Annotated in this window: 57 protein-coding genes and 1 pseudogene; 34 read left to right on the top strand and 24 right to left on the bottom strand. The window is 66.9% G+C overall.

All coding sequences use genetic code 11. The features are described 5' to 3' along the window. Positions 1–169 precede the first annotated feature (169 nt). Positions 170–979, top strand: a complete 810-nt coding sequence (locus A5736_RS16580; RefSeq protein ID WP_076247407.1) for a TIGR04255 family protein — start codon at positions 170–172, stop codon at positions 977–979. Between the two features lie 3 nt (positions 980–982). Here A5736_RS16580 and A5736_RS16575 read toward each other — a convergent pair whose 3' ends face one another. After that, positions 983–1,882, bottom strand: coding sequence for an SAM-dependent methyltransferase (locus A5736_RS16575; RefSeq protein WP_076247406.1), 900 nt, complete (start codon positions 1,880–1,882; stop codon positions 983–985). A gap of 88 nt (positions 1,883–1,970) precedes the next feature. Between A5736_RS16575 and A5736_RS16570 the strand changes: the two genes are divergently transcribed. Next, a complete protein-coding gene (locus A5736_RS16570; RefSeq protein WP_076122612.1) occupies positions 1,971–2,468 on the top strand; it encodes a nucleoside deaminase in 498 nt (165 codons plus the stop codon). Positions 2,469–2,502: 34 nt separating this feature from the next. Then, the gene (locus A5736_RS16565; protein ID WP_076247404.1) at positions 2,503–2,901 is read left to right on the top strand and encodes a metalloregulator ArsR/SmtB family transcription factor; all 399 of its coding nucleotides are present in this window, start codon (positions 2,503–2,505) and stop codon (positions 2,899–2,901) included. Here the strand turns inward: A5736_RS16565 and A5736_RS16560 are convergent. Next, on the bottom strand, positions 2,880–3,905 hold the full coding sequence (locus tag A5736_RS16560; protein ID WP_076247403.1) for an oxygenase MpaB family protein: 1,026 nt from the start codon (positions 3,903–3,905) through the stop codon (positions 2,880–2,882). The genes A5736_RS16565 and A5736_RS16560 overlap by 22 nt on opposite strands. 69 nt (positions 3,906–3,974) lie before the next feature. Between A5736_RS16560 and A5736_RS16555 the strand changes: the two genes are divergently transcribed. From A5736_RS16555 to phoU, 5 genes are all read left to right on the top strand, one after another. Further along, entirely contained in the window at positions 3,975–4,589 is a 615-nt protein-coding gene (locus tag A5736_RS16555; RefSeq protein ID WP_139333365.1) for a TetR/AcrR family transcriptional regulator, read from the top strand. A gap of 117 nt (positions 4,590–4,706) precedes the next feature. Beyond that, complete coding sequence (locus A5736_RS16550; protein WP_076122615.1) at positions 4,707–5,729, top strand: acyl-ACP desaturase; 1,023 nt, start codon at positions 4,707–4,709, stop codon at positions 5,727–5,729. Positions 5,730–5,736: 7 nt separating this feature from the next. Beyond that, positions 5,737–6,870: a tRNA dihydrouridine synthase DusB gene (gene dusB / locus A5736_RS16545; protein WP_076247401.1), complete on the top strand. Its 1,134-nt coding sequence runs from the start codon at positions 5,737–5,739 to the stop codon at positions 6,868–6,870. 153 nt (positions 6,871–7,023) lie between these two features. Then, complete coding sequence (locus A5736_RS16540; RefSeq protein WP_076122617.1) at positions 7,024–9,078, top strand: LCP family protein; 2,055 nt, start codon at positions 7,024–7,026, stop codon at positions 9,076–9,078. A gap of 57 nt (positions 9,079–9,135) precedes the next feature. After that, positions 9,136–9,825 carry a phosphate signaling complex protein PhoU gene (phoU, locus tag A5736_RS16535; RefSeq protein WP_076247399.1) on the top strand — a complete coding sequence of 230 codons (690 nt, stop codon included), beginning with the start codon at positions 9,136–9,138 and terminating at the stop codon, positions 9,823–9,825. On the opposite strand, the gene pstB is transcribed toward phoU, so the two are convergent. The 4 genes from pstB to A5736_RS16515 all read right to left on the bottom strand — a co-directional run bounded on the left by pstB (position 9,801) and on the right by A5736_RS16515 (position 13,754). Further along, positions 9,801–10,577 (bottom strand): phosphate ABC transporter ATP-binding protein PstB, encoded by a 777-nt coding sequence (gene pstB, locus A5736_RS16530; RefSeq protein WP_076122619.1) that lies wholly within the window; start codon positions 10,575–10,577, stop codon positions 9,801–9,803. The two genes, phoU and pstB, sit on opposite strands and share 25 nt — an antisense overlap. A 179-nt stretch (positions 10,578–10,756) precedes the next feature. Continuing rightward, a complete protein-coding gene (pstS, locus tag A5736_RS16525; protein WP_083667504.1) occupies positions 10,757–11,875 on the bottom strand; it encodes a phosphate ABC transporter substrate-binding protein PstS in 1,119 nt (372 codons plus the stop codon). A 173-nt stretch (positions 11,876–12,048) separates the two neighbouring features. After that, entirely contained in the window at positions 12,049–12,987 is a 939-nt protein-coding gene (mshD, locus tag A5736_RS16520; RefSeq protein WP_076247396.1) for a mycothiol synthase, read from the bottom strand. After that, complete coding sequence (locus tag A5736_RS16515; RefSeq protein ID WP_139333364.1) at positions 12,984–13,754, bottom strand: response regulator transcription factor; 771 nt, start codon at positions 13,752–13,754, stop codon at positions 12,984–12,986. Before A5736_RS16515 ends, mshD begins: the two co-directional genes overlap by 4 nt. Positions 13,755–13,958: 204 nt before the next feature. Here A5736_RS16515 and lmeA point away from each other — a divergent pair, with 204 nt between their 5' ends. The 7 genes from lmeA to A5736_RS16485 all read left to right on the top strand — a co-directional run bounded on the left by lmeA (position 13,959) and on the right by A5736_RS16485 (position 17,924). Then, positions 13,959–14,768, top strand: a complete 810-nt coding sequence (lmeA, locus tag A5736_RS16510; protein WP_076122623.1) for a mannan chain length control protein LmeA — start codon at positions 13,959–13,961, stop codon at positions 14,766–14,768. 49 nt (positions 14,769–14,817) lie between these two features. Continuing rightward, entirely contained in the window at positions 14,818–15,237 is a 420-nt protein-coding gene (locus A5736_RS16505; RefSeq protein WP_076247415.1) for a thioredoxin family protein, read from the top strand. Positions 15,238–15,242: 5 nt separating this feature from the next. Continuing rightward, on the top strand, positions 15,243–15,356 hold the full coding sequence (locus A5736_RS27255; protein WP_369805001.1) for an Ms5788A family Cys-rich leader peptide: 114 nt from the start codon (positions 15,243–15,245) through the stop codon (positions 15,354–15,356). Positions 15,357–15,454: 98 nt separating this feature from the next. Further along, positions 15,455–15,934 carry a DUF4395 domain-containing protein gene (locus A5736_RS16500; protein ID WP_076122624.1) on the top strand — a complete coding sequence of 160 codons (480 nt, stop codon included), beginning with the start codon at positions 15,455–15,457 and terminating at the stop codon, positions 15,932–15,934. 35 nt (positions 15,935–15,969) lie between these two features. Then, complete coding sequence (locus A5736_RS16495; protein WP_076247395.1) at positions 15,970–16,803, top strand: sulfurtransferase; 834 nt, start codon at positions 15,970–15,972, stop codon at positions 16,801–16,803. 1 nt (position 16,804) lies between these two features. Further along, a complete protein-coding gene (locus tag A5736_RS16490) occupies positions 16,805–17,107 on the top strand; it encodes a DUF1416 domain-containing protein (protein WP_076064332.1) in 303 nt (100 codons plus the stop codon). A gap of 151 nt (positions 17,108–17,258) precedes the next feature. Beyond that, positions 17,259–17,924, top strand: a complete 666-nt coding sequence (locus A5736_RS16485; RefSeq protein ID WP_076247393.1) for an FABP family protein — start codon at positions 17,259–17,261, stop codon at positions 17,922–17,924. A gap of 283 nt (positions 17,925–18,207) precedes the next feature. On the opposite strand, the pseudogene A5736_RS16480 reads toward A5736_RS16485, so the two are convergent. Continuing rightward, a pseudogene (locus tag A5736_RS16480) lies at positions 18,208–18,726 on the bottom strand (aminodeoxychorismate lyase); the annotation flags it as partial. An 87-nt stretch (positions 18,727–18,813) separates the two neighbouring features. Here A5736_RS16480 and A5736_RS16475 point away from each other — a divergent pair. Continuing rightward, complete coding sequence (locus A5736_RS16475) at positions 18,814–19,890, top strand: folate-binding protein YgfZ (RefSeq protein WP_076247392.1); 1,077 nt, start codon at positions 18,814–18,816, stop codon at positions 19,888–19,890. A 147-nt stretch (positions 19,891–20,037) separates the two neighbouring features. After that, complete coding sequence (locus tag A5736_RS16470) at positions 20,038–20,223, top strand: DUF3073 domain-containing protein (protein ID WP_076122628.1); 186 nt, start codon at positions 20,038–20,040, stop codon at positions 20,221–20,223. Positions 20,224–20,277: 54 nt separating this feature from the next. On the opposite strand, the gene purM is transcribed toward A5736_RS16470, so the two are convergent. The 6 genes from purM to A5736_RS16440 form a co-directional block, all read right to left on the bottom strand. Beyond that, positions 20,278–21,372 carry a phosphoribosylformylglycinamidine cyclo-ligase gene (purM, locus tag A5736_RS16465; RefSeq protein ID WP_076247390.1) on the bottom strand — a complete coding sequence of 365 codons (1,095 nt, stop codon included), beginning with the start codon at positions 21,370–21,372 and terminating at the stop codon, positions 20,278–20,280. Positions 21,373–21,419: 47 nt separating this feature from the next. Beyond that, positions 21,420–22,955: an amidophosphoribosyltransferase gene (gene purF, locus A5736_RS16460; RefSeq protein WP_076122630.1), complete on the bottom strand. Its 1,536-nt coding sequence runs from the start codon at positions 22,953–22,955 to the stop codon at positions 21,420–21,422. 138 nt (positions 22,956–23,093) lie between these two features. Then, on the bottom strand, positions 23,094–23,483 hold the full coding sequence (locus A5736_RS16455) for a sterol carrier family protein (RefSeq protein ID WP_076122631.1): 390 nt from the start codon (positions 23,481–23,483) through the stop codon (positions 23,094–23,096). A gap of 14 nt (positions 23,484–23,497) precedes the next feature. Next, entirely contained in the window at positions 23,498–24,127 is a 630-nt protein-coding gene (locus A5736_RS16450; RefSeq protein ID WP_139333363.1) for a CPBP family intramembrane glutamic endopeptidase, read from the bottom strand. Further along, entirely contained in the window at positions 24,124–26,421 is a 2,298-nt protein-coding gene (purL, locus tag A5736_RS16445; RefSeq protein WP_076247387.1) for a phosphoribosylformylglycinamidine synthase subunit PurL, read from the bottom strand. Before purL ends, A5736_RS16450 begins: the two co-directional genes overlap by 4 nt. A gap of 16 nt (positions 26,422–26,437) precedes the next feature. Further along, positions 26,438–27,226, bottom strand: coding sequence for a helix-turn-helix domain-containing protein (locus A5736_RS16440; RefSeq protein ID WP_076247385.1), 789 nt, complete (start codon positions 27,224–27,226; stop codon positions 26,438–26,440). A gap of 124 nt (positions 27,227–27,350) precedes the next feature. On the opposite strand from A5736_RS16440, the gene A5736_RS16435 reads away from it, so the two are divergent. Further along, positions 27,351–27,749 carry a nuclear transport factor 2 family protein gene (locus A5736_RS16435; protein WP_076247384.1) on the top strand — a complete coding sequence of 133 codons (399 nt, stop codon included), beginning with the start codon at positions 27,351–27,353 and terminating at the stop codon, positions 27,747–27,749. A gap of 15 nt (positions 27,750–27,764) precedes the next feature. Here A5736_RS16435 and A5736_RS16430 read toward each other — a convergent pair whose 3' ends face one another. Both A5736_RS16430 and A5736_RS16425 read right to left on the bottom strand, forming a co-directional pair. Continuing rightward, positions 27,765–28,121 (bottom strand): VOC family protein, encoded by a 357-nt coding sequence (locus A5736_RS16430; protein WP_076122636.1) that lies wholly within the window; start codon positions 28,119–28,121, stop codon positions 27,765–27,767. Positions 28,122–28,135: 14 nt separating this feature from the next. After that, on the bottom strand, positions 28,136–29,392 hold the full coding sequence (locus A5736_RS16425; protein ID WP_175611304.1) for a M18 family aminopeptidase: 1,257 nt from the start codon (positions 29,390–29,392) through the stop codon (positions 28,136–28,138). A 10-nt stretch (positions 29,393–29,402) separates the two neighbouring features. Here A5736_RS16425 and A5736_RS16420 point away from each other — a divergent pair, with 10 nt between their 5' ends. From A5736_RS16420 to A5736_RS16410, 3 genes are read left to right on the top strand one after another with little or no spacing between them, the layout of a single operon-like run. Next, a complete protein-coding gene (locus A5736_RS16420; protein WP_175611305.1) occupies positions 29,403–30,485 on the top strand; it encodes a Dyp-type peroxidase in 1,083 nt (360 codons plus the stop codon). Next, the gene (locus A5736_RS16415) at positions 30,485–31,282 is read left to right on the top strand and encodes a family 1 encapsulin nanocompartment shell protein (protein WP_076122761.1); all 798 of its coding nucleotides are present in this window, start codon (positions 30,485–30,487) and stop codon (positions 31,280–31,282) included. The genes A5736_RS16420 and A5736_RS16415 overlap by 1 nt, the downstream gene beginning before the upstream one ends. Continuing rightward, positions 31,282–32,373 carry a glycosyltransferase family 4 protein gene (locus A5736_RS16410; protein ID WP_076247381.1) on the top strand — a complete coding sequence of 364 codons (1,092 nt, stop codon included), beginning with the start codon at positions 31,282–31,284 and terminating at the stop codon, positions 32,371–32,373. The genes A5736_RS16415 and A5736_RS16410 overlap by 1 nt, the downstream gene beginning before the upstream one ends. A gap of 10 nt (positions 32,374–32,383) precedes the next feature. Here the strand turns inward: A5736_RS16410 and A5736_RS16405 are convergent, their stop codons facing one another. Continuing rightward, complete coding sequence (locus A5736_RS16405; RefSeq protein WP_076247380.1) at positions 32,384–33,412, bottom strand: polysaccharide deacetylase family protein; 1,029 nt, start codon at positions 33,410–33,412, stop codon at positions 32,384–32,386. Between the two features lie 27 nt (positions 33,413–33,439). Continuing rightward, a complete protein-coding gene (locus tag A5736_RS16400; RefSeq protein ID WP_076247412.1) occupies positions 33,440–35,146 on the bottom strand; it encodes an MOSC and FAD-binding oxidoreductase domain-containing protein in 1,707 nt (568 codons plus the stop codon). A gap of 212 nt (positions 35,147–35,358) precedes the next feature. Between A5736_RS16400 and A5736_RS16395 the strand changes: the two genes are divergently transcribed. The 3 genes from A5736_RS16395 to A5736_RS26850 all read left to right on the top strand — a co-directional run bounded on the left by A5736_RS16395 (position 35,359) and on the right by A5736_RS26850 (position 37,695). Then, complete coding sequence (locus tag A5736_RS16395; RefSeq protein WP_076247378.1) at positions 35,359–36,228, top strand: alpha/beta fold hydrolase; 870 nt, start codon at positions 35,359–35,361, stop codon at positions 36,226–36,228. A 78-nt stretch (positions 36,229–36,306) separates the two neighbouring features. Beyond that, positions 36,307–36,996, top strand: a complete 690-nt coding sequence (locus A5736_RS26855) for a TetR/AcrR family transcriptional regulator (protein WP_254848389.1) — start codon at positions 36,307–36,309, stop codon at positions 36,994–36,996. 12 nt (positions 36,997–37,008) lie between these two features. Beyond that, positions 37,009–37,695 (top strand): TetR/AcrR family transcriptional regulator, encoded by a 687-nt coding sequence (locus A5736_RS26850; protein WP_254848388.1) that lies wholly within the window; start codon positions 37,009–37,011, stop codon positions 37,693–37,695. 28 nt (positions 37,696–37,723) lie between these two features. Here A5736_RS26850 and A5736_RS16385 read toward each other — a convergent pair whose 3' ends face one another. Then, positions 37,724–38,326: a TMEM175 family protein gene (locus tag A5736_RS16385; RefSeq protein WP_076247376.1), complete on the bottom strand. Its 603-nt coding sequence runs from the start codon at positions 38,324–38,326 to the stop codon at positions 37,724–37,726. A gap of 244 nt (positions 38,327–38,570) precedes the next feature. Between A5736_RS16385 and A5736_RS16380 the strand changes: the two genes are divergently transcribed. The 5 genes from A5736_RS16380 to A5736_RS16360 are packed head-to-tail and all read left to right on the top strand — an operon-like array spanning position 38,571 to position 42,155. Beyond that, positions 38,571–39,602, top strand: coding sequence for a zinc-binding alcohol dehydrogenase family protein (locus A5736_RS16380; protein WP_076247375.1), 1,032 nt, complete (start codon positions 38,571–38,573; stop codon positions 39,600–39,602). A gap of 46 nt (positions 39,603–39,648) precedes the next feature. After that, a complete protein-coding gene (locus tag A5736_RS16375) occupies positions 39,649–40,530 on the top strand; it encodes a DUF427 domain-containing protein (RefSeq protein WP_076122646.1) in 882 nt (293 codons plus the stop codon). After that, positions 40,527–40,958 carry a VOC family protein gene (locus A5736_RS16370; RefSeq protein WP_076247373.1) on the top strand — a complete coding sequence of 144 codons (432 nt, stop codon included), beginning with the start codon at positions 40,527–40,529 and terminating at the stop codon, positions 40,956–40,958. The genes A5736_RS16375 and A5736_RS16370 overlap by 4 nt, the downstream gene beginning before the upstream one ends. Continuing rightward, positions 40,955–41,650, top strand: a complete 696-nt coding sequence (locus A5736_RS16365) for a haloacid dehalogenase type II (protein WP_076122648.1) — start codon at positions 40,955–40,957, stop codon at positions 41,648–41,650. The genes A5736_RS16370 and A5736_RS16365 overlap by 4 nt, the downstream gene beginning before the upstream one ends. A 40-nt stretch (positions 41,651–41,690) precedes the next feature. Continuing rightward, positions 41,691–42,155 carry a cupin domain-containing protein gene (locus A5736_RS16360; RefSeq protein ID WP_076122649.1) on the top strand — a complete coding sequence of 155 codons (465 nt, stop codon included), beginning with the start codon at positions 41,691–41,693 and terminating at the stop codon, positions 42,153–42,155. Here A5736_RS16360 and A5736_RS16355 read toward each other — a convergent pair. Then, complete coding sequence (locus tag A5736_RS16355) at positions 42,149–42,547, bottom strand: VOC family protein (protein ID WP_076122650.1); 399 nt, start codon at positions 42,545–42,547, stop codon at positions 42,149–42,151. The genes A5736_RS16360 and A5736_RS16355 overlap by 7 nt on opposite strands. A 135-nt stretch (positions 42,548–42,682) precedes the next feature. Between A5736_RS16355 and A5736_RS16350 the strand changes: the two genes are divergently transcribed. Together A5736_RS16350 and A5736_RS16345 are read left to right on the top strand one after the other, a co-directional pair. Continuing rightward, positions 42,683–43,891, top strand: a complete 1,209-nt coding sequence (locus A5736_RS16350) for a cytochrome P450 (protein WP_076247410.1) — start codon at positions 42,683–42,685, stop codon at positions 43,889–43,891. Between the two features lie 96 nt (positions 43,892–43,987). Then, entirely contained in the window at positions 43,988–44,458 is a 471-nt protein-coding gene (locus A5736_RS16345; protein ID WP_076247409.1) for a YbjN domain-containing protein, read from the top strand. 9 nt (positions 44,459–44,467) lie between these two features. On the opposite strand, the gene A5736_RS16340 is transcribed toward A5736_RS16345, so the two are convergent. After that, positions 44,468–45,550 (bottom strand): NAD(P)-dependent oxidoreductase, encoded by a 1,083-nt coding sequence (locus A5736_RS16340; RefSeq protein ID WP_076122652.1) that lies wholly within the window; start codon positions 45,548–45,550, stop codon positions 44,468–44,470. Positions 45,551–45,698: 148 nt separating this feature from the next. On the opposite strand from A5736_RS16340, the gene A5736_RS16335 reads away from it, so the two are divergent. Together A5736_RS16335 and A5736_RS16330 are read left to right on the top strand one after the other, a co-directional pair. Then, entirely contained in the window at positions 45,699–46,514 is an 816-nt protein-coding gene (locus tag A5736_RS16335) for a lysophospholipid acyltransferase family protein (RefSeq protein WP_076122653.1), read from the top strand. Positions 46,515–46,538: 24 nt separating this feature from the next. Further along, the gene (locus A5736_RS16330; protein WP_175611303.1) at positions 46,539–47,924 is read left to right on the top strand and encodes a wax ester/triacylglycerol synthase family O-acyltransferase; all 1,386 of its coding nucleotides are present in this window, start codon (positions 46,539–46,541) and stop codon (positions 47,922–47,924) included. Here the strand turns inward: A5736_RS16330 and purQ are convergent. The 3 genes from purQ to A5736_RS16315 form a co-directional block, all read right to left on the bottom strand. Beyond that, a complete protein-coding gene (gene purQ, locus A5736_RS16325) occupies positions 47,921–48,595 on the bottom strand; it encodes a phosphoribosylformylglycinamidine synthase subunit PurQ (RefSeq protein WP_076122655.1) in 675 nt (224 codons plus the stop codon). The genes A5736_RS16330 and purQ overlap by 4 nt on opposite strands. Then, positions 48,592–48,831 (bottom strand): phosphoribosylformylglycinamidine synthase subunit PurS, encoded by a 240-nt coding sequence (purS, locus tag A5736_RS16320; protein WP_076122656.1) that lies wholly within the window; start codon positions 48,829–48,831, stop codon positions 48,592–48,594. The genes purQ and purS overlap by 4 nt, the downstream gene beginning before the upstream one ends. Positions 48,832–48,893: 62 nt before the next feature. Beyond that, positions 48,894–49,565 (bottom strand): ATPase, encoded by a 672-nt coding sequence (locus tag A5736_RS16315; protein WP_076122657.1) that lies wholly within the window; start codon positions 49,563–49,565, stop codon positions 48,894–48,896. Positions 49,566–49,598: 33 nt separating this feature from the next. Here A5736_RS16315 and A5736_RS16310 point away from each other — a divergent pair, with 33 nt between their 5' ends. Next, positions 49,599–50,237: an MBL fold metallo-hydrolase gene (locus tag A5736_RS16310; protein ID WP_076122658.1), complete on the top strand. Its 639-nt coding sequence runs from the start codon at positions 49,599–49,601 to the stop codon at positions 50,235–50,237. Positions 50,238–50,253: 16 nt separating this feature from the next. Here A5736_RS16310 and A5736_RS16305 read toward each other — a convergent pair. Then, positions 50,254–50,754: FAD-binding protein (locus tag A5736_RS16305; RefSeq protein ID WP_139333361.1), on the bottom strand; the 501-nt coding region annotated here is incomplete at its 5' end.

Here is a 50,754-nt window from a genome sequence, read left to right as displayed (position 1 = left end):
CGCACAGGCCTAACCACAACACGAGTGTCAAGGATCAACCGACACAGAAACGTCAACCATCAACCGACACTGAACAGGGGCACCGAGAGTGGCGTGACCTGGGCTGTTGCTCGACATTTTTGGCTTCGGGTGATGGCCTGTCCCTCCCTATCCGACGAACGCCTTGGCTATGCTTCGCAGGATGAGCGGCGACGCGGCCTCCCCCAACGCCCCGGTAGCCCTGGTAACGCTGGAAATCCGTCACCCGGCAACGGATTCCCCCACCGAATCGTCGAGCAAAGAACTGAAAAACCTGCTCTTCGAATACCTGCCGATCGAACGCCAGGGCCAGGACATGGCGTGGGCGATGGGTGCCGGTGGCAGTCCGACTCCGACCGCGGAGCGCTTCGCGCGCTACGTCAACCGCGACAACACGCTCGCCGCCTCGTTGAAAACCCAGGCACTCGTCGTGGAGACGACCGCTTACACCGACTTCGACTCGTTGGTCGACGTCACGATGCGGGTCATCGACGCCCGCTCACAGGTCTCGTCGATCGTGGGAGTGGAACGCATCGGTCTGCGGTATGTCCTAGAGGCCCGCGTCCCGGTGGGCGCGGATGGTCGCATCGACTGGGCCAGCGGGATCGCCGCGCCGCTGCTGGGGCCCCAGCAGGTCGCACCCGGCGGCCTGACACTGACCGAGTGGCAAGGTGCGGCGGTCTATCGCGAGGCACAACCGGGCAAGTCGATCATCGTGCGCTACGGCCCGGGTTTGGGTCAGGCGCTTGATCCGAACTACCACCTGCGCCGGACGATACCGGTCCAGCCCGGACCGTTTTTCCTGCTGGACATCGACAGCTTCTGGACAGCCGTCGGCTCGATTCCCGAATACGACCGGGAAACGGTGCTCGAGACATTCCGCAGCCTGTACGAACCGGCCCGCGCCGTGTTTCAGGAAATGCTCATCGGCCGCCCACCGGACGACTCGCTTCGTTCGTAGGGCTCAGCGCGCGAGCACCGCGCGGGTGTAGGTCACGTCGGCGAACGCCGTCGCGACGTCGTCGTCGGGGTAGGTGAAACCGTTGGCCGCGTGCAACTCCGCGACCGTGCGGGTCGAGGTCTGCCAGCCCCGCTCGTTCAGATGGTCGACGATGTGGCTGCGCGAACCGTGATAGACGAGATCGTTGAAGTCGATTTCGAACCCCAGTTCACTCATCCGGTCATGGTGCGCGCGCCACCGCTCGTCGGCGAAAATCGCTGTGTCGGGCACGAATTCAAATGCGAGCCGACTGCCCGGGGCGCTCAGCGCGGTGACGTTGTCGAACAGCGCATCCTGCGCCGCGTCCGGCAAATACAGCAGCAATCCTTCGGCACTCCACGCCGCGGGGGCCTGCGGGTCGAAGCCCGCCTGCTGCAGCGCGGCGGCCCAGTCGTCGCGCAGATCGATGGCCACGGTGCGCCGCTCGGCGCTCGGCTCGGCGCCCAGATCGCCGAGCGTCAGGGTCTTGAACTCGATCACCTCGGGCATGTCGACCTCGTAGACCACCGTGCCCGCCGGCCACGGCAGCCGGTAGGCGCGCGCGTCGAGACCCGCCGCCAGGATCACCGCCTGGCCAACGCCACCCCGCGCGGCATCGAGAAAGAATTGGTCGTAGAACCGGGTGCGGCAAGCCATCCCCCGAGCCATGCGCTGTGGATCGAATTCGGAATCTCCGCCGACCGGAATCTGGCCGTTGACCAATCGGACGTAGACATCGATTCCGACAGCGCGCACCAACGGGGCCGCGTACGGGTCATCGATGTACTTCGCGTCGGAAGACAGCGCCCGCTGGGCGGCGACCATGGTGGCCGTCGCCCCGACGCTGGTCGCAAGATCCCAGCGATCACTATCGGCGCGCGCCATGTGTTCCCTCATCCCGACCGAAAAATATAGACAGTCTAGTTAGTATCACAGGCCGATTCCCGGGGCCCTCGCGACTACCCTCCGAGCTGTGACCGACTTCGCCCAGCGCACGATCGACCTGGCCCGCCAAAACGTCGCCGAGGGCGGCCGGCCCTTCGCGACGGTGATCGTCCAGGACGGCCAGGTTCTCGCCGAGAGCGCCAACAAGGTGGCGCAGACCAATGACCCGACCGCCCATGCGGAAATCCTGGCCATCCGGGAGGCGTGCATGAAGCTGGGCACCGAGCACCTCGTCGACGCCACCATCTATGTGATGGCCCACCCGTGCCCGATGTGCCTGGGCTCGCTGTACTACTGCTCTCCCAAAGAAGTCGTCTTCCTGATCACCCGCGAGTCGTACGAGCGCTACTACCTCGACGACCGCAAGTACTTCGAGGTCTCGTCCTTCTACGACGAATTCGCCAAGAGCTGGGACCAACGGCGCCTGCCGATGCGCTACGAACCCCGGGACGACGCTGTGGACGTGTACCGATTGTGGAGCGAGCGCAACGGCGGGCGGCGCCAATTCAATGTCCCTTCGGCCTGAGCCGGCACACTGTCTTTCCCGCTACTATCTGCGTATGCATGCAGATAATGGCGAAGGCCGGTTGCCTGACGACCAGGCCAGCCTGGTGGTTGAGGTCTTCCGGATGCTGGCCGACGCCACTCGCGTGCAGGTGCTCTGGTCGCTGACGCATCGCGAGATGTCGGTCAACGAGCTCGCCGAGCATGTGGCCAAGCCTGCGCCGTCGGTTTCCCAGCACCTCGCAAAGCTGCGGATGGCGCGTCTCGTACGCACCCGCCGGGACGGCACCACCATCTTCTACAGCCTGGAGAACGACCACGTCCGACAGCTCGTCATCGATGCCGTCTTCAACGCCGAGCACGCCGGTCCAGGGGTCCCCCGTCATCACCGCGGCGACGGTGGCCTGAAGGCAGTCGCCGAATCGCCGTCAGGTCAGGAGACCTTGGGGCAGTAGTGCTTTGGGTTGCCGCGCTCGTCCAACGGCGGCAGGTTACGCGCGGGGGTCTGCACCAACGGCGTGTCGGATGGGATTCTCCCCGCGGCACGGTCCCACCCGGCGCGCGCCCGCGGGTGCTTTCGGAATCGGCTTGGCACGAAGGCGAATACGAGACGAACGACGTCGCCGAAGCGGCGGTGCAGCCATTCATCGCGCCGCGACCAGCGGTAGCCCATCAGCTCACGCACTGGCGGATCGTAAAGTCCGACGGTGAGCCAGACGAAGAACGGCGAAAGCAATTTGCGTTGCGCGGCCCACAGCCAATCCGGAACCCATTGGGCGAAGGGAGGTTTGGGTAGCGCGGTCAGATCGAGCACGGCACGTGCCGCCTCGTTGTTCTCCAATACGTTGCGGCACATGTGGTCCCAGTAGTTCTGGAATTCCTCCCAGGACGCCGGCACCGGTCGCATGCTCATGCCGTACATCCGATACCAGTCGATGTGTTCGTCGAACAGCTGGCGCTTTTGCGCCTCGGTCAGGCCGCCACAAAACCGCTCGGCCACATGAATAGTGCCGACAAAGAAGGTGGCGTGCGCCCAGTAGAAGACATCGGGGTTCAACGCGTGGTAGCGGCGGCCCCGATCGTCGACGCCCTTGATGGCGGTGTGGTAATCGCGGACCTCGCCGCCGGTGACCGGGGCACGTTCCCCGTCGAAAACCACGCCGCCGATCGGGTACAACGACCGCAGCAGCCGGGGCCACCGTTCCCGGAAGAACGTCGAGTGATCGATGACGGCCGCGCCGAGCTGCGGGTGCATGTTTTGCATCGATCCCGCCCACGGCCCCTGCAGCATGCCGCGCCAATCCCCGAAGTACCGCCAGGTCAAAGATTCAGGTCCGAGGGGAATGGGCGGCGCGTCGTAGCCGAGCGGCGAGACCGGACACCCGCCGGCCACCCCAGCCGACTCGCTAGGGGCTGCGGCGCTGGTCAGCGGGCACGCCGCGGACGTATGTTGAGTCACGGTTGGATTCCCTGCTAGCTATCCGAGATTCTGACTACATGCGTTGTCAGTTTTCAGCTTAGGAGCGAGGTGGAGCCCAGTCAACGACGGGGCCGTTGGACCGGCGTCCCTCTGGAGAGTCGCCTGGCCCTGCGCCGCGACAACCTCATCGACGCCGGCGTGCAGTTGCTGGGCAGCGAGCGCGGGCCCGCGCTGACCGTCCGTGCGGTGTGCCGCAAGGCCGCGCTCACCGAGCGCTATTTCTACGAAAGCTTTTCCGACCGTGACGAATTCGTGCGCGCGGTCTACGACGACGTGTGCACGAGGGCGATGAGCACACTTACGTCGGCGAAGACTCCCAGGGAAGCCGTCGAGCAGTTCGTCGAGCTGATGGTCGACGATCCTGTCCGCGGGCGCGTGTTGCTGCTGGCGCCGGCCGTGGAGCCGGTGCTGACCCGGTCGGGCGCGGAGTGGATGCCCAACTTCATCGAACTGCTGCAACGCAAACTGTCCCGAATCGGCGATCCCGTGTTGCAGAAAATGATCGCGACCAGCCTGGTCGGCGGCCTGTCGAGCCTGTTCACCGCGTACCTGAACGGGCAGCTTGGGGCCACCCGGAAGGAATTCATCGACTACTGCGTCAGCATGTTGTTCAACACCGCGGCCCCCTTTGTCCCCACGCCTGAGCTGGGGAAATCCGAGTAGGGATTGTCACCGGGCGCGGATGGAACCGTGACCTGACGTGCGGCGAGGCAACTTGATGCTACTGAAGTACACAGATATATTGACTGCTACCAACCGACACAGATAACTGGAGGCACCATGTCAGCCGAGCTGACCGACCTACAGCTGTTGCAGGAACTTGAACCGGCCGTCGAGAAATACCTGAACCGGCACGAAAGCAAGCACAAAGACTGGAACCCGCACGACTACATCCCGTGGTCGGACGGCAAGAACTTCTATGCACTCGGCGGGCAGGACTGGCACCCCGAGCAGAGCAAGCTCTCCGACGTCGCCCAGGTGGCGATGGTGCAGAACCTGATGACCGAGGACAACCTGCCCTCATATCACCGCGAGATCGCGATGAACTTCGGCTTGGACGGCGCCTGGGGCCAATGGGTCAACCGGTGGACCGCCGAGGAGAACCGGCACGGGATTGCGCTGCGCGACTACCTCGTGGTGACCCGCGCGGTTGACCCCATCGAGCTGGAGAAGCTGCGAATGGAGGTGGTGAACCGCGGTTTCAGCCCGGGCCAGAACCAACAGATTCGCGAAGATCTATTCGCCGAGAGCCTCTTCGATTCCATCACCTACGTCACCTTCCAGGAGCTGGCGACCCGGATTTCGCACCGCAACACCGGTAAGGCCTGCAACGAGACCATCGCCGACCAGCTGCTGGCCAAGATCTCGGCCGACGAGAACCTGCACATGATCTTCTACCGCGACGTCACCGAGGCCGGGTTTGAGATCGCGCCCAATCAGGTGATGAAGTCGCTGCACAAGGTGCTGCGCAACTTCCAGATGCCCGGCTACCAGGTGCCCGAGTTCCGGCGCAAGGCCGTCATGATCGCCGTCGGCGGCGTGTACGACCCGCGCATCCACCTCGACGAGGTCGTCATGCCGGTGCTGAGGAAATGGCGGATCTTCGAGCGCGAGGATTTCACCGGTGAAGCCGCCGCGTTGCGCGACGATCTCGCCCTGCTGATCAAGGAACTCGAGACGACCTGCGACAAGTTCGAGGTGTCCAAGCAGCGCCAGCTCGATCGGGAAGCCCGCACCGGCAAGAAGACGACCGCGTATGAGCTGCACCAGACCGCGGGCACCCTGACCATGAGCCGGCGGTAACCAAGCGGTGCGCATCGGTTCCATCGCGGTCGCCAGCCCGGTGGTGCTGGCGCCGATGGCGGGTGTGACCAACGTCGCATTCCGGACGTTGTGTCGCGAGTTGGAGCGGTCGAAGGCCGGCACCGTCAGCGGGCTGTACGTCTGCGAAATGGTGACGGCGCGGGCGCTCGTCGAGCGCCACCCCGTCACGATGCACATGACGACGTTCTCCCCCGACGAGTCGCCGCGCTCGCTGCAGCTCTACACCGTCGACCCCGCCACCACTTATGCGGCTGCCAAAATGATCGCCGACGAAGGCCTGGCCGACCACATCGACATGAACTTCGGTTGCCCGGTGCCCAAGGTGACCAAGCGCGGCGGCGGAGCGGCGCTGCCCTTCAAGCGGCGGCTGTTCGGCCAGATCGTCGCCGCGGCCGTACGCGCCACCGAGGGCACCGCGATCCCGGTGACCGTCAAGTTCCGCATCGGCATCGACGACGACCACCACACCCACCTGGATGCCGGTCGCATCGCCGAAGCCGAGGGCGCGGCGGCGGTCGCGCTGCACGCCCGCACGGCGGCGCAACGCTACTCCGGCACCGCGGATTGGGAACAGATCGCGCTGCTCAAGCAGGAGGTCACGACCATCCCGGTGCTCGGCAACGGCGACATCTACGACGCCAGCGACGCGCTGGCAATGATGGCCAGCACCGGATGCGACGGCGTGGTCATCGGTCGCGGCTGCCTCGGCCGGCCCTGGCTTTTCGCCGAACTGTCGGCCGCGTTCACGGGCAGCCCCGCGCCCGTCCCGCCCACGCTGGGCGAGGTCGCCGACATCGTCCGCCGGCACGGGCAGCTGCTGGCCGCGCACTTCGGCGAAGACAAGGGCATGCGCGACATCCGCAAGCACATCGCCTGGTACCTGCACGGCTTTCCCGCCGGATCGGAGCTGCGCCGCGCGCTGGCGATGGTCAGCACGCTGACCGAACTCGACTCCCTGCTAGACCGGTTGGACGGCACCGTCGCTTTCCCGGACGCGGCGACCGGGCCCCGGGGCCGGCAGGGTTCACCCGCCCGGGTGGCCCTGCCCGAGGGGTGGCTGACCGACCCGGACGACTGCACCGTGCCGGCCGGAGCGGACGTCATGCATTCCGGCGGCTGAATCCCGCGCACTCTTGAAATCGCGTCCCGCGGGATAACTCAGTACGATGTGGGCTTTGTTGCATTGCGCTCTGCGGCGGATCGGGTTACCCGGTTGACGCGCGCACACGGACACCACTGACGTCCGCATCAGGGATTCGGAGGCCGGTAGGACATGGGTGACGGCGAGTACGACGCCACTCCCGGCCGTCGGCGCGCGTCCAGCGCCGGCCCGCTACCGACCCTTCGTCCCGCGCCGTGGGAACGGTTCTCCGAGCCGGAGCTCAACGAAGCCGCCCACCGATGGCAGCCCGAGCCTTCGCTCATCGAGTCCGCGGCGCCTGGCATCAGGCCCCCCGTCGAGCCCGAAGCCGGTGACGAGGAGCCCGCCGGCTGCCACACCTCCGGCGGAGTCAGCGTCGCCGACCTGATCGCCAAAGTGGGTGGCCCGGCCGGCAGGCGACCCAGCCACCACCACTTCGCCCCGGACACCGCCGAGCCGGAAATACCTAACGCTTTGCAGGTCACCCAGGTCATCGACACCCCCGCCTACTCGCTCGACGTCGTCTCCGAACTCGCCGACCTCGATGAGCCCTACGACCCGCCCATCGATGAGTCCGACAACGCCGCCGAGGCGCCGTTGCGGAAAGCCAAATCGCGGCGGCGGCCGCTGCTGCTCGCCGGGCGCTCACTGACGGCCTTGTTCGCCGTCCTTGCGCTGGTTCTCACCGGCGGGGCGTGGCAGTGGAGCACATCGAAGAACAGCCGCCTCAACACGATCAGCGCGCTCGACCCGGACTCGGGCGACATTCGCGACCCCGGTGGACAGTACGGCGACGAAAACTTCTTGATCGTCGGGGTTGATTCACGCGCCGGGGACAACGCCAACATGGGCGCCGGCGACACCGACGCCGCCGACGGAGCACGGTCGGACACGGTGATGCTCGTCAACATCCCGGCGAACCGCAAACGCGTCGTGGCGGTGTCGTTCCCCCGCGACCTGGCGATCACCCCGATGCAATGTGAGGCCTGGAATCCCAACACGGCCAAGTACGGACCCCTCTTCGACGCGAAGACCAAGACGTGGGGTCCCAAGATGATCTACACCGAGACCAAGCTGAACTCGGCGTTCGCCTTCGGCGGTCCCAAGTGTCTGGTGAAGGAAATTCAGAAGCTGTCCGGCTTGAACATCAACCGTTTCATCGCCGTCGACTTTTCCGGTTTCGCGCGGATGGTCGATGCCCTTGGGGGTGTCGAGGTGTGCTCCACCACGCCGCTGCACGACTATGAACTGGGCACGGTCTTGGAACACAGCGGACGTCAAGTCCTCGACGGCCCAACGGCGTTGAACTACGTGCGGGCGCGTCAGGTCACCACCGAGACCAACGGTGACTACGGCCGGATCAAACGCCAGCAGTTGTTCTTGTCGTCGCTACTGCGTGCGTTGATCTCTGAGGACACGTTGCTCGATCTCAACAAGCTCAACAACGTCGTCAACATGGTGATCGGTGACACGTACGTCGACAACGTCCAGACCAAGGACCTGGTCCAGCTGGGTCAGTCGTTGCAGGGCATGGCGGCCGGACACATGACGTTTGTCACCGTTCCGACCGGCGTCACGGACCAGAATGGCGACGAGCCGCCGCGCATGGCCGATATGCGGGCGCTTTTCGATGCGATCATCAACGACGATCCGCTGCCGGAGGAAAACGACCAGAACGCAAGGAATTTGGGGACTTCCCAAACTTCGGGCCCGACGACCGCGCCCACCACCAAGAAGACGACACCCCCGAGCGCCGCTCCGGAGGCGCAACGCCAGCAGGTCACGGCGGCCTCCCCGCAAGACGTCACGGTGCGGGTGTCCAACGCGACCGCGCGGACCGGTCTTGCCGCGACCGCCACCACCCAGCTCAAGCGGGATGGCTTCAATGTGATGACGCCGGATGATTACCCGAGTTCGGTGAACGCGACGACGGTGTTGTTCTCGCCCGGCAACGAACAGGCCGCGGCCGCGGTGGCGTCGTCATTCGCCAACGCAAAGGTTCAGCGGGTTTCCGGCTACGGGCAGGTCGTCCAGGTGGTACTCGGCCCCGACTTCAACTCGGTGAGCACTCCGGCACCCAGCGGTTCGCCGATCAGCATGCAGATAGAACGCGGTTCCGGCAGCGCACCGACCAAGCTGCCCGACGACCTGAGCGTCACCAACGCCGCCGACACCACCTGCGGTTAACCGTTTCTCGCGTCGGTCAACCGCCTTTTTCGGCCTCGAGAACGTAGTCTTGAGGACATGCGGACCGCCTACCATGAGCAGCTCGCGGAATTGTCCGAGCGGCTCGGCGAGATGTGCGGGCTGGCCGGGATCGCCATGGAGCGGGCAACGCAGGCCCTACTGCAGGCCGACCTTGTGCTGGCCGAGCAGGTGATCTCCGACCACGAAAAGATCGCCAGGCTCAGCGCGCACGCCGAGGAGAGCGCCTTCGTGCTGCTGGCGTTGCAGGCCCCGGTCGCCGGTGACCTGAGATCTATCGTGAGCGCGATTCAGATGGTGGCCGACATCGACCGGATGGGCGCGCTGGCCTTACACGTCGCCAAGATCACCCGTCGGCGCCACCCCCAGCACGCTCTGCCCGAAGAGGTCAATGGTTACTTCGCCGAAATGGGCAGAGTCGCAGTCGAATTGGGCAATAGCGCCCAAGAGGTGGTGTTGTCCCGCGACCCGGAGAAGGCGGCCCGGATCCGCGAAGAAGACGACGCCATGGACGACCTGCACCGGCACCTGTTCTCGGTGCTGATGGACCGGGAATGGAAGTACGGCGTGGCCGCCGCCGTCGACGTGACGTTGCTGGGCCGGTTCTACGAACGCTTCGCCGACCACGCGGTCGAAGTGGCCAGGCGCGTCATCTTCCAGGCGACCGGCAGATTCCCCGAGGACGACGCGGCGTCCGCCGCACATCACCCGAAGCGGCCGGAGATGTAGTCCTCGGTGGCTTTCTGAGTGGGGTTGGAGAAGATTTTCTCGGTGTCGTCGATCTCGATCAGCCGGCCGGGCTTTCCTACGGCTTCCAAGTTGAAAAACGCCGTCTGATCGCTCACCCGGGCGGCCTGCTGCATGTTGTGCGTGACGATGACGATCGTGTAGTCCTGCTTCAACTCACTGATCAGGTCTTCGATAGCCATCGTCGAGATCGGGTCCAGCGAGGAGCACGGCTCATCCATCAGCAACACGTCGGGTTGGACGGCGATGGCCCGCGCGATGCACAAGCGCTGCTGCTGGCCACCGGACAACCCGCCGCCCGGCCGATCCATCCGGTCCTTGACCTCGTCCCACAGGTTCGCGCCGCGCAGTGAATACTCGGCGGTCTCGTCGAGCAGCTTGCGATTGCGTACACCCTGCAGCTTCAGGCCGGCCACCACGTTGTCCCGAATCGACATGGCGGGGAATGGGTTTGGCCGCTGGAACACCATCCCGATCGCGCGGCGAACCCCCACCGGGTCGATATTCGCGGCATAGATGTTTTCGTCGTCGAGCAGCACGCTGCCCTCGACCCGGGCGCCAGGGATCACCTCATGCATGCGGTTGAGCGTGCGCAGCACGGTGGTCTTGCCGCAGCCGGACGGCCCGATGAAGGCGGTGACGCTGCGGGGCAGGATCGACAACGACACGTCCGAGACCGCGTGAAAGGTCCCGTAGTAGATGTTGACGTCTTTCAGGTCCAATCGCTTGGCCACTAACAACTCCTGCCTACGGCCCGATACCCGCGATCATCAGAATGAGGGTTAACTCGGCACCCCACAACCGGGCCGACGAGTGACGCCGGAAAGGGCGCGGCGACAAGCACACCCGAACCCGTCGGGTGAGTTGTTGTCACTGTGATCCCGTCACAGCTCGCGCTCCTTAAGCCCATGGCCTACTGCAGTGCGTCGATCGCGGCGACCAATCGCTCCTTGACTTTATCGGGCAGCGGAACATAGCCGGCCGCCGAGAGCCCGGCCTGACCGTCATTGGCGGCCACGGTGAGGAACGACTTGATCGCCCGGGCGGTGTCGGGATCGTAGCCCTTCGAGCACACGATTTCGTAGGTGGCCAGCACCAGCGGGTAGGCGTGCGCGTCTTTCGCGTCGTACATCGGATTCAGGTCCAGCACCAGGTCGTTGCCGTCGGTCACGAAGCCGGCCGCGTTGACGGCGTTGCGTGCCGTGTCGGCGCTCAGCGCCACCACGCCGTTGCCGGTGTCGATCCGGGCGTACGGCAGGTGGACCTGATCGGCGAAGCGCTTCTCGACGTATCCGATGGCGCCCGGCGTGGCCAGGACCGCCTGAGTCACGCCACCCGACTTCGAGGCACCTCTGCCGACACCGCCCTGGAAGTCCGTGCCGACGCCCCTAGTCCAGCTCTGCGGCGCGGTGGCCGTCAGATATTTCTGCACGTTGTCGGTGGTTCCCGACGAATCCGACCGATAGATCGGTGTGATCTTGGTGTCCGGCAGCGCGACGCCCGGATTGAGTGCTGCGAGTATCGGGTCGTTCCAGGCCGAAATTCTGCCGCTGAAGATTCGCGCCAGCGCGTCGCTACTGAGGACCAGCCCGCCGATGCCCGGCAGGTTGTAGACCAGCGCAACCGGCCCGAACACCAACGGCAGATCCCACGCCGGGTTTCCGGCGCAACGCTTGGCGGCCGGGCCGATTTGATCGGCGACCAGCGGGGAGTCGGCTCCGGCGAAGTCGACGTGTCCGGCGATGAACTGCTCTCGACCGGCGCCCGAGCCGGTCGGGTTGTAGGCCACGCGCTTGCCCGGGCAGGACCGGCCCCACACCTGGCTGAACAACTCCATCGCGTGCTGCTGGGCGGTCGAGCCTTCCGCGGTCAGCCCGTCCTTGCCGGCGCACCCCGCCGTGCCGGCCGGTCCCGGCGTGGCCGCCGACGCGCCCCGGTTGCCGTCGCTGCCGCAGCCCGCCAGGGCCCCGCCACCGACCAGCATCGTCAACATCGCGGCCGCCAGCGTCCTCCCCACCCTGTCGAGCCTCACCGATCTCGCTTTCTCGCGCATCGCGGATGCTTGTGGCGCCAGCGGCCACTCCCCCAAGGGAAGTTTGCCAAGTCACCGCGAAGGTATGCGTCGAGGGCACCCATACGAGTGGCGAGCGCGTGAACGTGCAGTGAATTGTCCGGAGCCCGCGCGGCGTGTACCTGCGCCTCCGGTCAGCCGGCGCGCGGCGCGTAGGCGGTGTCGACGCTGTAGGTGGTGAAACCGGAGCGCTCGTAGGTCCGCACCGCCGCGAGGTTGTCCGACTCCACGTACAGCATCACCGTTGGTTCGGCCGAGTCGGCGAGCCGGCGCGCCAGCGATTCGATACCGATGGCCGTCAACAGCTGCCCCAGGCCGCGGCCCTGCGCGGACGGGTCGACACCCAGGACGTACACCTCGCCCAGACCCGGCTGGTCGACGTGCACTTTGGTCCAGTGGAAGCCCAGCAGCCTGCCCGCCTGCTCACTCGCGGCGTCGGCGAACGCCAGGAACAGGCCCGACGGGTCGAACCAGGGTTCGCTGCGCCGCTCCGCCAGCTCGACCTCGGTCCAGCCACCCTGCTCGGGATGTTCGACGAACGCGGCGTTGTTGACCCGCAGCAACTCGGCGTCGTCGCCGGCGCCCGCGTAGGTGCGCACCTTGACCCCCGGCACGGGGGCCACGGTGTCGGGCACATCGCGTAGCGAGCGCCGCATTTGGACGAGTTCGCGGACGGGGACCAAACCCAGCGCCGAAGCGGTGGCCTGCGCGGGCTCGAGGGTGCCGTGTGCCCAAAACTGGTTGCGCCCTGCGGTTTTGGCCAGCGCCGCGCGTGCCAGCGCCGCGCCGATTCCGCGCCGGCGGGCCTGCGGATGCACAACCAGCTCGGCCATCCCCGCGCCGCTATCGCGTGGCGGGCTGAGGTTGAGGTAGCCGAGGATCGCGGCGCCGGTGTCCGGACCGGTTACCAGCAGGTGGTCGGTGCGATCGTGGCCGAGATCTCGCAGCACCTGTTCGCCGACGGGTGCGACACCGTCGAATTCGGTTGCCGCCGAGACAAGTTCGCGCACGCCGTGCTGCTCGTCGGGGGTCAGGGCGGAGCGCCATTCGGGCTCGCGGTCCGACGACGTCACTGAGTGTGTAGCGGGTCGCCCAGCGGGTTCCCCAGGCCGTCTGTGTCGGGCTGGGCCTCTTCGGTCTCCTCGGGTTCGGCAACCGGCGCCCGCCCGCGCGCCGGCCGGACGGCCTTGTAACCCACGTTGCGAACCGTGCCGATCAACGCCTCATACTCGGGGCCGAGTTTGGCCCGCAGTCGCCGCACGTGCACATCGACGGTCCGGGTGCCACCGAAGAAGTCGTAGCCCCACACCTCGTGCAGCAGTTGTGCCCGGGTGAACACCCGGCCGGCGTGCTGGGCCAGGTACTTCAGCAACTCGAACTCTTTGTAGGTCAGATCAAGGGGACGCCCGCGCAATCGCGCGGTATAGGTGCCTTCGTCGATCACCAGCTCGCCGAGGCTGACCTTGCCGGCGCTTTCCTGGTCGGCCAGCCCGCCGCGGCGGCCGATGACCAGTCGCAGTCTGGCGTCGATCTCGGCCGGCCCGGTGCTGGGCAGCAGGATTTCGTCCAACCCCCAGTCGGCGCTGACCGCCACCAGGCCGCCCTCGCTGACGACCGCCAGGACCGGGACCGACCGGCCGGCCGTGCTCAGCAAACGGCACAGGCCGCGCGCCGACGACAGGTCCGTGCGCGCGTCGACGAGCACGGCGTCCGCGGTTCCGGCCTCCAACAATGAGGACGGTTCTGGCGGCGCCGTCCGGACGGTATGCGGCAGCAGCGACAACGACGGCAGGACCGGGTCGGGATGCAGCTCCGAGGTCAGCAGTAAAAGCTCCAACAAGCCCCTCCAGCTCGTGGGAAAGGCATCTCCCAAATCGGTAACGCAACGCGGCGTTAGTGGCCAGGACATCTAACGATAACGTGCAACCAGGCAGTTGGCCCGGCGACGAAGCCCTTCGGAGCGGAGTGTGACGAAGCGCTCTGGCCGCAGCGTGAGCGGTCACGCCCGGCGCCGTGCGCGGGCCGCCGATGGACAGGCCACAATATGCGGATGCGCAGGGTGCTGATCTGGATGATCGCGGCCGCCGCGGTAGCCGTGATCGCCATCGGGGCCGTCGGCGTCGACTACGGGGCCAGCATCTACGCCGAATACCGGCTGTCGTCCAACGTGCGCAAAGCGGCGAATCTGGGGTCTGACCCGTTCGTTGCGATCCTGGCTTTCCCCTTCCTTCCGCAGGCGATGCGCGATCACTACGACCAGGTCGAGATCAAGGCCAACGCCGTCGACCACGCGATGGTCGGCAAGGCCACCCTCGAAGCCACGATGTATTCGGTCGACCTGACCCATGCGTCATGGCTGATCAGGCCCGATGCGAAGCTCCCGGTGGGCAGGCTGGAGAGCCGCATCATCATCGACTCGACGCACCTGGGCCGGTACATGGGCATCAGCGACCTGATGGTCGAGGCGCCACCCAAGGAAACCAACACCGCCACCGGCGGCGTCACCGCGTCGGGCATCTCCGACAGCCACGGCCTGGTGTTCAGCGGCACGCCACATTCGGCCGGCTTCGAGCACCGGGTCAGCGTTTCGGTGGACCTTTCCATCGCCCCCGACGACCAGGCGACGCTGCTGATCACCCCGACCGGCGTCCTAACCGGGCCCGATACCGCCGACCAAGCCGTGCCGGACGACAAGCGGGACGCGGTACTGCGCGCCTTCAACACCAGGCTGCCCAACCAACGGCTTCCGTTCGGCGTCGCACCCACCAGCGAAGGCGCACGCGGCTCCGACGTCATCATCGAGGGCGTCACCCGGGGAGTAACGGTCAGCCTCGACGGGTTCAAACAGTCATGAATTGCGCCGACGACGATGCAGAGCGCAGCGATGAGGAGGAGTGGCGCACATGAACACCGTCATCGTCGCGATCGTGGCGGCGGTCCTGGCGGCAACCCTTGCGGGATGGTTGCTTACCCGGCGCTCCGGAAACATCCGCGAAGTTCACTCGGACGCCGGCGTGGACGCCGCTGACCTTAGGCTTTCGCACGACGGACCGACCGTCGTGCACTTCAGCGCGCCGTGGTGCGGGCCTTGTGATCGGGTGCGCCGGGTGGTCGACCAGGTCTGCGATGACCTCGGCGACCTGGGGTTCATAGCCCACGTCGAGGTTGATTTGGATGCCAATCCGCAGGCAGCCAGCCGATTTTCGGTTCTGTCGCTGCCCACCACGTTGATCTTCGACATCGACGGGCGACAGCGATACCGGGCGTCGGGCGTGCCGAAGGCCGCCGAGCTGCGATCGGCACTCGAACCGCTGTTGGCTTGATCACCATGTCATTGGGTAAGCTTGCCGACGTGTCAGCCCGCCTCGAGCCCATGCTCACCAAGCGTCGCGCAGTCGATCTGTGCCGCATCGCGGGTTGTTGTTGTTGCTGTAGCTGCTGAGTAGCCGCGCCCTTCCGCGTAGCTCTCGGAGCAGCCCGGAGCCCTACCGTGGCATGCCTCCACCGTTTCCGTGCAATAGGCGTACCTAGGAGTCGTTCGTGTCAAGCAGCAACACCAGCACCCAACCGGACCGCGTTGACGTCCGCGGGCCCAGGTTCGCCGCCTGGGTCACGACCGCGGTCCTGGTCTTCACGCTGATCGTCTCGGCGGTCAGCGCGGGGGCGGCCGCGCTCATCCTGGCTCTGCAGGCCGTGGTTTTTGCCGTCGGTGCCGCGGGCGGGCCGCGCCGTCATCCCTATGGGCGGGTATTCGCCGCCGTCGTGGCGCCCAGGCTGGGCCCGGTGACCGAGCGCGAACCGGTGCCGCCGCTGAAGTTCGCCCAACTTGTCGGACTGATCTTCGCGGTCGTCGGCGTCGCCGGATTCGCCGGCGGCGCGCCGCTGCTGGGCGTCATCGCCACCGCGGCGGCTCTGGTGGCCGCCTTCCTGAACGCGGCCTTCGGCATCTGCCTTGGCTGCCAGCTCTACCCCGTCGTTGCGCGTTTCCGGCCGACCGCCCGTTCCGCGCAACCCGGCTGACCACCTCGTTAGAAGAAACCGAAAGGAACCCCACCATGGCACGCTCCGACGTCCTGGTCTCCGCTGACTGGGCCGAGAGCAATCTCGACGCCGCGAACGTGGTCTTCGTCGAAGTCGACGAAGACACCAGCGCCTACGACGGCGGCCACATCCCCGGCGCGATCAAGCTGGATTGGCGCACCGACTTGCAGGACCCGGTCAAGCGCGACTTCGTCGACGCCCAGCAGTTCTCCAAGCTGCTCTCCGACCGCGGCATCTCCAACGACGACACCGTGATCCTCTACGGCGGCAACAACAATTGGTTCGCCGCCTACGCGTACTGGTACTTCAAGCTCTACGGCCACGACAAGGTCAAGCTGCTCGACGGCGGTCGCAAGAAGTGGGAGCTCGACCGGCGCCCGCTGTCCAGCGACACCGTCAGCAGACCCGCGACCTCCTACACCGCGGCCGCGCCGGACAACAGCATCAGAGCCTTCCGCGACGAGGTCATCGCCGCCATCAACACCAAGAACCTCGTCGACGTGCGTTCGCCCGACGAGTTCTCCGGCAAGATCCTCGCGCCGGCGCACCTGCCGCAGGAGCAGAGCCAGCGGCCGGGCCACATCCCCGGCGCGATCAACGTCCCGTGGAGCAAAGCCGCTAACGAGGACGGCACCTTCAAGTCCGACGAGGAGCTGGCCAAGCTCTACGCCGACGCGGGGCTGGACGGCAAAAAAGAAACGATCGCGTACTGCCGAATCGGGGAGCGTTCGTCGCACACCTGGTTCGTGCTACAGGAATTGCTGGGACACAAGAACGTTAAGAACTACGACGGCAGTTGGACGGAATACGGCTCCCTGGTGGGTGCCCCGATCGAGTTGGGAAGTTGATATGTGCTCTGGACCGAAGCAAGGGCTGACATTGCCCGCGAGCGTCGACCTGGAGAAGGAAACGGTGATCACCGGCCGCGTCGTTGACCGCGACGGCCAGGCCGTCGGTGGTGCGTTCGTCCGCTTGCTGGACTCTTCGGACGAGTTCACGGCCGAGGTGGTCGCGTCCGCCACGGGTGACTTCCGGTTCTTCGCCGCTCCGGGCTCCTGGACGGTGCGCGCGCTGTCGGCGGTTGGCAACGGCGACGCCGTCGTGACGCCGTCCGGTGCGGGCATCCACGAGGTGGACGTCAAGGTCGCCTGACGGCGACCCCCTGACCGGGACGGCCCGCACGCCGGGGGACGAATAGACTTGTCCCCGTGGTGCTCTTTTTCGAGATCATCCTGGTCGGGATGACGGTGTTCATCTCATGGTTCGCGCTGTACACGCTGTACCGGCTCATCACTGACGAGTCGTGACCTCCGAGGCCCCTGACGGACCGGCCGGTTCCGCGGGTTCCGGCGATCGTGCCGTCGCCGCCGCTGCCGAACGCGCCAAGGTGACCGCATCCCGCAACATTCCCGCCTTCGACGACCTGCCCGTCCCCGCCGATACCGCCAACCTGCGCGAAGGCGCCAACCTCAATGACACGCTGCTGGCACTGCTGCCGCTCGTCGGCGTGTGGCGCGGCGAAGGCGAGGGCCGTGGAGCCGACGGCGACTACCGATTCGGTCAGCAGATCGTGGTGTCGCACGACGGCGGCGACTACCTGAATTGGGAAGCCCGCTCCTGGCGGCTCGATGACGCCGGCGACTACCAGGAACCCGGCCTGCGCGAGACGGGCTTCTGGCGCTTCGTCAACGATCCCGACGATCCGAGCGAGTCCCAGGCCATCGAATTGCTGCTGGCCCATTCGGCCGGCTACGTCGAACTGTTCTACGGGCGTCCGCGCACCCAGTCGTCGTGGGAACTGGTGACCGACGCGTTGGCCCGCAGCCGATCCGGCGTTCTTGTCGGCGGGGCCAAGCGCCTCTACGGCATCGTCGAGGGCGGCGATCTGGCCTACGTCGAGGAGCGCGTGGACGCCGACGGCGGTCTGGTGCCACACCTTTCGGCGCGGCTGTCGCGGTTCGCCGGGTAATTGCGGTTGGCGGCAGTGGATTCCGCAGCCGGCTAAGCCGACAGCGTCCTGACATGGAGCGGCCCCCGAGCGATGCTCCTGGTTGGACAGACCGGAAGCTCGGGGGCCGGGTGGCTACGGGGAATTCGCCAGCGCGCGTTGATCGCTAGCTCTTCCGAGCCATTGCAGCTAGCGCGTAGCCACCTCACATGTCCATGAAGCTATCAATTTCGCGGACCACCTCCTTCCTTGTGTACGGCCGACCGTACCCGCCATTGCGCGAGGCGACAACAGAATTCAGCGCTCAGCGATCGCTGACGATCGCCGCGTCCACCAGTTCGGCGAATTCGGCGGCCAGCGGGGATCGGGGCAGGGGCCGGCCGTCGAGCGTGTGCACGCGGGCGGCCAGCGTCATGCTCGACACCAGCCAAATCCCTTGGGCGGCATGCAAATCCGCGACCCGCAGCGCCCGATAGTCGCAGTCGTAGCCCTTGGCCCGGGCGACCTCGAACAGGGCTTGTTGCGTGGTGCCCCGCAGGATCGGGTACCACGGCGGCGGCGTCAGCAGGCACGGTTCACCCGCCCCGGAGTGGGTGGCGATGACCACCGTCGAGCGGGGGCCCTCCAGGATGTAGCCGTCCGAGCTGACGAAGATCACGTCGCCGGCGCCCTGCCGGGCGGCATGGCGCAGGGCGGCCATATTAACCGCGTACGACAGAGTTTTGGCGCCGGCCAGCAGCCACGGCATCGCATCGGCGCCGGTGGCCGGCAATCCGCGGTCCAGCGTGACCGCCGACAAACCCTCGCGCCGGGCCGCGGCGACGGCATCTTCGAGACGCTACTGGTCCGCGACGGCACCGCGTGTCTGGTCGAGTCCCACCTGCAGCGGCTGACGCAGTCGGCCAAATTCATGGATCTGCCCGACCCCGGCCCCGACGCGGGTGCGATCTGGCATTACGGCGATCCGCTGGGCGAGCAGCGGGCGGCCGAAACCGATGCGGTGGTCGTGGACCGCTCGCATCGCGCGGTGCTCACCCTGACCGGAAACGACCGGCAGAGCTGGCTGCACAACATTTCGACCCAACACGTCAGCGACCTCGCCGAGGGCGCCAGCACCGAAAACCTCAGCCTCGACGGCCAGGGCCGGGTCGAGGACCACTGGATCCAGAGCGAGCTGGGCGGCACCACCTACCTCGATACCGAACCGTGGCGGGGCGAGCCGCTGCTGAGCTACCTGCGCAAGATGGTGTTCTGGTCCGACGTGACAGTGGCCGCCGCCGACATGGCGGTGCTGTCGCTGCTGGGGCCGCGGCTGGCTGACCCGGCGGTGCTGAACGCGCTGGGGCTGGAAGCGCTGCCCGGCGAGCTGACGGCCGTCCCGGTCTCCGGCGGCGGCTTTGCGCGGCGGATGCCCACGGCCATTGCCGGCCGCATCGAGCTGGACCTGCTCGTACCGCGCGGCGAGGCGGACGGTTGGAAGGCCCGCCTGGAACAGGCGGGTCTGCGCCCTGCTGGAGTGTGGGCATACGAGGCCCACCGAGTCGCGGCCCGTCGCCCCCGGCTCGGAGTCGACACCGACGAGCGCACCATCCCCCATGAGGTGGGCTGGATCGGCGGCCCCGGTGAAGGAGCGGTCCATCTGGACAAAGGCTGCTATCGCGGGCAGGAGACGGTCGCGCGCGTCCACAACCTCGGTAAACCACCGCGGATGCTGGTGTTGTTGCACCTCGACGGTTCCGTGGATCGACCCTCGACCGGCGACGCGGTGCTGGCCGGCGGTCGCACCGTCGGACGCCTCGGAACCGTCGTCGACCACGTGGACCTCGGACCGGTGGCCCTGGCACTGCTCAAGCGGGGGCTGCCCGCCGACGCCGAGCTCGCGATAGGCGACCAGGCGGCGGTCATCGACCCCGACTCGCTGCCCCCCGCCGAACAGATCGGCGCGGGCCGGCTGGCCGTTGAACGGTTGCGGGGAGGTACGCGATGATTGGCGATATGGTCCGCCTCGGCGGGCAGGGGGCACCGGCACCCGACCGTACGGCACGGTAAACTGTCGGCAGGACAATAACGACACCAAGAGATCGGAGCCGCCTACTCGTTAGGCCGCTCCGTTATTGCGCGAGGGGGTTCCCCCATGGGCCGCGGCCGGGCTAAGGCAAAGCAGACCAAGGTTGCTCGAGAACTTAAGTACAGCTCCCCGCAGACCGACTTCCAGCGGCTCCAGCGCGAGCTGTCAGGGACGGGCGCCGACGATTCCGACGAGCCGAACGGCGAGGCCGCTGACGACTCGTGGGGTCACCAGGACGACTGGCCCCGCTAGACCACTCTTGTATGCCGATGCGTTTCGCATCGGCATCGTGCTTGTCGCAGCCCGTTAGAACCTCGGATGTTGTCCGACCAGCCGGGCCCGCGGGCCCGCTTTTCCACCCTTGCAAACAGTTCCCAACACCCAGCAGTCCAAGTGCCGCGCGGTCAGGATCGCCAGGGCGCGGTCGGTGTCTTCCGGCGCCACGACGGCGATCATGCCGACGCCCATGTTGAACGTCTTTTCCATCTCCTCGCGCGTAACCCGGCCACGCTGGGCGATCATGGCGAACACCGGCGCGGGCGTCCACGTGCCGCGGTCGACCTCGGCGGTCAGGCCATGCGGGATGACGCGTTGCAGATTTCCGGCCAGCCCGCCGCCGGTGACATGGCAGAACGTGCGGACGTGGGTTTCGGCGGCCAGCGCCAGGCAGTCTTTCGCGTAGATCCGGGTGGGCTCCAGCAATTCCTCGCCCAGGGTGCGGCCGAACTCCTCGACATAACCGGCGAGGTTCATCCGGTCGATCTCGAGCAGGACGGTGCGCGCCAGCGAGTACCCGTTGGAGTGCAGGCCCGACGAGCCCAGGGCGATGATGGCGTCGCCGGGTTTGACGCGGTCGGGGCCCAGCACGTCGTCGGCCTCGACGATGCCCACACCGGTGGCCGAGATGTCGTAGTGGTCGGGTTCCATCAGGCCCGGGTGTTCGGCGGTCTCGCCGCCGAGCAGCGCGCATCCCGCGCGCACACATCCCTCGGCGATGCCGCTGACGATCGCGCTCAGCCGTTCCGGCACCGTCCGGCCGACGGCGATGTAGTCCTGCAGAAAGAGCGGTTCGGCGCCGCAGACCACGAGGTCGTCGACGACCATCGCGACCAGGTCGAGCCCGACGGTGTCGTGTTTGTCCATCGCCTGAGCGACCGCCAGCTTGGTGCCCACACCGTCGGTGGATGCCGCCAGCACCGGTTCGCGGTAGCCGCCGCGCAACGCGAACAGTCCGGCGAATCCGCCCAGCCCGCCGCGCACCTCGGGCCTGGTCGCCTTCGTGGCCAGCGGCTTGAACAATTCGACAGCGCGGTCGCCGGCCTCAATGTCCACCCCGGCCGCCGCGTAGGTGATGCCCTGGCTGCCCGGGCTGCGTCCGGGGCTCTTTCCGGGATCCGTCATCGCGATAAAGGCTACCGGGCGGCGCTCGCCGCCGGTATCAAACGTCGTCAGTGCGCAACCGGTAGTTCGGGTACGTCACCGGCCGCGAGATCGTCGAGCCCCGACCCCCGGGCCGCGTTGGCGAGCATGTGCTCGATGACGTTCTTGCCGAGGGCGCTTTCGCTTGGCAGCTCGATCGGATACTTGCCGTCGAAGCAAGCGGTACACAGCCGTGAAGCCGGCTGCTCGGAAGCCGCGACCATGCCCCGCAGCGAGACGTAGCCAAGAGTGTCCGCGCCGATCGCGTGCCGAACCGCTTCGAGCATTTCCGCCTCGTCCTCGACGGCGTTGGCGATCAGCTCCGCCGGTGACGGGAAGTCGATGCCGTAGAAGCACGGCCACTTCACCGGCGGCGAGGCGATGCGCACGTGCACCTCGACAGCGCCGGCCTCGCGCAGCATTCGCAGCAATGCGCGTTGCGTGTTTCCGCGAACGATCGAGTCGTCGACGACGATGAGTCGCTTGCCGCGGATCACTTCCCGGAGCGGATTGAGCTTCAACCGGATGCCGAGCTGGCGGATGGTCTGCGACGGCTGGATGAAGGTGCGCCCGACATAAGCGTTCTTCATCAGGCCCTGGCCGTACGGGATGCCGGACTCCTGCGCGTATCCCACCGCGGCGGGCGTGCCGGATTCCGGCACGCCGATCACCAGGTCCGCCTCGACTGGGCATTCGCGGGCCAGCCGGCGCCCGATCTCTACCCGGGTGGCGTGCACGGACCGACCGGCGATCGTGCTGTCCGGACGCGCCAAGTAGACGTACTCGAAGACGCAGCCCTTGGGCGTGGGGTTGGCGAAACGCGTGGAGCGCACCCCGTCGGCGTCGATCGCCAGTAGTTCGCCCGGTTCGATGTCACGCACGAACGAGGCGCCGACGATGTCGAGCGCGGCGGTTTCGGAGGCCACCACCCAGCCGCGATCCAGCCGGCCGAGCGACAGCGGGCGCACCCCGTAGGGGTCGCGGCACGCATACAGAGTGTTCTCGTCCATGAACGTCAGGCAAAAGGCGCCCCGCACGGTCGGCAACAGTTCCAGCGCCGCCTGTTCCAGCGTGGAATCGGCCGCTCCGTGGGCCAGCAGCGCACCCAGGATGTCGGAGTCGGTGGTCGCCGGCGCGGGGCAGCGCTTGGCGATCAGCCCGGCGTCGCGGGCGCGAGCCGCAAGCTCGGCGGTGTTGACCAGATTTCCGTTGTGTCCCAACGCAACTCCGGTGCCCGCCGCGGTATTACGGAACACGGGCTGGGCGTTTTCCCACGTGGTGTCGCCCGTGGTGGAGTAGCGGCAGTGCCCGATGGCGACGTGGCCTTGCATGGCGCCCAACGTCTGCTCGTCGAACACCTGACTGACCAGGCCGAGGTCTTTGAACACCAGCACCTGGGAGCCGTCGGCGACAGCGATGCCCGCGGCCTCCTGGCCGCGATGTTGCAGCGCGTACAAGCCGTAGTACGTGAGCTTGGCGACTTCTTCGCCGGGGGCCCAGACCCCGAATACGCCGCACTCTTCACGGGGCGAGTTCAGGTCCTGCTGGGGTTCCTGGACGGTCACGGGTCGGCGGCTCCCTGGGGAACGGTTGGTGACGTAACGGAGTCTACGGGCACGGTGGCCTCAGCGCCGAATTCAGCACGCGTGTTGAGCACCGAATAATGCATGTCTTCAGTCTAAACCTGCAGTTCAGGGTGACGTTCAGCCGACCGCGATCAGGGGCAGCCAGTGGTCGATTTCACCTGCCCGGGAGCCCGATAGCGTCAGCCGGCCGGCGCTCTTCGCCTGCGCCAGCGACACCATCCCCGTGGCGAGCAGCAGCCATGTCCGTGGATCGGCCTCCACCACGTTGGGCGGCGTACCGCGGGTGTGCCTGGGCCCGGCAACGCACTGAACAGCGACGAACGGCGGGATCCGTACCTCGACGCTGGCGCCGGGCGCCACGGCGGCCAGGGTGCGTGCGGTGAGGCGCACCGCGGTCGCCAGCGCATCGCGGTCGGGCGCCGGACGGGTTTCGTCGCGCAACCACTCGGCGATGGCCAACACGGCCTGCCGGGTCTTGGCCGGATCGGCTTTCTGACGGACGGCCATACCTCAGGGTGCCACTACGCCGATCCGTTCACGCGGGACCGCCGCTGGACGGCCAGCACGGCCACGGCGCCCGCCTCGTTGATGGCCAAGTGCACCAGCATTGGTGCGGCGAGGCTGCCGGAACGGTCGACCAGCCAACCGAACAGCCATCCCCCGACGCCGGTGACCAGCACGGTGGGCAGCACCGGCTCGCCCGTCGCGCGTACGTCCGCGATGTGGGAGAGCCCAAAAGCGGTGGCCTGCAACAGCCTTCCGCCGGACGTGCCGAAGGCGCGTGCACCGAGCGTGCCAAGCGCCGCGCGGAAGGCGGCCTCTTCGGCCCAGACGGTGCCGATCGGTATCCGCCACAGCAGCCAACCCCGCGCAGGCACGGGAAGTTCGCGGGCGGCCATCGACGGGCGTACCGGCGGCAGCGGGGTCGTCGCGGAGATGGCCGCCGCCGCTACCGCACCCGACGCTGATCCCAGCCGCAGCCCCGACCACAGCCGGGGCGGGCTTAACCCCAACGACGCATGTGTCCCGACCACCAGCAGACCGGCAACACCGGCCTGCAGCCCCGCTCGCAGCTCATTCGGCAGTCGCGGGCCGACGAAGCTCCAGCCGACCAGCGCGGCGGCCAACGACAGCGCGCGGAGCCTGCTTATCCGAAGAATCGCGGCAACACCGACTCGGAGGTCTCGCGCAGTTCCGCAAGCGACACCGTGAACAGCCCCTGAACCTCCACGGCGTCCGAGCCCTGATCGACGACGCCGACGCGGACGGCGGGCAGTCCCCGCACCTCACACATGGACCGGAACCGGCTCTCCTCGGTTCGCGGCACGGCCACCAGCACCCGGCCGGCCGATTCGGAAAACAATGTCACGAAGGGATCGGCGCCCTCGGGAAGCACTATGCGGCAACCGGTTTCACCGGCCAGGGCCGATTCGACGATAGCCTGCGCCAGGCCGCCCTCGGACAGGTCGTGCGCGGCGGACACCAGCCCATCCCGCGACGCCGAGCTGAGCACTTCGGCCAGTAGCTTCTCGCGCGCCAGGTCAACCGCCGGCGGCCGCCCGCCGAGGTGGTCGGCGCTCACCTGCGCCCAGATGGAGCCGTCGAATTCGTCGCGCGTGTCGCCCAGCAGCAGCAGGGTCTCTCCCGGTTCGCTGCCGAAAGCCGTGTGGAGACGTCGGCTCACGTCATCCAAGACACCGAGCACGCCGACGACCGGCGTGGGCAGGATCGCCGTCGTCCCGGTCTGGTTGTAGAAGCTGACGTTGCCGCCGGTGACCGGAATCCCCAGGGCCGCACAGCCATCCGCCAGACCACGCACCGCCTGTGCGAATTGCCACATCACGCCGGGGTCCTCGGGCGAGCCGAAGTTGAGGCAGTTGGTCACCGCGACCGGCGTCGCACCGGTGACGGCGACGTTGCGGTACGCCTCGGCCAGCGCCAGCTGGGCGCCGACGTACGGGTCAAGCAGCGTGTAGCGCCCCGAGGCATCGGTCGATACCGCGATGCCGCGGCCGGTCGTCTCGTCGATGCGCAGCACGCCGCCGTCGGCGTGCTCGGCCAACACGGTGTTCCCGCGCACGTACCGGTCGTACTGCTCGGTGATGAACGCGCGGCTGCACAGGTGCGGACTGCCCAGCAGCGCAAGCAAAGTCGCGCGCAGCTCGTCGCCGGTGGCCGGCCGCGGCAGCCCGCTCGACGTGTCGGCGTTCAACGCGTCCTGCGATTCGGGGCGGGTGACGGGGCGCCGATACACCGGGCCTTCGTGGGCGACGGTGCGCGGTGGAACGTCGACCACCGTCTCGCCGTGCCAGGTGATCTGCAGCCGGTCGCCGTCGGTGACCTCGCCGATGACGGTGGCCAGCACCTCCCACTTGCGGCAGACCGCGAGGAACGCGTCGACATTCTCCGGCGCGACCACCGCGCACATCCGCTCCTGCGATTCGCTGGACAGAATCTCGGCGGGCGTCATGTTGGCGGCCCGCAGCGGCACGTTGTCCAGCTCGACCCGCATGCCGCCGTCGCCGGCCGATGCGAGTTCCGATGTGGCGCAGGACAATCCGGCCCCGCCAAGGTCCTGGATGCCGATCACCAGACCGCCCGCGTACAGCTCGAGGCAGCACTCGATGAGCACCTTCTCGGTGAACGGGTCGCCGACCTGCACCGAGGGCAGCTTCTTGCGGCCGGGGCCCCCGCCCTCGTCGCCGCCGAAGGTTTCCGACGCCAACACCGACACGCCGCCGATGCCGTCGAGGCCGGTGCGCGCGCCGAACAGGATGATCTTGTTTCCTGTTCCGGATGCGAAGGCCAGGTGTAGATCCTCTTTGCGCAGCGCGCCGACGCACAGCGCGTTGACCAGCGGGTTGCCCGCATACGAGGCGTCGAACACGGTCTCGCCGCCGATGTTGGGCAGGCCCAACGAGTTTCCGTAGCCGCCGATGCCGCGAACCACGCCGTCGAGCACGCGGCGGGTGTCGGGCGCGTCGGCGGCGCCGAATCGAAGCTGGTCCATCACCGCGACGGGCCGTGCGCCCATGGCCATGATGTCGCGGACGATGCCCCCGACGCCTGTCGCGGCGCCTTGGTAGGGCTCGACGTACGACGGGTGGTTGTGCGATTCCACCTTGAAGGTCACCGCCCAGCCGTCGCCGATATCGACGACCCCGGCGTTCTCCCCGATCCCGGCCAGCATGCCGGCGCGCATCTCGTCGGTCGTGGTCTCACCGAAGTAGCGCAGGTGAACTTTGGAGGACTTGTACGAGCAGTGCTCGCTCCACATCACCGAGTACATCGCCAGCTCGGTGTCGGTGGGCCGGCGGCCCAGGATCTCGCGTATCCGCTGGTACTCGTCGTCTTTGAGGCCGAGCTCGTGAAAGGGTTGCGGCTGATCGGGAGTGGTCGCGGCGTGCTCGACGGTGTCAATCGCCTGGATGCGCGCGGTCGTCACGGCAACAGTCTAAGAGTTAGTCGCCGCGGAGCATGCGTGCGCTTTCCGGGTCCGCCGGGTAGAACAGCTCGACGGCGAGTTCGGCGAGGGTGACGTCGAGCGGGGTTCCGAACGTCGTGAGCGTCGTGAACATCGACAGCCGCTCTCCGCCGCCGGCGTCGAGCACGAAGGGAATCAGCAGCGAGGCGTTGTCGGCGGGCATGCCGCGCGCTGTGGCGGCGGCCGCGACGCCCGGGTATCCGCGCACCTCCTCGTCGATCGCCTGCAACGTCGGGTCGCCGGTGAGTGCGATCGTGCGTCGCAGCTGGCTCAGCAGGTAGCCCGCCCATTCGTCGAAATTCAGGGTCCGGTTGGCGAGACCGTCGGGATGCAGGCATAGCCGATACACGTTGGCCGGCGGGCCGAGCAGATGCTCGGGCAGCCCAGCCGTCAGCGCGGACGCCGCCGCATTGGTCCCGACGATGTTCCAGCACCGGTCGATGACGACGCCCGGGTAGGGGTCGTGCGCGTCGAGCAGGCGCTGGACGGCATCGCGGGCCGGGGACAGCGCGGCATCCTCGAGCGGGCGCGAGGAGTAGCGCGGCGCGAACCCGGCGGCGAGCAGCAGCGAGTTGCGCTCCCGCAACGGAACGTCGAGGCCCTCGGCGAGCGCGAGGACCATCTCGGGACTGGGCCGCGAACGCCCGGTCTCGATGAAGCTCAGATGCCGCGCCGACACACCCACGCTCAGCGACAGATCGAGCTGACTCACCCGGCGGCGAGCCCGCCATTCGCGCAACAGGACACCCACCGCGGCATCGCTCACGAAGCAACGGTAACCACGCCGCGCGCACCGCGGCGATGACCTCCGAGGTAATTGTGCCGCCGCACGGCGACGGACACGCTTGCCTTAACGCGCTCGATCGAAGCGCCTTACCCAGGGAGGAACCATGACCGACGTCAAGACCGCTGCCCCGAAGTTCAGTGCGGAGCTGTGGGCCGCGTACTGGGCCGCGCCCACCATGTCGCGCGGCTTCGACATTCTGGCCGACGACATCGTCGGCTACTGGCCGGGTGACCCGGAGCCGGTGCGGGGAGTCGAGGCGTACACGGCGAAGATCGCCGAAATACTGGACGCCGCACCGGATTTGAAGCTGGAGCTCATCGACAGCGCAACCGTTCCCGGTCCCGCCGAGGGCGAGGAACTGGTGTACTTGCACTACGTCGGTGAAGGCACCGGCCCCGCCGGACCGTTCCGGATTCGCGGCCTCGACCGTGTCCGCAGCCGCGACGGGATGGTCGTGGAGAACGTCATCCGCTACGACCCGCTCTTCCTCGATCAGCGCTGACGCGCGGCGGCCCGCCTAGAGGGCGGGATTGCCGACGATGCAGAAAACGTTGCCCTCGGGGTCGGCCAGCACCACCCAGCGGAAGTTCTCGCCGAACTTGTGCCGGCCGACCTCCTTGGCCCCGGCCGCCGTCAGCCGCGATACCTCGGCGTCGATGTCGGCCGCACTCAAATCGAGGTGTACCCGGTTCTTTCCCGGGGTGGGATCGGGCACTTTCTGGAACCCGAGCCGCAGCCCTTCGGGGAAGGTCACGGCGGTGAACTCGTCGGCGAGGATGACGTGTGTCTTGCCACCGAACTGCTCGGCCCACCAGCCGGCCAGGCTCGCGGGGTCGCCGCAGTCGAAGGTGACCATTTCTACGTTGAAGGTCATGCCCGGATCGTAGGTCAGCGCGGCGACAAAAACGCTTGCAGTGCGGCCGAATACGCGGCCACATCCTGCGCCCCCATCAACTCGCGCGCCGAGTGCATCGCGAGCTGGGCAGCGCCGACGTCGACGGTGGGGATGCCGGTCCGCGCCGACGCCAGCGGCCCGATGGTCGACCCGCACGGCAGGTCGGCGCGATGTTCGTAGCGCTGCAGCCCCACACCGGCTTGCCGGCACGCCAGCGCGAACGCCGCGGCCGTGCGTCCGTCGGTGGCGTAGCGCAGATTGGGATGCACTTTGAGCACCGGTCCGCCGTTGACGTCGATCGGATGACCCGGCTCGTGCCGCTCCGGGTAGTTGGGGTGGGTGGCGTGCGCCATGTCGGCCGAGGCCAGCAGCGACGCCGGCAGGCGCCGCAAATAGTCTTCCCGGCCGCCGCCGGCCGCGAGCACGATCCGTTCCAAAACGGTGCTCAGCAGGTTGGATTGCGCGCCGCGGTCGGAGGACGAACCGACCTCCTCGTGGTCGAAGAGCACCAGCACCGGGACGAAACCGCGCGGCTCCGCGGCCAGCAGGGCCTCCATGCCCGCGTAGCAACTGGCCTGGTTGTCCAACCGCGGCGCGCTCACCAGGTCGCCGTCCGCACCGATCACCGCGGACGGGGTCAGGTCGTGTGTCATCAGGTCGGCCGACAGCACGTCGACCGCGGCCACCCCCGAGCGCTCGGCGACGTAATCGACGAAGGACGCGGCGCCGCCGCCAACTCCCCATACCGCGTTGACGTGTCGTTGCGGGTCCAGCGTGAGCGACTTGCGGTCCTCGGCCAGGTGGATGGCCAGCTGCGGCACCCGCAGGATCGGATCGTCGATCCGCACCAGCCGCTGCACGGCCCGGTCGCCGTCGCGGACCGACAATCGCCCGCTGATGCCCAGGTCTCGGTCCAGCCAGGAATTGAGCCATGCGCCCCCGTACGGCTCCAGCGCAACCACCCGCCAGCCGGCGACCACGCGATCCGGATGCTGCTTGACCCGTAGGTTCGGGCTGTCCGTGTGGGCACCGACGATCCGGAAAGGCCCGTCGGCGCCGCCCGAGTTCCAGGCGACCAGGGAACTGGCGCGGACGGTGAAGTAGCGACCGGGTTGCGACGGCCAGCTGTCGGCTTCGTTCAGTTCGGTGTATCCGGCGTCGACCAACCGCCCGGCCACGGTGGCGCACACATGAAACGGCGACGGGGAGGCATCGATGAATTCGCAGAGGCCTGCGGCACTGGCCGACATGTTGAACATCATGGCTGTCGGCGACGGCGCAGTTCCCGATAGGGTCGCCCATGTGCCTCCGGTACAGCCGCAGCCCATCCTTGCGCCGTTGACGCCCGCGGCCATCTTCCTCGTGGTCACCATCGACGACGGCGGCGAAGCGACCGTGCACGACGCGCTGCCGGATCTGTCCGGGCTGGTGCGCGCCATCGGCTTCCGCGATCCGACGAAACGCTTGTCGGTCGTCGCCTCGATCGGCTCCAACGCCTGGGACCGGTTGTTCGGCGGGCCTCCCTTGGCAAAAAAGCCCGCCGAACTGCATACCTTCATCGAGCTGACCGGCCCGCAGCACACCGCCCCGGCCACGCCCGGTGATCTGCTGTTTCACATTCGGGCCGAATCGATGGACGTGTGTTTCGAGTTGGCCGGGCGCATCCTCAAGTCGATGGCGGGTGCGGTCACCGTCGTCGACGAGGTCCACGGCTTTCGGTTCTTCGACAACCGCGACCTGCTCGGCTTCGTCGACGGCACCGAAAATCCGGATGGCCCAATCGCCGTCAGCGCCACCGCCATCGGCGACGAGGACCCCGACTTCGCCGGCTCGTGCTACGTCCACGTGCAGAAGTACGTGCACGACATGCCGTCGTGGGACTCGCTGTCGGTCACCGAGCAGGAGCACGTGATCGGTCGCACCAAGCTCGAAGACATCGAGCTCGACGATGACGTCAAGCCACCGAACTCGCACATCGCGCTGAACGTGATCGAAGACGACGACGGCACCGAACTGAAGATCGTGCGGCACAACATGCCGTTCGGTGAACTCGGCAAGGACGAGTACGGCACGTACTTCATCGGCTATTCGCGCACCCCCGAGGTCACCGAACGGATGCTGCGCAACATGTTCCTCGGGGATCCGCCGGGCAACACCGACCGCATCCTGGATTTCTCCACCGCGGTCACAGGCGGCCTATTCTTCTCCCCCACCGTGGATTTCCTCGACGACCCGCCACCGCTGCCCGCCACGCTGGCGACGGAACGACCCGTCACATCTTTACCTGACCCAGCCTCCAATGGCTCACTTTCGATCGGCAGCATGAAAGGACCCACCGGATGATCAACAACCTTTACCGCGACCTGGCACCGGTCACCGACGTCGCTTGGGCCGAAATCGAACTGGAGGCGACGCGCACGTTCAAACGGCATATCGCCGGGCGCCGGGTGGTCGACGTCAGCGAGCCCGGCGGGCCAGTCACCGCGGCGGTCAGCACCGGTCGGCTGATCGACGTCAAAGCGCCCACCGACGGTGTGGTCGCGCACCTTCGCGCCAGCAAACCCCTTGTCCGGCTGCGGGTTCCGTTCACGTTGTCTCGCTCCGAGATCGACGATGTGGAGCGTGGCGCCAACGACTCCGACTGGGACCCGGTCAAGGAAGCCGCCAAGAAGCTGGCGTTCGTCGAGGACCGCACCATCTTCGAGGGCTACGCCGCCGCGTCGATCGAGGGCATCCGCAGCGCCAGCTCCAACAAGCCGCTGACATTGCCCGAGGACCCTCGAGACATGCCGGATGCCATCTCGCAGGCGTTGACCGAACTGCGGCTCGCCGGTGTCGACGGCCCCTACTCGGTGCTGCTCTCCGCCGGCGTCTACACGAAGGTCAGCGAGACCACCGAACACGGATATCCGATCCGCGAGCACCTGAACCGGTTGGTTGACGGCGACATCATCTGGGCGCCGGCCATCGACGGCGCCTTCGTCTTGACCACTCGCGGTGGAGATTTCGACCTGCAACTGGGGACCGACGTCGCCATCGGCTACAGCAGTCACGACGCCGACACCGTGCAGCTATACCTGCAGGAGACCCTGACGTTCCTGTGCTACACCGCCGAGGCATCGGTCGCACTCGGCCCGTAATGGCGCGCCAGCAACGCTATCCGATCCGGGTGCTGACGATCGGGAACGCACCGGCCGGGCCCAACAGCCGCGGCGGGATGGCGACGGTGATGCGATTGCTGAGCGAAGACACGGACCAACGGTTTCTGGTCAACCTCGTGCCCACCTACATCGATGCCGCGCTGGGGGCGCGGCTGTGGACGGGAGTGACGGGCATTCTCAAGGCATCCACGCTCCTGCTTCTTGGCTCCGCCGACGTGCTGCACGCCCATTTTTCCTTGCGCGGCAGCGTCGTTCGCAAGGCCGTACCGTTGTTCATCGCTCGGCTGCGCGGCGTCCCGACCATTGTCCACTGCCACAGCTCGCACTTTTTCACCTGGCTCGACGAGCTGCCGCCGCTCCTGCGCCGCGCCGTGCGCGCGGCGCTGCACGCCGACTATTCGGTGGTGCTCGGTCAATCCCATCTCAGGGAGTCGTGTGTGCGCCTCGGATTCGACGAGTCCAACACCCGAGTCCTCTACAACCCCGTGGTGATGCCCGCGATCGCGCCGGCGCCGCGCCCCGGCCGGCCGCTACGGGTGGTGTCGCTGGGCAGGTTGGGCCCCAACAAGGGAAGCTACGACCTGGTTCGTGCGATCGGCATGCTGCCCAACGATATTCGGGCCGACCTGCGGGTCACGCTGGCCGGCGACGGCGAGGTAGACGAGGTGCGCGAGTTCGTCCGCACCAGCGCACTCGACGACACCGTGGACGTCGTCGGCTGGGTGGACCCGGTCGAGAGGGACCGGCTGCTGGCCGAGTCGGCGATCTTCGTGTTGCCCAGCTACAGCGAGGGCCTTCCAATGGCGGTGCTGGAGGCGATGGCCAACGGCCTGGTCCCGGTGACCACGGCGGTGGGCGCGATTCCGGAAGTGATTATCGACGGGGAAAACGGTGTGCTGGTCAGCCCTGGCGATCCACGCCAGTTGGCCGAGGCGCTGCAATCCCTGATCGCCGATGCCGCGTTGCGCGACCGCCTCGCCGCGGCCGCCCACGCGCGTGCCGGCGAGTTCGACATCGTCCGCTGGCGCGAGGCGCTGCACGACTTGTGGCTCGCCGCCGCGACACGGTGACGCCGGCCGCTCAGCCGGCGGCGGCCATCCCTCGGCCGACGCCCCGGCGCGGCAGCCCGCCGGAAACCATGAGCCGGAAGTAGTCGAACGACGAATCACTGCCCACCGCCAACCGCGGCAAGGCCAGCGGGTCGCAGCGACGGTCGGCGAATCCCGGTGTGGTCGACAACGCAAAGCGGACGCCGCGGCGGCGCAGCACGTCTTTGGCGCGGTCGTCGAAATCCCGTGGCCGGCCGTTGGGGTAAGCGAAAATTGTTGGCGCCCGGCCCGTCTCACGCTCCAACACCGCACAGGAATCCGTGATCTCCCGCTCGAGCTTGTCGTCGCCGCAGCGGGCGAGAATCGGGTGGGTCACCGAGTGCGGATACAGGGCCACCAGGCCGTCGCCGGCCATCTCCCGCGCTTCGTGCCACGAAAGCATCCGGAAGGGACCCCCATCCCCGCTGTTGCGGTAGCCCAGCGCGTCGAGAATCTCGTCCAGCACCGTCATCCGCTGCACGTCGGGCAGGTCTTTCAACCGTTCGACTGCGGCAGCGTAAACCTTGCCGCGGTTGGTGGCGTCGGCGAGCGAACGAGCGCCCAGACCCAGCGCCGCCAGATCGACCTCGCTCGCGGTGGTGCGGGCGACCGCCAGCCAAAGCCGGTCGGGCCACAGGGTTTCGTCGCCGCCCATCGGGCCGGTCGCCAGAAACACCGCCGCGGGCAACTTCAACTCGCGCAGCACCGGGACCGCGTGGGTGGCGAGGTTGCGGGTGCCGTCGTCGAACGTGATCGCCATGGCGCGCGGCGGCAGCGTCCCCGCCGCCAGACGATCGAGCGCCTCCTCGAGCGGGAGGACGTTGAAGTGCTCGCGGAGGTATTCCAGTCGACGGCGGTACTGCGCCGCGCCGAGCACATGCCAGCAGGACGGCGACAGCGGTTCGTCTTCGACGCCGTGGAACATCACGACGCCAAGCGCGTCGCGGTGTCGCCGCCGCGTTAGCGCCGGGAGCCCCGCGGCGCACAGCAGCCCGGCCGCGATGTTCTTGAGTCTCGCCATTAACTGTCGAACTCTAGGCTTTCGTGGCTAAAGGTCGAGGACGAGGTCGCTTTCTGGAGCCGCCGAGCAAATGAGGACCCTTCCCTGTCCCGGCGGCTCCAACGGCGCCTGGACGTATGTTGTCGTCCCGGCGACCACTGGTGTCTCACACACATGGCAGACGCCGCTTCGGCACGAGAATCGGCTTGGCACATCGCAGGCCTCGGCCAAGTCCAGGATATTGGCGTAGTCGGCGGACCAGTTGACGGTGAGCCCGCTGCGCGAGAAGGTGATCGACGGTCCGGTGCCTGGCGGTCCCGCGGGCGGGTGCGGCGGTTTGCGCTCGGCCCCCGCAACGATGCCGGGGTTGATCGGCGGTAGCGCACCGAACAACTCGCTGTGCATGCGTGCCGGATCGAGCCCGGCTGCGGTGAGGGCGTCGCGCGTGTCCGACATGAATTGTGTTGGACCACAGAGATATACCGCAGCATCGGTCGGCAGCCCTAGCGATGCGATGGTCGCCGCATCCGGACGTCCCTGCGTCTGCGTGTAGAACACCAACTGGCGGGCGTGCGGCAACGACTTGACGAGGGTCGTGACTTCCGTTGCAAAGGCCAGGGTTTCGTGGCTGCGGGTGGTGTGCAGCCACCAGACGTCGCGGCTACTGCGGGCAGCCGACAGGGTATGCAACATCGCCAATACCGGCGTGATGCCGATTCCCGCCGAAATCAGGACCACCGGATTGCTTTCCTCGGTCAGATAGAAGTCGCCGCGCGGCGCGGCGGCCTCGACGACGGACCCGGGCTGGACGTGGGCGTGCAGCCAGCGGCTCACCACGCCGTGATCTTCGCGCTTGACACTGATGCGGTAGTCCCCGGTGCTGGGGTCCCCCGAGAGGGAGTAGCTGCGCATCGGCGTCGGCTTGGCGGCGCCCGGGACTCGCACGGTCAGGTACTGGCCGGGAAGCGGTCGGGGCAGCGAACCGCCGTCGTCGGCTTGCAGACGGATCGACATGACCTGCGGGCTTTCCCGGGTTATCGCGCTGACCCGAAGCGGGCGAAAGCCGTCCCATCCCGGCTCGATTCCGACCGGGGGTGCGGTCTCGGTCGCTAGGCCCTCACGAAGCATGTCGCGGAATGACTGCTGCCAGCCGGGGCTGAGCGCCGGAACGTCAACTACCTTGTGCAGCTGTTCGATGTTGCGGTTCGGCAGATACAACAACGCGTCGACGTCGGCAACGCTGAGTTCGTGGCGGCCGCGCCGGACCCGCACGATGTCGTCACCGGCACGGACATGGCCCTCGGTGATGACGCGGAAGTAGAATCCCGGGCGATGCTGCGACACAAGCAGATTGGGCATCTCCGGATCGTTGAGGCGCAGTCCGACCCGAAAGCACGTGACACGCGGCTGGGTGACCTCGAACTCCGCCTCACCGATTTGGTAGCGGTCACCGATGCAGACTTCGTCGTCGGATAGTCCGGTAATGGTGAAATTTTCTCCGAAATGACCGGGCGCCAGGTCTTCGCGATTCAGGTAGGTCTTCCAGAATTCGTAGGACTCCGTTTGGTACACCATGACGGCGCGTTGCTCGCCGCCGTGGCCGGCCAAGTCGCCCTGCCCGTCGCCGTCGATGTTGGTGCGGCGAACCATGACGGGGCCTTCGACCGGGGTTTTCCATATCCCGGTGTACACGGTCTTGTCCCGCCATTGCACGTTCTTGGGCATGCCCACGTTGACCGAGACAAGCTTGCCCACCACGTCTCCTCGTGCTCACGCCGGCGAAGCTATTGGGATAGCTGACCCACAATATTCCCCGCCCGCCGAGCGGTCAACGCCTTCGGGGCCTATTGCGGCCCGCTGATTTTGATGCATACTGGGATGCACATCCCAAAACTGCAAAGGCCCGAACGACAGCGCCGCGGTCGTGGCGCTGGAAGCCTCGAAACCCGTGGTGCAGGAGGTATCCCATGCCGGCAGTTCATCATCGTTACACCACCGTCGACGGCCGTCGGCTGTTCTTTCGCGAAGCCGGCGACGCTGGCGCGCCGGTGCTGGTCCTGTTGCACGGATTTCCGACCAGCTCCTACATGTATCGGCACCTGATTCCGGCGCTCGCCGACCGCTATCGCGTGATCGCCCCGGACCACCTGGGCTTTGGGCTCTCGGACGCGCCCGGCGTCGAGGAGTTCGATTACACCTTCGATGCGCTCACCGACCTGACCGCGGGCCTGTTGCAGAGCTTGGGCATCGATCGGTACGCGATGTACGTGCAGGACTATGGCGCCCCCATCGGCTGGCGACTGGCGCTTCGCGAGCCGTCCGCCATCACCGCGATCATCACCCAAAATGGCAACGCGTACGACGCCGGGTTCGTCGAGAGCTTCTGGAAGGTCGTGCAGGCCTACCAACATCAACCGACGGCCGAGACCGAGGCACCAGTACGGCAATTCCTCACCTTGGAGGCCACGCGGTGGCAATACCTCACCGGCGTCGCCGACGAGACGCTGGTCGACCCGGAGTCCTGGTATCACGACTACGCGCTGATATCCCGGCCCGGCAACGACCTGGTGCAGCTAAAACTGCTGCGAGACTATGCCACCAACGTGCCGCTATACCCTCGCGTGCACGAATATTTCCGGGCGAGCCGCGTGCCGCTGTTGGCCGTGTGGGGTCGCGGTGACGAAATCTTCGGCCCGGCCGGCGCCGAGGCGTTCGCCGATGACCTTCCCGACGCCGAAATCCATTTGCTCGACGGCGGCCATTTCTTGCTCGAGTCGGCACTAGACGACGTCGCCGAGCTGATCCGCAACTTCCTCACCAAGCACCTGTCCAACTGACGAGGCGCGCCGACGGCGCACCCCAGCAATGGGCTGGATATCCCATAATTGGAGGCACTCGCAGGTTAGCCTGACGCCATGGCCCATCCCGATGTTCAGGACGGACAACGGTTGACCGCCAAGGGGCGTGCCACCCGCGACAGGATCGTGCAGGCCGCCGCCGAGCTAATCGTCACCCAGGGACTGTCGGCCTCGAACATGGAGAACGTGCGCAGGGCCGCGTCGGTCAGTGGTTCCCAGCTTGCTCACTATTTCGCCGACAAAAGCGCGCTGATTCGCGCGGTCGTCAGGCGCCAGATCGGCGTGGTTCTGGACTTCCATCGCCAGCCCAAGCTCGGCGACCTCGACTCGTTCGACGACTTCGAACGGTGGATCGATCTCAACATGCGTTACCTACGCCGCATCGGAACCGCCGGTGGCACACCGACTTACCACGCCCTGGCCGCGCAGCTGGCGAAGTCCGACGACGCTACTCGCGCCACGTTGGCCGCGGGGTACTGGCAGTGGGTCGAGTTGCTCGAAGCGGCCATCCAGCGAATGAAAGATCGCCGGGTTCTCGGCCCGAGCGCCGATCCTCGGCAGTTGGCCTTGGTCATCGTCGGCGCTCACCAGGGCGGCGGCACTTTGGCGTTTACCTATCGAGCGGAGTGGCCGCACGCCGATGCGACGCGGTTCGCCGTCAACTATCTGCGGATGTTCGCCACCGATCCCGTCGAAAGAGCCCCACGTCCCCCGCGGCGTCCCCGGGGTCGGCGCCGCACGACATAGGCCGGCTCACCGATGCCGCGGCACGCCGAAAACCCGGACTGCACACCGAGATTCACCCGCAAGGGACTGGCGACCCGGACCCGCATCGTCGGCGTCGCCGCCGGGCTCATGTTCGAGCGGGGCGTTGCCAACACCAGCATCGACGAGGTGCGAAACGCCGCAGGGGTCGGCGGGTCGCAGATCTCGCACTATTTCCGTGACAAACGCGATTTGACCCGCCAAGTCATCGCCGCGCGACGCGACGATGTGATGGCTTTTCACACCCGAGCTCAGCTCGGCGCGCTCGACAGTTTCGAGGCGTTGCAGGCGTGGGCCGACGGATGTGTGGCCGACATCGACACCGTCTACCGCCGGGGCGGGTGCGTCTACGGCTCGCTGGCCGGCGAGCTCATCGACGCCGACGACGAAATTCGCGACGACCTCGCGGACGGGTACGACGCGTGGCTTGAGCTATTCCAGACGGGCCTGACGGCGATGCGGCGCCGTGGCGATCTGCGCTCCGAGGCCGACCCGCGACACCTGGCCGTGTCGCTGGTCGTCGCGCACCAGGGTGGTGCCATGCTCACCCATGCCACCGGTGACGCGGAACCACTGCGGGCGACCGTCAATGCGGCCGTGGACTACGTGCGGTCCTTCGCGGCTACCGCCGGCCCTCGTAAGAGGCGATCGACCACGGCGCGGCGCAGACGCAAATCGTGAGCGGCCGCGCCACGCTCGCCGTCCGATGTCAGCGTCCTTCGCCCGCAGCGCTTTTCGGTGTGGGAATGTCCGGTCGTAGGTAGCCGATGAGACATAGGGCAATCAGGGCCATACCCGCCACCGGCCATCTCAGTGCGATCACCGCCGCCGCGGTGAAGACACCGATCGTAATGACCGATCTCATTCGCAGCATCCGCCGCATGAGGTCGGATACGTCCTCGTGGGCAGGCCGATCGACGGCCTCCCAACACAGTGCGACGTAGGTGACGTTCACGAGGACGAAGACGCCCGCATACAGTGCCACGGGCGCGGCGGCCAGCCTGCTATCGGCGATCCATTCGGTGGTAAACGGGATCAGCGACACCGAGAAAAGATGCGCGAAGTTCGACCACACCAGTCGTGGGGTCGCGGTCTCCGCGTAGTTGAACAGGTGATGGTGATTGACCCAAACGATCGCGATGAAGAGATAGCTGACCACATAGCTCAGACCCGTGGGCCAAAGCGGCAACAGGGCACTGAAGCTGTGGGCGGACGGTGGCTTGAGTTCGAGGACCAGGATGGTGATGAGCACCGCGAATACGCCGTCGGAAAACTGCCTGACCCTTTCGGGGGTGGTTTGTCGCACTGCCACAGTTTCCTCCCGCCTCATTCGGGCCCACTGCCGCATCCATTATGTTGGCCGGCCCAGGAGGGCGGGGTACCGGCGTGGGGCAACGGCGGCGAACGGCCTAGACAAATCTGGGTGATTCCGCCCATAATATTGGGTTAAGCGACCCATTAAGTCGGCGCCGACGGTGGTAATCTAACTGCCGCACTGCGGCTCTCGCGACCCAATATCCGAAGCCCGACTAACGATTTGGAAATGAGACAGGGTGATGGCCCCACTGCCCACGGCGCCCACGGTAGTGCGCGAACAGCCTGGCGGGGACGCCATGCGCGCGATCATCCTGAACGGCTTCGGCGGCCTCGACAGCCTGGTCTACACGGACATCCCCAAGCCGCTGCCCAAGGACGGCGAGGTCGTGATCAAGGTGCAAGGGTTCGGTGTCAACCACGCCGAGATGCACATGCGACGAGGGGAATGGGCGGAAGCCGCGGAGGTCAGCGGCATCGAATGCGTTGGCACGGTCGATTCGTGTCCGGGAGGGGAGTTTCCGGTCGGCGCTAAGGTGGCGGCGCTGATGGGCGGCCTGGGGCGAACCATCAACGGCAGCTATGCCGAATACACCCGAGTGCGCGCGGCCAACGTCGCGCTCATCGAATCCGATCTGCCCTGGTCCGATTTGGCGGCGCTGCCTGAAACCTACGCCACGGCTTGGACGTGTCTGTTCCGCAACCTCAGCCTCGCGGCCGGACAGACCCTCGTACTGCGCGGCGCCACGTCATCGTTCGGCCAGGCCGCGCTCAAGATGGCGGTCGCCGCCGGGGCGCGTGTCATCGCGACGACGCGCAGCTCCAAGCGCATTTCCGTGCTGCAGAATTTGGGCGCCGCGCGCGTCGAATTGGAGCGATCCGACCTGGCGGGCCACATCGCCGAATCAAAGCAGATCGACGCCGTCCTCGACCTGGTGGGCAACAGCACCATCCTCGACTCCCTCGACATGTTGCGCCGCGGCGGCTCGGCGTGTCTGGCGGGATGGTTGGGCGGACTTGACCCCATCGGGGACTTCAACCCGCTGCTCCGCATGCCCAGCGGGGTGAACATGAACTTCTTCGGCAGCTTTGTGTTCGGGACTCCCGGCTTCCCGCTTTCTGACGTGCCGCTGCAAGACATCGCACGGCAGGTGGCCGACGGAAGGCTCGAGGCAAAGCCGGCGCGCGTCTTCTCTTTCGATCAAATTCATGAAGCGCATCGAGTCATGGAGGCGGGGGAAGCCGGCGGAAAGATGGTCGTTGTCATGAACTGACGCCGGCCGCCGCTGGTGGGAAATTCGCAACAGGGAGGACTGGACGATGGGTTTGGCATGGCAACAAGGCCCGCTGGCCACGAGTTCGATCGGACACTTCCTCATCGACCAGCCGTTGCCGCCGCGCCTGCTGTATGCGGAGCCGTTGCGCCGCCGCATGCGGGTGCGCTTCGCTGACAAGTGGGTCGCCGACAGCGAGGACGTCGTCCTGCTTCACGAGCCGGGGCGTTACCCGGTGGCTTATTTCCCGCACGGCGATGTCGAACCGGACATCCTCGTCGACGAGGACCGGGTCACTCAACACCACGACCTCGGCGACACGAAGTGGTTCACCGTCAAGGTTGCGCAGCGAGAGGCCAACCATGCCGCCTGGCAACACACCGGCTTGCCGCAACACGCGGCCGTGCTGGACGGGCGGCTGGCCTTCGCCTGGCGCGCCATGGACGCCTTCTACGAAGAGGACGAACGCATCGTCGGGCACGCCGCCGATGCCTATCACCGCATCGACATCCGCTCTACCTCACGGCATCTCGTTGTGCAGGATGGCGAGCAGGTGATCGCCGACACGAAGAACCCACTGGCGCTGTATGAATCGGGCTTTGCACCCCGGTGGTATGTCCCGCGCGAGGACATCGACGAAGCCGCCCTCAAACTCATTGATATACAGACGTTTTGCCCCTACAAGGGGATCTGTTCCTACTACGACATCGGCGGCCACAAGCGCGCCGCATGGTCCTACATCAACGCCTGGCCCGAAGTGGGGCGGGTAACCAATCTGGTGTCCTTCGAGCCCGACAAGATCGACGTGTATCTCGATGACAAACAGCTGCAGCTCGAGCCCGGCCAAACCGTCATTCCCCATGGTGTCGACCGAGGCCTCGACACCGACGAGGTGCTCGGTAAGACACCCACCGGAGGCAGGCGATGAAAGCGCTGCTCGAGGTCGTCGTCCTGCCGGTGTCGGATCCCGATCGCTCGTTGCGTTTCTACCGAGACCAGGTCGGCTTCAACCTCGATGTCGACTACGCACCCGCACCCAGTTTCCGGGTCGTCCAGCTGACGCCCCAGGGATCTCACACCTCCATCCAGTTCGGTGCCGGCCTGACCGACGCGCCTCCGGGCTCGGTGCACGGTCTGTATCTGGTGGTCTCCGACATCGAGAGCTGCTGCTCGGAACTAGCCGATCGCGGGGTGACCGTCAGCGACATCCGCCACAAGAACACCGACGGCGGCTGGCGAGGCGGATTCCTCCCCGGCGTTGATCCCGAACGCGCCGATTACGCCAGCTTTGCCGATTTCCGCGACCCCGACGGCAATGGGTGGGTGGTCCAAGAACGCAACCATCAGCCGGCATGAACCCAGAGCACCCGCCGTCCGTCCTCGTATTCGACGTGAACGAGACGCTGGTCGATATCGATTCCCTAGCACCGGTTTTCACGGACTTGTTCGGCGACGCGCGGGTGCTCCGCGAATGGTTTGGACAGCTCGTCATGTACTCGATGGCCGCGACGTTGGCGGAGAACTACGTGAACTTCGCCTCCCTCGCCCAGGGGGTGCTGCGCATGCTGGGTGACATTTACGAGGTGGATGTCACCGACGACGATCTGCTCCGCCTGAAGTCGGGCCTGCTCTCGATGCCGCCGCACCCAGATGCGGCCGAGGGCCTTGCCGGGTTGCGCGACAATGGTTTTCGACTGGTCACCCTGACTAATTCACCGCCCAACCCGGACGGACCGACTGCGCTGCAGAATTCGGGACTGGCTGGGTTCTTCGAACGACAGTTGAGCGTGGACGCCCGCCGCGCCTTCAAGCCGTCTCCGGTTGTGTATCGGTACGTGTGCGAAACGCTCGGGGTCGCTCCCACGGATTGCATGATGGTGGCCGCCCACGTGTGGGATACCCTCGGCGCGCAAAACGTCGGTTTCAGCGGCGCCCTCATTGCGCGCCCGGGCAACCCACCGCTGCCGGTTGACGGCCTGCCGCAGCCAGACCTGGTGGTCCGCGACATGCGCGAGCTCGCCGAGCGACTCACTACGAGGCCGCACTGAGCCCGGCTGCCGCGGCATGCCCGAGAGGCAGAATGGTGCGATGGCAACCTCGGATGGATTTCATCCCGACTTCGACGAGACGACGTCACCCGCACGCAACCGGGTACACCACATCAGGGCCTCGGACATCAGCTCCGACACCGCACAGTCGGAGGGATTAAGGCGCTTCGCGGCGCTCTCCGGAAAGTCGGTCGGTGCGGAGAAGCTGTGGATGGGTGAGACACACGCGCTGCCCGAAGCCGTCTCGTCCAACCACCATCACGGCGAATCGGAGACCGCGATCTACGTGAGAAGCGGCAACCCGGAGTTCGTGTTTCACGACGGTGTCCAGGAGGTGCGCATCTCGGCCGCGCCCGGCGACTACGTCTTCATTCCGCCATACCTGCCGCACCGGGAAGAGAACCCCGATCCGAACACGACGGCGGAAGTCGTGATTGCGCGCAGCACGCAGGAGGCGATCGTCATCAACCTACCCGCGCTGTATCCGCTCGAAGGCGCTCAGTAGACGGCGATTTCGATGAGGTTCCCGTCGACGTCACGGCAGTAGTGCGACGTCATCGCACCCAATGCGCCTACCTTGGTCACCGGTCCCGAGATCACTTCGACTCCGCACCGCGCGAGGTGGGCCCGGATCTCGTCGGGCGCGGAACGGGTGACGAAGCACAAGTCCGCGGAACCGGCCGCTTCGACGGATCCGGTCACCCAGTCGGGGTCGTCGGCCAAGGCGCCAACCGGTCGCAGGTTGATCTTCTGCTCTCCGAAGCACAGGGCGGTTCTGTTGGACGGACCGAACGTCTCTCGCCTCATGCCGAGCACCCGCTCATACCACGATGCGGTGGCCTCGATGTCGCGGCAATTCAACACGATGTGGTCGAACCGTTGCACCGCTAGTCCCACGGTCAACCCTCCTGATCGGTAAAGCCGCGTCGAATTCGACGCTAGCGCGCGGCCTGCCTCGGCCTTGACCGCTGGGTACGCTTGATGCTAAGCAAGTGCTCAGCAACCCAGGTAGCCGCGGTGGAGGAGGAGACGATGGCGACTGCGCAGCTGGTCTTCGACCCGTTCTCGGAGGAGTTCTTCACCGACCCGTACCCGACCTACCGGCGGATGCGCGAGGAGGCGCCCGTCTACTACAGCGAGGAGCACGACTTCTACGCGCTGACCCGCCACAAGGATGTCGCCGCCGCGTTCAAGGACTTCGAAACGTATTCGTCGGCGCGCGGGATCGAGCTGTCCATGATCAAGAAAGGCGGGGTCCCGGCGGAGAACAAGTCGATGATCTTCATGGATCCGCCGGAACATCGGCGGATGCGCAGCCTGGTCAACAAGGTATTTACGCCACGCGCGATCACCGCGCTGAAAGACACGGTCACCGAGCTGATCGAGTACCACCTCGGGCAGGTCGACGGCAAGCAATTCGATGTGGTCGCCGACTTCTCAGCGCTTTTCCCCGTCGAAGTGATCAGCACTGTGCTCGGGGTGCCCGCCGAACACCGCCAACAGATCCGGCACTGGGTCGACGCGTCATTGCACCGCGAGCCGGGCCAGACCGAGATGAACGAAAGCAATTGGGAGGCGGTCACTTCGGTCGGGGCGTTCTACTACAACTTGATTCAGGAACGACGCAAGCAACCGCAGGACGACATGATCAGCGGCCTGATCGCCGCCGAGGTGGAACGCGACGACGGCGGCACCACGAAGCTGGATGATATCGAAATCACCGGTTTTGCAACGCTTCTGGGAGCCGCGGGTGCCGAAACGGTCACCAAGCTGGTCGGGAACGCGATCGTGCAGTTCGCTCGCAACCCCGACCAGTGGCAGAAACTGCTCGACGATCGCTCGAAGGTTCCAGCCGCGGTCGAGGAGGTGTTGCGATTCGAGGCGCCGGCACAGTACAACGTCCGCTGTTCGCTCAAAGACGTTCACCTGCATGGGGTGACGATTCCGGCGGGCAAGCCCGTATTCCTGCTGGGCGGCTCAGCCAATCGCGATCCTGAGGCCTTCAGCGACGCCGACAAATTCGACATCGAACGTGACCGCGGCGAGGCGCAGAACCTCGGTTTCGGCTATGGCGTGCACAGTTGTCTGGGTGCCGCGCTGGCCCGTCTGGAGAGCGCGGTTGCGCTGGAGAAACTGTTGGACCTAATGCCCCGCTACGAGGTGATCTGGGAGGGCTGCAAACGAGTGAGCATGACCAACGTCGCGGGCTGGTCCAACGTTCCGGTGCGAGTTCTGCCCTGACCGGGCCCGCCCGCTCAGCAAATTCTCAACTGATTCTTCGGTCACGCCTCGCTCGGCTCAAGGATCCGCATAGCCACCGTCCTCAGCATGGACTGCATGACGAGTGAGCCGCTCTGCGCAAACCTGATCGAACGCTATCTGCGCACGCGCGGCAGCCGCTATTTCCGAGGCGCGCACGATGGCGAATACTTCTACGTCGCCAACACCCGTCCGCGCCGGCTCCATGTGCACCTCGAGATCGCGCCCGGGCATCACGATGTGTTGCTCATCCGGGTTGCTCCCGCATGCTTCTTCCCCGCTTCCGACCGCCCCTGGCTGACGCATCGCGCCGACACGTGGAATCGACAGGATCGCGATGTCACCGCGATCGTGCACCGCTCGTCCGATCCACAGCGGATCGGTGTCGTCGCACGCCGTTCGCACTGGATCCGGGGCAGCGTGGCCTTCGAGGATTTCGCGACCTTCGTCGATCATGCCATCGCTGCGGCGATCGAATTCTTCGGTGAGTTGAGTCCGATCGTCGAGCGGCCGTCGATGGCCGAGCCGCTGGTGTTGGACGCCAGCTGAACTGGCCCACTAGTTCGTTGCGCCGCGCCTCTTCCCGTCGGGCCATGGCTCGCCGAACTCGGCCCGGAATGCTCCCCACGGGTCGGCGTAGCGGCCGGGCGAATTCCGGTACGCCGCCCGGCGTTTCAACAACTGACGTGCGACCGGCGAGATAACCCGCAGTGGGTAGCGCTTCCACCCGGCGGCGGCGCGCATCTCGGCGAGCATGTCCGGCCAGGGGTGGCGCTGGAATTTCAAGGCTCCCTGAGATCGGGTGGTGTCCATCCAGTCGGTGACGTACCAGTCCTCGTCACTCTCAGGGTCCCCGGGGCGCCCGGGTGGCAAGGCATTGACCAGTCCCCGGGTGGCGGCCAATGCCTTTCCGACGTCGCCCTGTCGGAGCAGGTGGGACTCGTCGCCTCCGATGAGCAGAATCTCACCGACAACATCGGCCGTGGTGGCGGTCGCGAACGCGAGCGCCACATCACGGACGTCGACGGTGTGAATGCGTCCGTCGGTCGGCAGCGCGCTTTCCAAGTACGGTGCATCCATGTTCAGCGGCATGGCGTCGAGATCGACGCTCATCACGCCGGCGAGACGAAGGATCACCCACTCCAGACCCGAGTCCTGGACCAGGCGCTCGGCCTCGGCCTTGTGCGCTCCGTACACATCCGACGGCGCGACCGGGGTGTCAGCGCGGACCAGCTCCGGATGACGGTGCGGGTTGCGCGAGCCGTGCACGGCGTTGCTCGACGCCTGGATGAACCGCACCGGGCGGGGGCTGGACGCTGCGGCACGCAACAGCGCCGCGGTCGCGTCGACATTGACGCGACGAGCCAGCTCGTGATGACGGTAGATGGAGGGCGGGATCACCGCGGCGAGGTGGATGATCACCGTTGGCGCAGCCTCGGTGACCAGACGGGCGACCTCGTCCGGGTCGGTCAGGTCTGCCCAGCTCGCCTCGGCGCCCGAGGGTAGCGATCCCGCGGCTTTGCGCTGAGCGGGAGTTCCGAGGTCCGTAGCCACCACATCATGGCCGACGGCAACTAGCCGGCGCACAGTCTGCGAGCCGACGAGCCCGAATCCCCCTGTGACAAGAACCTTTTCGGTCATTTTCTCCCGTGCGCACCAGGGCCAGCAAACGGATATGACATTCTCCAAAATCGAGAGTAGCATATGTCGGAACCGCGCTGAGGTTTGGGACCGCCATCGCGCTGGCAATAGCAAATAGCACACGACCGGCGGAACTTGAGGGCGAACCATGAAGGGCAGCAACGGCGCGGCGGCGGACAACCGCGAGACCGCCAAGTGGGATCCGGCCTTCACCGAGCAGGTCTCCAACGCCATCGGTCCGTGGATCAAGCGGTGGTATCGCGCCGAGGTGCGAAACATCGACAACGTCCCGTCGACCGGCGGCGCGCTCGTCGTGTCGAATCACTCCGGCGGCATGTTCACTCCCGACGTGTTGATCTTCTCGCCGGCCTTCTACGAGAGGTTCGGCTACGACCGCCCCGTCTACACCCTGGGCCATTACGGGCTGTTCATGGGTCCGCTGGACGGGTGGCTGCGCCGCCTCGGGGTCATCGAGGCGAGCCGCGAAAACGCGGCCGCCGCTTTGCATTCGGGTGCGGTGGTGCTGGTCTTCCCGGGCGGCGACTACGACTCCTACCGGTCCACCTTCAGCGCGAACACCATCGACTTCGACGGTCGCACCGGCTACGTCAGGACGGCGATCGAAGCCGGGGTGCCGATCGTGCCCACCGTGTCCATCGGCGCCCAGGAGACGCAGTTGTTCCTGACCCGCGGCAACTGGCTGGCGCGCACGCTGCGACTGACGAAGGCCCGGATCAACATATTGCCGATCAGCGTCGGTTTCCCGTTCGGCCTGAGCGTGATCTTCCCGCCCAATCTGCCGCTGCCGGCCAAGATCGTGACGGAGGTCCTCGAGCCGATCGACATCGCCGACCGCTTCGGCGACGATCCCGACATCGACGAGGTCGACGCGCATGTGCGAGCCGTGATGGAGGCCGCGCTCAAGCGTCTGGCCGACGAGCGCCGGTTCCCCATTCTGGGCTGACGCGTCGGCGGGGCGAGGTGGCGTGTGAAGAGGCTCAACGGCATGGACGCCATGCTGCTGTACAGCGAGACGCCGAATCTGCACACGCACACGCTGAAAGTCGCGGTCCTCGACCCCTCCAGCTGCGACTCTGACTTCGGCTTCGAGGCGTTCCGGCACCACGTGCGCCGACGGCTGCATCTGCTAGAACCGTTGCGCTACAAGCTCGTCGACATTCCCTGGCGACTGCATCACCCGATGTGGCTGGAGAACTGCGAGGTCGACCTGGACTACCACCTGCGGCGGGTGCGGGTGCCCGCGCCGGGCGGCCGCCGGGAGCTCGACGGCGTCATCGGCGAGGTGGCCTCCACGCCGCTGGATCGCGGCCGCCCACTGTGGGAGTTTCATTTCGCCGAGGGCCTGACCGGCGGCCGATTCGCGCTGATCGGCAAGATCCACCACGCGCTGGCCGACGGCGTCGCCTCCGTCAACCTGCTGGCGCGCGCGATGGATCTCGAGGACGGGCCGACCGACGAGCGGGACGACGACGAATTCTGCGTCACCCCGTCGACATCCGACCTGCTGCGCGCCGCCGGACGCGACCACGCGCGGCAGGCCGCCAAGCTGCCGGGCCTGGTCAAAGACGCGGCCGTGGGGTTGTCACGGGTCCGCCGCCGGTCCCGGCAGCGCGGAAAACACCCCGACCTGGCCGACCCGTTCGACGCACCGCCGACCTTCCTCAACCACGTCGTGTCACCGCGGCGGCAATTCGCCAGTGCGACGCTGCCGCTGCCCGACGTCAAGGCGACCGCCAAGGCGTTGGGCATCACGATGAACGACATGGTGCTGGCGACCGCGGCCGGGGGCCTTCGGAAGCTGTTGTTGACCTACGACGGAGCGGCCGACCGGCCCATCATCGCGTCGGTGCCCACCGCCACCGACAAGTCCGACCGGATCACGGGCAACGAGATCAGCGGCCTGATGGTTTCACTGCCCGTGCACATCGCCGACGCGGCCGAACGGGCGCGGCTGGTCGCGCTGGCGACCCGAATCGCCAAGGAAGACCACGAAATTCTGGGCCCCCGACTCTACGAGCGGATGATGACCTACCTGCCGACCGCGCTGGCCCCGGCCGCGTTTCGCTGGCTGGCGCAGCGGGAGGCGCCGAACAAGGTGATGAACGTCGCGGTGTCCAGCGTCGTGGGCCCGCGCGAGCGTGGCCACTTCGGCGGCGCCACGGTCAGCGAGATCTACTCGACCGGCGTGCTGTCGCCGGGCGCGCCGGTCAACATCACCGTGTGGAGCTACGTCGACCAGCTCGGCATTGCGGTGCTCACCGACGACCGGACGTTCAACGACCCGCACGAAGCGACCGACGCGCTCACCGCGGCCTTCCGCGAATTACGTTGCGCGGCTGGGATTTCCCGCTAAGCGGCGAGCACGGCGTCCAGCGCCGAATAAAACAGGCCCAGGCCATCGTCGGACGGTCCCGTCAGCGCCTCGATGGCGTGCTCGGGATGCGGCATCAGGCCGACGACGCGGCCGTTGGCCGAGCTGATGCCGGCGATGTCATGCAGCGAGCCGTTGGGGTTGTCGTGGTAGCGAAACACCACCCGGCCCTCACCCTCCAGCTCGTCGAGCACGGCCGCGGGTGCGACGTAACGGCCCTCGCCGGACTTCAGCGGCACCAGCAGATCGGCGTCGGGCTCGAAGCGCGACGTCCACGCCGTCGCGGTCGACGCCACCCGCAGCCACACGTCGCGGCAGACGAAGTGCAGACCCGCGTTGCGGGTGAGCGCGCCGGGCAGCAGCCCGGCCTCGCAGAGGACCTGAAAACCGTTGCAGATTCCCAACACCGGCATACCGCGCCGTGCGGCATCGACCACTTCCGCCATCACCGGGGCGAATCTGGCGATGGCGCCGGCCCGCAGGTAGTCGCCGTAGGAAAATCCGCCCGGGACCACCACGGCGTCGACTCCCTTGAGGTCGGCGTCGGCATGCCACAGGCCGACCGCCTCGGCGCCGACACGGCGCGCGGCCCGCGCCGCGTCCACGTCGTCGAGTGTCCCGGGAAAGGTGATGACGCCGATTCGTGCCGTCACAGCGCTTCCCGGCTTATCGTCCAGTCCTCGATCACGGTGTTCGCCAACAGTGATTCCGCGATTTCGGCGAGCACCGCGTCATCGATGGAGTCGTCGACTTCGAGCTCAAACCTCTTGCCCTGGCGGACATTTGAGACGCCGCCGTGGCCGAGCCGGCCCAGCGCGCCGACAATCGCCTGACCCTGCGGGTCGAGAATCTCCGCTTTGGGCATCACATGCACGACCACCCGAGCCACCGGCGCTCCTCCTCAGATCTTGCTCGGCGCTAACTCTACCGGCGAGGAGTGCCGCAAGCGGGTCACGGGCACGAAGCGATGTACGCCTCGCACAGGGGCGCGGTCATGGCGTCCAGCACCGGATCGTCTGCCATCGAGGGCCAGGGTACCTCCGGCGGTCCCGATGACCACAGCGTGAGCTCGGTGATCGTGCTGCTCGCGACGTGTGCGACCAGGTAGGTGTGCATGATCACTGGCCCGCTGATGACCGCGGCCATCCGGTTCGGCTGGTCGGTGGTGATCGATGGCGACTCCTGCGGCGCCGCCTGCTGGCAGCCCCGCAGGGCGGCGACGGCATTGCTGAACACCCCGGCCGCGGCCGAACCGCCGCGCGCCGTGTCACCGCGCCAGTGCAGGACCTGCGCCTGCAACTGCCACTGCCCGTCCGGGTGCACGACAGTCGCCCGGGCCGCCACCGCCGAATCGCGCGGGTCCTGCGGTGCCGCCGGCGCCGCGCACAGGGTCTCGAAGCGGAAGCGCGGCCCGGCCCCGGTCGCCGGTGTTGCCAGTCCGGCCAGCGCGGGCCAGTTGTACACCGAATTGAGCGGAGTGGCGCGCTGCGGGATCCACGCACTGTCCGGGATCTGGTCGCACACCGTCGGGCACGTCTGGGGCTCGGCGTGTGCCGGTACCACGACGACAAGGGCCACCGCGAGGCCACCGGCCACCAGCATCGTCGCCAGGATCACCCGCATCGGTATCACCCCCGTCAGGGCACAATCGTAAACATGCTACTGACGCATTTCGGTCATTCCTGCTTACTTGCCGAGTTCGATCAAACCCGCGTGCTGTTCGATCCCGGCAGTTTCGCGCACGGTTTCGAGGGCATCACCGGGCTGGCCGCCATCCTGATCACCCACCAGCATCCCGACCACGTCGATATCGCCCGGCTGCCGTCGCTGCTCGAGGGCAACCCGGACGCCGCGCTGTATGCCGATCCGCAGACCACCGCCCAGCTCGGCGAGCCGTGCCAAGCGGTGCACGTCGGCGACGAGCTGCGAATCGGTGAGCTGACCGTCCGGGCCGTCGGTGGCCGCCACGCGGTGATCCACCCGGAAATCCCTGTGGTAGAGAACATTTCGTATCTGGTCGGCGACGCGGACCATCCCGCACGGTTCATGCATCCCGGCGACGCGCTGGTCGTGCCCGACGAGCCGGTGGACGTTCTGGCAGCTCCTGCGGCCGCGCCCTGGATGAAGATCTCCGAGGCCGTCGAATACCTGCGTGCGGTGGCGCCGGCCCGCGCGGTGCCCATTCACCAGGGGATCATCGCCCCGGACGCGAGGGGCATCTACTACGGCCGACTCACCGAGATGACCGACACGGACTTTCAGGTGCTGCCCGAAGAAAGCGGGGTCACCTTCTAACCGCGAGCAGACGCAACTAGGTGATGTCGTCGGCGGCGCCGCGGCCGGCGGCCCGGCCGGAGAATATGCAGCCGCCTAGAAACGTGCCCTCGAGGGCCCGGTAGCCGTGCACGCCGCCACCCCCGAACCCGGCCACCTCGCCAGCCGCGTACAGCCCGGGCAGCGGCGCGCCGTCGGCCTTGAGCACCCGCGCGGCCAGGTCAGTCTCGATGCCGCCCAGTGTCTTTCGAGTCAGGATGTGCAGTTTGACCGCGATCAGCGGCCCGGCCTTCGGATCGGTCAACCGGTGCGGCGCCACCACTCGCCCCAGCCGGTCGCCCAGGTAGCCACGCGCGGCGCGGATCGCGGTGATCTGGCCGTCTTTGCTGAATCTATTGGCCACCTCGCGATCGCGGGCGGTCACCTCGGCTTCCACCGTCGCGTAGTCGAGCGGGACCACGTCGGGCAGCTTGTTCATCCCGGTCACCAACTCGCGCAACGAGTTTGCGCTGACGAAGTCCACGCCTCGGTCGACGAA

The sequence above is a fragment of the Mycobacterium sp. SP-6446 genome, from assembly GCF_001954045.1.
GTDB lineage: Bacteria > Actinomycetota > Actinomycetes > Mycobacteriales > Mycobacteriaceae > Mycobacterium.
The sequence above is the reverse complement of the archived record's forward strand: the minus strand, read 5'-3'. Positions and strand labels throughout refer to the sequence as shown.

Excerpts from the sequence above, each read along its gene's own strand:
- A5736_RS16580 (WP_076247407.1), top strand. The coding sequence starts at position 170 with ATGCTTCGCAGGATGAGCGGCGACGCGGCCTCCCCCAACGCCCCGGTA.
- A5736_RS16575 (WP_076247406.1), bottom strand. The coding sequence starts at position 1,882 with ATGGCGCGCGCCGATAGTGATCGCTGGGATCTTGCGACCAGCGTCGGG.
- A5736_RS16565 (WP_076247404.1), top strand. The coding sequence starts at position 2,503 with ATGCATGCAGATAATGGCGAAGGCCGGTTGCCTGACGACCAGGCCAGC.
- A5736_RS16550 (WP_076122615.1), top strand. The coding sequence starts at position 4,707 with ATGTCAGCCGAGCTGACCGACCTACAGCTGTTGCAGGAACTTGAACCG.
- A5736_RS16540 (WP_076122617.1), top strand. The coding sequence starts at position 7,024 with ATGGGTGACGGCGAGTACGACGCCACTCCCGGCCGTCGGCGCGCGTCC.
- phoU (WP_076247399.1), top strand. The coding sequence starts at position 9,136 with ATGCGGACCGCCTACCATGAGCAGCTCGCGGAATTGTCCGAGCGGCTC.
- lmeA (WP_076122623.1), top strand. The coding sequence starts at position 13,959 with ATGCGGATGCGCAGGGTGCTGATCTGGATGATCGCGGCCGCCGCGGTA.
- A5736_RS16505 (WP_076247415.1), top strand. The coding sequence starts at position 14,818 with ATGAACACCGTCATCGTCGCGATCGTGGCGGCGGTCCTGGCGGCAACC.
- A5736_RS27255 (WP_369805001.1), top strand. The coding sequence starts at position 15,243 with ATGTCATTGGGTAAGCTTGCCGACGTGTCAGCCCGCCTCGAGCCCATG.
- A5736_RS16495 (WP_076247395.1), top strand. The coding sequence starts at position 15,970 with ATGGCACGCTCCGACGTCCTGGTCTCCGCTGACTGGGCCGAGAGCAAT.
- A5736_RS16490 (WP_076064332.1), top strand. The coding sequence starts at position 16,805 with ATGTGCTCTGGACCGAAGCAAGGGCTGACATTGCCCGCGAGCGTCGAC.
- A5736_RS16475 (WP_076247392.1), top strand. The coding sequence starts at position 18,814 with ATGGATCTGCCCGACCCCGGCCCCGACGCGGGTGCGATCTGGCATTAC.
- A5736_RS16470 (WP_076122628.1), top strand. The coding sequence starts at position 20,038 with ATGGGCCGCGGCCGGGCTAAGGCAAAGCAGACCAAGGTTGCTCGAGAA.
- purM (WP_076247390.1), bottom strand. The coding sequence starts at position 21,372 with ATGACGGATCCCGGAAAGAGCCCCGGACGCAGCCCGGGCAGCCAGGGC.
- A5736_RS16455 (WP_076122631.1), bottom strand. The coding sequence starts at position 23,483 with ATGGCCGTCCGTCAGAAAGCCGATCCGGCCAAGACCCGGCAGGCCGTG.
- A5736_RS16435 (WP_076247384.1), top strand. The coding sequence starts at position 27,351 with ATGACCGACGTCAAGACCGCTGCCCCGAAGTTCAGTGCGGAGCTGTGG.
- A5736_RS16430 (WP_076122636.1), bottom strand. The coding sequence starts at position 28,121 with ATGACCTTCAACGTAGAAATGGTCACCTTCGACTGCGGCGACCCCGCG.
- A5736_RS16425 (WP_175611304.1), bottom strand. The coding sequence starts at position 29,392 with ATGTCGGCCAGTGCCGCAGGCCTCTGCGAATTCATCGATGCCTCCCCG.
- A5736_RS16420 (WP_175611305.1), top strand. The coding sequence starts at position 29,403 with ATGGCTGTCGGCGACGGCGCAGTTCCCGATAGGGTCGCCCATGTGCCT.
- A5736_RS16410 (WP_076247381.1), top strand. The coding sequence starts at position 31,282 with ATGGCGCGCCAGCAACGCTATCCGATCCGGGTGCTGACGATCGGGAAC.
- A5736_RS16405 (WP_076247380.1), bottom strand. The coding sequence starts at position 33,412 with ATGGCGAGACTCAAGAACATCGCGGCCGGGCTGCTGTGCGCCGCGGGG.
- A5736_RS16395 (WP_076247378.1), top strand. The coding sequence starts at position 35,359 with ATGCCGGCAGTTCATCATCGTTACACCACCGTCGACGGCCGTCGGCTG.
- A5736_RS26855 (WP_254848389.1), top strand. The coding sequence starts at position 36,307 with ATGGCCCATCCCGATGTTCAGGACGGACAACGGTTGACCGCCAAGGGG.
- A5736_RS26850 (WP_254848388.1), top strand. The coding sequence starts at position 37,009 with ATGCCGCGGCACGCCGAAAACCCGGACTGCACACCGAGATTCACCCGC.
- A5736_RS16380 (WP_076247375.1), top strand. The coding sequence starts at position 38,571 with ATGGCCCCACTGCCCACGGCGCCCACGGTAGTGCGCGAACAGCCTGGC.
- A5736_RS16375 (WP_076122646.1), top strand. The coding sequence starts at position 39,649 with ATGGGTTTGGCATGGCAACAAGGCCCGCTGGCCACGAGTTCGATCGGA.
- A5736_RS16370 (WP_076247373.1), top strand. The coding sequence starts at position 40,527 with ATGAAAGCGCTGCTCGAGGTCGTCGTCCTGCCGGTGTCGGATCCCGAT.
- A5736_RS16365 (WP_076122648.1), top strand. The coding sequence starts at position 40,955 with ATGAACCCAGAGCACCCGCCGTCCGTCCTCGTATTCGACGTGAACGAG.
- A5736_RS16360 (WP_076122649.1), top strand. The coding sequence starts at position 41,691 with ATGGCAACCTCGGATGGATTTCATCCCGACTTCGACGAGACGACGTCA.
- A5736_RS16350 (WP_076247410.1), top strand. The coding sequence starts at position 42,683 with ATGGCGACTGCGCAGCTGGTCTTCGACCCGTTCTCGGAGGAGTTCTTC.
- A5736_RS16345 (WP_076247409.1), top strand. The coding sequence starts at position 43,988 with ATGACGAGTGAGCCGCTCTGCGCAAACCTGATCGAACGCTATCTGCGC.
- A5736_RS16340 (WP_076122652.1), bottom strand. The coding sequence starts at position 45,550 with ATGACCGAAAAGGTTCTTGTCACAGGGGGATTCGGGCTCGTCGGCTCG.
- A5736_RS16335 (WP_076122653.1), top strand. The coding sequence starts at position 45,699 with ATGAAGGGCAGCAACGGCGCGGCGGCGGACAACCGCGAGACCGCCAAG.
- A5736_RS16315 (WP_076122657.1), bottom strand. The coding sequence starts at position 49,565 with ATGCGGGTGATCCTGGCGACGATGCTGGTGGCCGGTGGCCTCGCGGTG.
- A5736_RS16310 (WP_076122658.1), top strand. The coding sequence starts at position 49,599 with ATGCTACTGACGCATTTCGGTCATTCCTGCTTACTTGCCGAGTTCGAT.